The following is a 57,261-nucleotide window of genomic DNA, read 5'->3' on the forward strand; positions in this document are numbered from 1 at the left end:
GGCTCTCATTATCTAATTAGCGCTTAGTATTAGGCTTTAGTTAGCAAAAATTTAAGCATCAAAGCAATTAAGTGTAAGACTTTGATGAGACAGAATTGGTGCGGAGTGGTAGTTCAGTTGGTTAGAATACCGGCCTGTCACGCCGGGGGTCGCGGGTTCGAGTCCCGTCCACTCCGCCACTACTTATAGGGGTATAGCTCCAACTGGCAGAGCAGCGGATTCCAAATCCGCGTGTTGGGGGTTCGAATCCCTCTACCCCTGCCACCTAAAAAGCACCGACTTATGTCGGTGCTTTTTTTATACAAGTATCACTCGATACACTGGCTTATTGATGGTTTTGGTGTGGCAGTTAGATCTGCGTGTTGGGGGCTGGGGCGCCAGTCCGCTGGGTCGCCAGCCCGGTCGAATCCCTCTACCCCTGCCACCTAAAAAGCACCGACTTATGTCGGTGCTTTTTTTATACAAGTATCACTCGATACACTGGCTTATTGGTGGTTTTGGTGTTTATGAGTAAGAACACTTATTAGTCGTTTTTGGCGACGAATTGGCTTGGCCCAGTCGTATTAGGCTGATGACTAAAACAGAGTTCATAAGTGAAGGCGGTGGTATGCTTGGTGTCTTCTCCGCTTGTATGTTTATATTCCACTTCAACAATCACTCGTTGGTAGCCCGCGCCTTCAAATTGATCGATCTGCGCTAATCTCGTTGAAAGATCGTCAGCTTTAAATAACCAGCCTTTTACTCTGTCCTTTGCGTTATCACTTAACTCGATCCCTGGGTGCCCTGCTGCCGATCCCCAGCCACGGTCGGTGCGTATTGCTTGTATGCTGGCTTTGTGCCAGCTCCCTTTCATATCAGCGAGCAGGTGGTGGTTCTCTTCGTCTGGACAAAGAGTACCGTAAACAAATAGATTATTGAGCATAGGCGTCGCTCCATGAATACACCTTGTTATCATTGCTTTTCTATCCTATCTCTGACATCAAGTGTGCGGCAAGTGATAAGGTGTGTTTATCACTTGTATTTAGGCATTAACGATCGCAAAATCGGCGCCCGATGTAGGGGCAACCTATACTTTCAGTGGTGAGCTTTATGGTGGTAATTAAGTAATGAAACGACGTATTGGCAAGGTAGTGGCCTGGGGAAGCGCCATTTTAGTCCCAACGGCCATAGTGGGTGTCAATGGTTACTTTACTGTCCCCGATGGGTCACAGTTACACACTGTCTCTGGTATTTATCGCCAATGTGTTGATTATACCCATTCATTACCGCTGGATGAACAAGGCCATTTCTCTTTGCTGGTTTGGAACATTTACAAACAGCAGCGGCCACAATGGGATACAGCATTGACGCAGTATCGAGATCCGCATCGTCTTATGCTATTACAGGAAGCGAGTTTTGGCCCTCAACTCGCGCGCTGGATTACACAGTCATCACTTCATTATGATCAAGCCTATGCGTTTGCGATGCAAGATGCGGTCGCTGGGGTTATGAATCTTTCTCAGGTTAATCCTCTCCATAGCTGCGCTTATACAGCGGTAGAGCCCTATTTACGCTTGCCCAAAAGTGCACTGTACAGTGAGTATCAGCTTTCCAATGGTCAGCGACTGGCTGTGGTCAATATTCATAGCATTAACTTCACTTACGCGATGGCGGCTTATAAAAAGCAATTAGCAGCGCTTGAGCAAGCCTTGTTACGTGTTGATGGACCGATTATCTTGGCAGGGGATTTTAATACGTGGTCGCAACGGCGATTAGAAGCAGTCAGAGCGATGGTGTCGCGTTTGTCTTTACAAGAAATGCATTTTCAACCGGACCAGCGGATGACTAAGTTTGGGCTGCCTTTGGATCATATATTCTATCGCGGATTGACCGTGGAGCAGGCCAGTGCGATTGATAATGGTGCCTCCGATCATGCGGCGATGGAGGCACAACTTAAGGTGCTAGGGTGAGCGCTCGTCGCGTGTGATGCATTAACCCATAGCTGTAATGGATTAACTCACAGCAATGATGATCGCCCAGCCACCGAAAACAGCTACCCAGGGGAGAGTGGCGACAACAATGGCTTTACCTTGATTTAATGGTGTCCAGGTACCAATAGCGGTAATACTGAGGACCCAGTACCATGGTAGGAGCAAGGGTAAACTGGCTGCCCAGGCTGTCCAGGGTGATGTCAGCGGTAGCTTGAGCAGGCCATTCAGACTATTGAGATCAGCATGAGCCGGAAGGATAAAGCTCGGTGCGAGTGTCATATTGGTATAGCTTGCTAAATCACCAATGACTGCCGGCAGGAAAATAAAGCAGGATGCCGCTAACCAGTGACGATAGCCAAAGTTAGGTGCCTCTTGCTTGGTGGATAACCGGAACCAAAGGGCTAAGGCAAAAATTACCGCGGCACGACCAAACCAATCCCCCAATACTTCAGAGGCTAGGAGTGTTTCTCGTTGTAACCACTTTTCCGCTTCTGCTTGAGGCATGGACAGCTGTTGAGCCAGTGCTTGGTGAAGGGTTGATACATCCGTGTGATCAAAATAAGCACTCCAAAACGCAATCGCGCTCAAGCACATTAGTAAATAAGCAACCCAGCCCCACGCTGGTCGTTGACTTAGTGCGGCGAAACACGCACTTGGTCGGAGTACGGTGTCACGTAAGGCATAAAATGGATTGGTTGAGGCTTGCATCATGAGCCACTACTCCGTGAAATATCAATATGAAGCGTCAACTGTTGCCCCGGTTGGATATATGCGTTCTGGCGCAGTTGGTTCCATTTGATTAAATCTGACACGGATACCTTATATCGATGTGCAATCGTGCTCAGTGAATCACCTTGGCGAATACGGTAGGTGATTGTGCGAATACGTTGTGCATTGTTTTCTTTATCCCACACAACGAGCTGTTGACCAATGCTTAAGGTGTCGCGAGGACTCATGCCGTTCCACTTCGCGAGTTGGCGATAATCCACGTCATAACGACGCGCAATCGTCCAAAAACTATCTCCCTGACGTACTGTGTGAGTACGCTTATAACCATCACGCTCGGCAGCCTGCAAGGCGGCCAACCGTTGAGGAGCACTTAGCGTGTATTGAGACTCATCTTTGAGCGATACCGGGATCATTAAGCGTTGACCCACACGAATGCGTGATGAGCGTAACTGATTCGCGCGTTTGAGTACTTTTACCGTGGTATTATACTGGTCTGCTATCTCACTTAGGCTATCGCCCGACTTAACCGCATAGCGTTCGACACGAAGTCCCTGATTCTTATTTTTCGCGAGCTCGGTATTGAAGCGCGCCACCTTATCATTCGGCAGTAAAAGGTGAGTTGGGCCCGATGGAGACGTTGCCCAGTGGTTATAGGCTGGATTAAGGCTTTGCAGTTCTGACACAGTCAAACCCGCATAGTTAGCTGCTAACGCGAGATCCATTTGCATACCCGGATCGACCATGGTTAACACTGGCTGGTTAGGGATTTCAGGGAGATCTAAACCGTATTTGTTTTTATTGCGCAGCACGTCACCCAGTGCGATGAGTTTGGGCACATAACTGCTGGTCTCTTTAGGAAGGTCAAGGTGCCAGAAATCGGTCGGTTTTCCGCGCTGCTCGTTACGTCGGATCGCTCTTGATACGCGCCCTTCGCCGGAATTGTACGCCGCGATTGCGTGTAACCAGTTGCCATCAAACATGCCGTGCAAGTACTCGAGGTAATCAAGTGCGGCATCGGTTGATTGGGCCACATCACGTCGGCCGTCATACCACCAGTTTTGTTCTAAGCCAAAGCGTCGCCCCGTAGCAGGAACAAACTGCCATAAGCCCGCGGCTCTACCATGAGAATAGGCAAACTGATCAAACGAGCTTTCAACAACAGGCAGCAGTGCCAGCTCGAGTGGCATATTACGAGCTTCTACTTTTTCAACAATAAGGTGTAAAAAGGGCGTCGCGCGCTCAGTCACGGTTGCGAGGTGATTAGGGTAGTTTAAATACCAATTTCGATACCGCCTCACCGATGCATTATTTGGGACAGGCAAGGAGAGTTGCATACTGATCCGCTGCCAAACATCCTCTTGTTTTTGCGGTGAGAGTACCGTGGGTTGGTTAGGTACCGCTTTCTCTGGTGTTACTGCGGTCTCTGTGGGCGCAGATGAAGCCTTCTGGGCCGCAATAGGAGACGCTTTGTGGGCGGTATCCGTGTCTTGAGCGTCACCCGTTGACTGACAGCCGCTCAGCAACAGTGTGCTCAATAAAACTAAACGGTACTTCATGGCATAAAAACCTTCGTCCAAAATAGCCGATGATGATAGGGGCTGGTCTCACTGATGACAAGAGACTCAGCTCAAAATTCGTCCTTCCACTGACGTAAGGCGCGGAAAACTTCTAATTCAGTGTTATCTTGCGCACGCCTGCTGACCGCTTGAATCACGCTTGGCTCATGAATGCGCAAAAACGGATTGATACGTTTTTCGCGTCCAATGGTGCTCGGTAGTGTTTGTTTTTCCTGAGCGCGTAAGCGGTTGACTTCTTCGCGATACAAATGGAGATCATCGTTTTCAGGTTCGACAGTGAGTGCGAAGGCAACATTGGCAGCGGTATACTCGTGGGCGCAATAGACCTCTGTTTCAATCGGCAAGGAGGCTAGCTTCTTAAGCGAATTTAGCGCTTGTGCTGCGGTGCCCCCAAGCAAGCGGCCACAGCCAGCAGAGAATAGCGCATCACCACAAAACAGCTTCCCATCGCCAACAAAAGCGATGTGATCATCAGTATGTCCTTCAACTCCGACCACTAAAAATCGATGATCGAAAACATCAATCTGATCGCCATCTCCCACTGCCATACTTAAGCGCGGGATAGGTTTGATTTCCGGTCCGATAACTTGGGCGCTGGGTGCGAAACGGACAAGCTCCTCAATACCATTCGTATGATCCCAGTGGTGATGTGTGATAAGAATACAAGACAGTGTCAACGTATTTGCTTTGAGATAGTCAATAACCTGACTTGCTTCACCGGGATCGACCACGGCGCATCGATTATCTTCACTAATAATGAGCCATATGTAATTATCGTTAAATGCAGGTATGCTTTTGACGTGAAGCATTGGGTTCTCCAGCGATAGAATGAGCCTTAATAATGAAACCAGCGCGCATTGAACATCAGTTTGACTATCCCTATACATGGGACCAGATTGCCTACGGTGATTGGGCGCGCACCCAATTGCAAACTCGGCTGGATGAGTGCCTGCCTACTTTATTCGGCTACCATTTGCTTAAATTAGGTGGATTAAGCTGCGAGCTAGTCAGTGAACAGTGTAACATTCAACACCAAGTCTGTGTCGATAAACACAATCCGATGCGTAACCTCACGGCTGCCCACTATGCCTTACCGTTTATCCAAAAGTCCTTTGATGTCTGTTTACTCGCACACCAACTTGATTATAGCGACGACCCGCACCGATTACTAAGAGAGGTCGATCGCGTGATGATTGACGATGGTTGTTTGATTCTTTCTGGCGTTAATCCAACCAGTCTCCTGGGGATAAAAAAGCTGATTAGAGGTCGACATCAGCGCCTACCTTGGGGAGGACGAATGTTTTCACCGCTGCGCGTCAAAGATTGGTTAAGTGTCATGAACTATGAAATCATTACCGCACATCAAATGGGTCTATGGCCAACACAACGCCCCAACGCTCGCCATGCGTGGGTTGAAAGTAGCGCCAGTATGATAACGCCCGCGTTAGGATCTATTTATCTTATTATGGCGCGCAAACGCAGTTATCCACTTAAACCGATTAAGCCCCGTTGGAAACTAAAGCAAGCGGTATCGCCGCTAGGGGGAGTTGTACCTAACGGCGGTTAGCGCACCATGCTTTTATGCAGGAGGCTGATAGCCTTCGTCTGTTTCGGTTGGTTGGTTAGCGGCTTGACGCGCGAGCTCATCACAACGTTCATTTTCAGGGTGACCGGCGTGGCCTTTTACCCAGTTCCACGTTATCTGGTGGTTGGCTGCCACCTGATCTAATTGCTGCCACAGGTCGGCATTTTTAACCGGCTTCTTATCCGCCGTTTTCCACTGGCGCTTTTTCCAGTTATGGATCCACTGGGTAATTCCTTGGCGAACGTATTGGCTGTCCGTGGTCAGAACCACTTCGCAGGAATCTTTTAACGCTTGTAACCCGACAATCGCGGCCATCAACTCCATGCGGTTGTTGGTGGTGAGGGTAAACCCAGCACTCAGCGTTTTTTCATGCTGCTTATAGCGCATTACCACACCATACCCCCCAGGACCTGGGTTACCGAGGCATGAACCATCTGTGAAAATTTCTACCTGCTTGGTCATCTTTGATACTATAGGCTATTCATCTGAGCCAAGTTTGACACAGTTATTGCCATGAAAGCGAATTACGATCGTCTCATCGTGTTAGATACCGAAACCACAGGTATGAACCGCGAAGGTGGGCCTCACTACCGAGGTCACAATATTATAGAAATCGGTGCCGTTGAGATTATCAATCGCAAACTCACCGGTCGGCACTTTCATGCCTATATCAAACCCACGCGCGCGATCGACCCTGAAGCGATTTCAGTGCATGGTATTACTGATGCATTTTTAGCAGATAAGCCTGCCTATACGCACGTGCATCAGGCCTTCGTCGACTTTATTCAAGGTGCTGAGTTGATTGCTCATAATGCGCCCTTTGATGTGGGGTTTATGGACCATGAGTTTAAAAACCTCGGGGTATCGGTGCGAACCAATGAGATTTGCACAGTCACAGATACCTTGGCAATGGCGAAGAAAATCTTCCCAGGCAAACGTAATAACTTGGATGTATTGTGTGATCGCTATGGCATTGATAACTCAAGGCGCACATTACACGGGGCTTTACTGGATGCGGAGATACTAGCTGACGTCTATCTGTTAATGACGGGTGGACAAACAGATTTATCCTTTAATGCAGGGACCGACACTGATAATGCAAGCCCAATGGCGCCGAGAACGGTTAAGCGTCAGAAATCGCTAAAGGTCATCCCTGCATCGGCCGATGAAATGAGTGCGCATGAAGCGCGGTTAGACTTTATTGAACAAAACGGCAGCTGTCTTTGGCGGCAGTAGGAGCAGGCATGAGAAAGCGGTGGTGGGCAGTTTGTTTTTGTTTCCCTTTATTGGCACACGCCAACGAGCAAGATATCCGGCTGCTGGAAAACCGCTTTCGCGTTGACCCCACGATTGAGCGTGCTGCGTTTGTCATTTATCGAGAAAAACCCAGCATGCCCGTGGTCTTGGTTCGGCCTGACGGAAGCAAATATTATGCATGGCGGCATCCCGATAATGTCTCTTGGCATCAAGAGGCTGATATGGACATTGTATCGATTAGCGATCCGATGCCCGGGCCGTGGCAAGCCATTGGTCGCGTTAGCCCTGATAACAAAGTGAAAGTGCTGAGCGACTTGCGCATGAAAGTGGAAGATTTGCCCAGTCGGCTTTATCAAGGTGAAGCGATTAAATTCACCGCACGATTAATGTTAGGTGATGACCCCCTTAATCTGCGAGACTTTATTCGGCGTGTGGATCTCACCGTTAGTTTTTCTGAGTTTGTTGACGATCCTGCCTCGCTTAATCCTGACCAACGTCCTCAGCCAAAATCACTCGGCCAGTTTAGTGATGATGGAACAGGGCTGGATGAAGCGCCTAATGATGGGATCTTTACTGTTTCGCTTCCTATTGATGTGATGCCAGGTAAGTATCGAGCACGTGTGACATCGGGAAATGGGATCTTCTTTCGTACCCTTGAGCAAGAAGTCCTCGTTTACCCGACGCCACTCATGGCGACTTTTAAGCAAAGCCAAATAGATGATGAGCCGCATCAGTTAACTATCCAAATGGAACAAGCTAGCATTGAGCCCGGCAGCGTGTCTGTTCATGCCAAGTTTACTGATACCGAAGGCAAGACAACGGTTTATCAAAAACATAGTGAGGAAAAGTCAGAGACACTCTCGCTCGATATTCCCTATGCGAGTACGCCTGGGCAATATAAATGGCGCTCAACACTATATGCGACAGACCAATTGTCGGGTCGCTCCCTGGTTTTCCCCTTACCAGAGCAAACTTTTGCTGTTACAGATTACGAAGCGCTAGAACAAGCTGAAGCAGAGCGCGAAGCGCGTGAGCAGGCAATGATGGAGGCCGCCGAGGCACGGAGACGAGAAAGAGAGCAGGCTGAAGCACGTACAACGTCTCTCATTATTATTGGCTTAGGTAATTTGCTTGTCATCTTGATTGGCGCCGCAACCTGGTTTGTGCTGAAAAAGCGTAAAGCACGAAAATTAGCTGAAGCCGCGCAAGAGCTTGAAGCTCCGCCACCAGATAAAGACGCGGAGTCAAAGGAGGCAAGTGAAGAGACGGATGAGCTGGATATCGATGGATCGAATAAAAATGTTTAGCCGTGGCGAATGATAAAATTTAGCCGTGGTTAATGATAAAAAAAAGAGAGGGAAATCCCTCTCTTTTAGCGGTACGCTCAAAATACAGTGCGGTTATGCCGCATTATGCATCTTGTTTTCTTTGACTGACGCGGCAGGTAACTCTGCAGGATCAAAGTCATCGACATTGATTGTTTCGAGTCGACCTTGCTCGGCTTCTCGCAGTAAGTCGGCTTCTTGCTCGGAAATGACGCCAGCGTGTAACCCTTTATCGGCTACTTGATCCAGGAACATGAACGGCAACTTCTCGCCAAGACCGTCACAGACCTTCTTATGGATAGGCTCAGCCTTGAGGATGTCATGCAACGCTTTCTCGATATTGCCGATCGCATTGCCTGGCTCAAAGAATTGGCCACGACCAATCCGGTCACGCGTCGCACTAGGTGATTGTAAAATCACTGCCAATTTACCATCCAGACGATCACCCGGCTGGCGGCGTCCTCTACCAAGAGGGAACACCAAGGCTCTTACTAACCCGGCAATCACACGATTCGGGAAGTTTGCGAGGAAACCATCCAATGCTTGCTCTGTTTGGTACATCGCGTCTTGCATGCCCCAATGAACCAAAGGAAGATCCTCGGTCTGGTAGCCTTCGTCAGCGTAACGCTTCATGGTCGCGGATGCTAAGTAGAGCTGGCTAAGCACATCCCCCAAGCGCGCTGATAAGCGCTCTTTACGTTTCAGGTTACCGCCCAATACCGCCATAGAGACATCAGCAAGCAGTGCCAGCGCAGAGCTGTAGCGATTCATCTGCTGGTAGTAACGACGTGTCGCGTCTTTGCGTGGTGCTTTCGAGAAACGTCCATCGGTTAAACCAAGCCAAAGGGTGCGAGCAACATTGCTAAATACAAAGCCGACGTGACCGAACAGTGCTTTGTCAAATGCTGCAAGTGCCGCTTGCTGATCGCTATTCTCGCTCGCACGAATCTCATCTAAGACAAATGGGTGACAACGAATCGCCCCCTGGCCAAAGATAATCATTGAGCGGGTCAGAATATTCGCACCTTCCACGGTGATAGCAATCGGTGAGCCCTGGTAATTCCGGCCCAAATAGTTTTTCGGCCCTAAACAGATGCCTTTACCACCAATAACATCCATCGCATCAATGACGCTCTGCTGGCTACGGTGAGTACAGTGATATTTGACGATTGCCGAGATAACAGAGGGTTTTTCGCCTGCATCAATCCCTGTCACGGTCAACGCACTCGCGGCATCCATAACATAGGCATTACCCGCGATGCGAGCCAGCGGCTCTTCGATCCCTTCCATTTTGCCAATTGGCAATTTGAACTGACGACGAATACGTGCGTAAGCGCCGGTTGCAAGTGCAGCCGATTTAAGCCCACCCGTGGTATTTGAAGGCAGCGTGATACCGCGACCAATAGACAGGCACTCCATCAACATGCGCCAGCCTTGACCGGCCATTTTTTGCCCGCCAATAATAAAGTCCATCGGAACAAAGACTTCGTTACCTTGAGTCGGGCCATTTTGGAAAGGCACGTTCAATGGGAAATGGCGGCGACCAATTTGCACACCTTCCATATCGGTTGGGATCAATGCGCAAGTGATGCCGAGCTCGTCTTGATCACCGAGTAAATGATCGGGGTCGCGTAGCTTAAATGCCAAGCCTAAGACAGTCGCTACCGGTGCAAGCGTGATATAGCGTTTGTTCCAGGTGATTTTCATTCCCAGGACTTCTTCACCGTTCCAAACGCCTTTGGTCACTACGCCGTAGTCTGGAATAGAGCCCGCATCCGAACCGGCTTCTGGGCTGGTTAATGCAAAACAAGGGATCTCCTTACCCTGGGCAAGGCGAGGGAGGTAGTGGTCTTTCTGATCCTCGGTACCATAATGCTGAAGTAGTTCACCAGGGCCGAGCGAGTTAGGAACACCCACGGTTGACGACAGTACACCAGAAACCCCCGACAGTTTTTGCAGTACTAAAGACTGTGCATATGCGGAAAACTCTAGGCCACCATATTGTTTTTTGATGATCATGGCGAAGAACTTATTGTCCTTCAGATACTGCCACACCTCTTCGGGAAGATCGGCAAGCTCGTGCGTGACCTGGTAGTCATCAACCATGCGACAGACCTCATTAACAGGTCCATCCAGGAAGGCTTGTTCTTCAGCGCTAAGTGTGGGGGCCGGAATATCATGCAATTTGTTCCAATCCGGGGCGCCGCGGAATAAATCGGCTTCCCACCAGACGGTGCCTGCGTCGATCGCTTCTTTCTCCGTTGCTGACATTTCTGGCATCACGGATTTAAAGGCTTTAAATGCAGGCTTACTCAGCCAATTGCGACGAAATGTCACAATATTTAGTGGTAGAGCAATGACGGCAAAAATTAACCAAGTAATTTGCCCCACACTCCCTATGACTGTCCCTACAACTAATCCGGCTGCCAGTACGGCAGTCGATACCAGCAACTTAGCACGATGGTATGCGAGTACGCCGGCCAGTATTAGCATGGCGACGATATATAACCCTGTTGCCATCACGTCATCTCCTTCGGTTTAATTAGGCTCTTACGCGTCGTGGTAAGAGGTCGTACCACTCAATGTAACCAAAAAATTAAATAATTGTAAAATCATACGGTGTGACCTGGCCTGCAAGGTCAGAAAATCTTCACTGCAGTTATTGCACAAATGGAAAGATAGGTTGCCATTCAAGCAAACGTGACCGAGCTCGCTTGCTGGATGATAACGGTAGTCGACAGCCCTAAAACGATACGGGTACACTGACAGTTGAACTGACTGATGCCTAACGGGCGTGATATTTGTTAACAGTGGGAAGGTGCCATGTACCAAGATCTTATTCGCGGTGAGCTTTCAGAAGCAGCCGATGTGTTAACCGCATTTTTGAGTGATGACAATAACATCCAGCAGATTGAAAAAGCGGCGACACTCCTTGCTGATAGTTTTAAGGCCAGCGGCAAGGTGTTGTCTTGTGGTAATGGTGGCTCACATTGTGATGCGATGCATTTTGCTGAAGAACTCACCGGGCGTTACCGCGAAAACCGTCCAGGCTACCCGGCGATTGCCATTTCCGATCCGAGTCATATTTCCTGTGTCTCCAACGACTTTGGCTACGAGTATGTTTTCTCCCGTTATGTTGAAGCCGTGGGTATGAAGGGGGACGTTCTGTTTGGCCTATCGACCTCGGGGAATTCAGGGAACATCTTAAACGCGATGGAAGCGGCTCAGAAAAAGGGCATGAAAACAATCATGCTAACGGGAAAAGATGGCGGCAAAATGGCCGGGCTAGCGGACATCGAAATTCGGGTTCCACACTTTGGTTATGCTGATCGCATTCAAGAAGTTCATATCAAAATTATCCATATTCTGATCCAATTGGTGGAAAAGGAAATGGCAGCATAATTCGCAGAGGTAGACGAAAGAATGTGTGAGTTGCTTGGCATGAGTGCCAACGTCCCTACGGATATCTGTTTTAGTTTTACCGGCTTAATTCAACGGGGCGGAAAAACAGGTCCGCATCGTGATGGTTGGGGGATTACTTTTTATGAGGGTAAAGGATTTCGTACCTTTAAAGATCCGGCCCCCAGCAGTCAATCTAAAGTCGCGGAGCTTGTAACCAGTTATCCGATCAAAAGCTGTTCGGTCGTTAGTCATATTCGTCAAGCGAACCGAGGCGGCGTGAGCTTGGAAAACACACACCCTTTTACGCGAGAAATTTGGGGACGCCATTGGACCTTTGCCCATAATGGCCAACTCTCTGGGTTTGAAAGTCTCGAGACGGGACATTTCAAACCCGTGGGAGAGACCGATAGTGAAAAGGCCTTTTGTTGGTTGTTAAACGAGCTGTTTAAGCATTATCCAAAGCAACCGGACAACATGTGTGAGGTGTTTGATTTTATTGCTTCACGCTGTGACCGACTGCGCGCGCTTGGCGTATATAATATGCTGTTTAGCGATGGCGATTATGTGATGGCGTATTGCACCAATAATCTGCATTGGATTACGCGTCGTGCGCCATTTGGTCGAGCGAGTTTGATCGACCAAGAAATGACAGTTGATTTTCACGAGCAGACAACGCCGGATGATATTGTTTCAGTGATTGCGACGCAGCCGCTGACCAACAATGAGAGCTGGCATAAGATGCAAGAAGGGGAGTACTGCGTGTTCCACTTTGGCGAGGTCTATTGCTCGAACCAAGCGAGCGTCGCCACATCATGATCGAACAGGCGCCGAGGCGCCTGTTCATCGCAATGCCGGTCAATCGTCAGCTGCATGGCCTGAAGGACCGAGTGGCTGATTGTCCAACCAAGCTTTCCCAGCTTCCATTTTAAGCCGTCCATCAATAAACCATTTAACCACTAATGGATAGATTCGGTGTTCTTGTTGTTGAACACGGGCGGCGACGGAATCAATCTCATCATCGGCAAAGATAGGGACGCGAGCTTGTAATATCACAGGCCCACCATCAAGTTCTTCCGTGACAAAATGTACCGACGTCCCATGCTCTTTGTCGCCAGCATCAATCGCGCGCTGGTGGGTATGTAGTCCCGTGTATTTAGGGAGCAGTGATGGGTGAATATTCAGCATCCGCCCTGCGTAATGGCTGACAAAACCTGGGGTTAAAATACGCATAAAGCCAGCCAATACCACTAAGTCGGGTTGATGAACATCGATAGCCCGAACCAAAGCCGCGTCATAGTCTTCGCGGCTGGCATACGCTGTATTAGCAACGACCTGAGCGGGAATATCGGCTTGCTCGGCACGTGTTAGGCCATATACGTTTGCTTTATTGGCGATAACAGCAACGATGCGTGCCTGATGCCCCTGATGAAACTGATCAATGAGCGCTTGCAGGTTTGAGCCACTACCAGAAATTAACACAACAATGCGTTTCATTCTGTGAGCTCCACTTGCGCTTCACTAGCGTTTGCATGGGCAATATGACCCAGTTGCCAAGCGGTTTCTCCTGCTTCATTGAGTAAAGCAATTGCTTTCTCTGCTTCGGTTTGTGGTAGCGCAATGACCAAGCCAACACCACAGTTAAACGTACGTAGCATTTCGTAATCGCTGACATTGCCTTTTTCTTGCAGCCAGTCAAAAATTGCAGGCCACTGCCAGCTGTTATTGTCGATCACTGCTTTTGTCCCTGCAGGTAATACGCGGGGAATGTTCTCCCAAAAACCGCCACCTGTGATATGTGACACCGCGTGGATTGAGGTTTGCTCCTGCAGCGCCAAGACAGATTTGACGTAAATACGGGTCGGTGCCAACAAATGTTCGATAAGCGGTTGACCGGCCAATGGCGTGCTGAGATCCGCTTGGCTCACATCGAGGATTTTACGGATCAGGGAATAACCGTTTGAGTGCGGACCACTGGACGCAAGGCCAATCAGTGCATCGCCATCGCCGACATTGCTGCCATCAATCAGCGCCGACTTTTCCGCCACCCCGACACAAAAGCCAGCGACATCATAATCGTCGCCACTATACATTCCCGGCATTTCAGCGGTTTCGCCGCCGATCAAGGCACAGCCGGCTTGTTGGCAGCCGTGTGCGATTCCGGTCACGACATTGGCAGCGACGTCGACGTCGAGCTTTCCTGTGGCATAGTAATCAAGAAAAAATAACGGCTCTGCGCCTTGCACAATCAGATCGTTGACACACATCGCCACCAAATCGATGCCAATTGTGTCATGTTTATTCGCGTCCAATGCAAGGCGTAGCTTGGTTCCAACGCCATCCGTACCAGACACCAGTACGGGCTCTTTGTATTTGGTTGGCAATGAACAAAGTGCACCAAAACCGCCTAGTCCTCCCATCACTTCAGGGCGATGTGTTTGTTTCACCACACCTTTAATACGATCGACCAGTGCGTTGCCGGCATCAATGTCGACACCTGCATCTTTATAGCTAAGAGATGATTGTTTACCGCTCACTGCAATTCCTCGCCGGAGTTGGAAATCAAAAGTCGGCGCTATTCTATCAGCGCATTCAGTGAAAGGAAAACGTTTGCGCGAGCAGTTTGGTGAGATTCTAAACGATATATCAAGCGCTATCTCTACGCTAGCAAATTACTTTCATGTATACTACCGAGAATTTGTTTTTTGTAAGGAGTCTAAGATGAAGGTCGTGGAAGTAAGGCACCCGTTAGTCAAACATAAAATCGGCTTGATGCGTGAACGTGATATCAGCACCAAGCGGTTTCGTGAGCTTGCCACCGAAGTAGGTAGCCTGTTGACTTATGAAGCCACCTCAGACTTCGATACAGAAAAAGTGACGATCGATGGCTGGGATGGCCCGGTTGATGTCGACCAAATTAAAGGTAAAAAAGTGACTGTGGTGCCTATCCTTCGTGCTGGACTCGGTATGATGGATGGTGTCTTAGAGCACGTTCCTGGCGCGCGGATCAGTGTCGTGGGTGTCTATCGTGACGAAGAAACCCTTGAACCTGTGCCTTATTTTCATAAGCTGGCGAGCAACATCGATGAGCGAATGGCCTTGGTCGTGGATCCGATGTTAGCAACCGGTGGCTCTATGATTGCGACGATCGATTTGTTGAAAGAGCAGGGCTGTCAGCAAATTAAGGTTTTGGTTTTGGTCTCAGCGCCTGAAGGGATCGAAGCACTGAAAAAAGCACATCCTGATGTGGAGCTTTATACTGCTGCCATTGATGAGAAGTTAGATGATAACGGCTATATTGTTCCTGGTTTGGGCGATGCTGGCGATAAGATTTTTGGCACTAAGTAACTTTTTGGCACTAAGTTACTAAGTAGCTAGGTCATTAAGTAACCAAGCCATTAAGTCGTCAGAAGCCAAGTAGCCAGACGCCAAGTCATCAAATTAATCGTTTGGAAAAACAAAAAAACCGCTAAGTACTAGCGGTTTTTTTAGTTTCAGGGGCTTAGCTTAACCTAGCTTAGCGAGGTAGCGCCGGATTTGGGCTTCAATGCCGGTGCTGTCTAATTCGATATCGGCATGGATTTCTTGTTGTGTGCCTTGCGAAATAAAACGATCGGGTAAGCCTATTTGCAGGACGGGTTTCACCGTGCCTTGCGCCATCAATGTTTCAATGACGCCAGAGCCAGCGCCGCCCGCTACCGCATTCTCTTCCACGGTTACCAAGCAGTCATGGGCTTTTGCCATCTCCTCGATCAGTGTGTGATCAAGAGGCTTAGCAAAGCGCATATCGACAACCGTTGCATTGAGCGCTTCTGCCGCTTCTAATGCGCTTGGCAGCAAGGTACCAAAGTTAAGGATCGCGATGCACTCGCCTTGACGTTTGACCACACCCTTACCCACGGGGATAGCTTGCATTTTATCTTCAATAACAGCGCCCATCCCGCTGCCTCGTGGGTATCGCACTGCGGCGGGACCATCATGAGTATGACCGGTATACAGCATTTGACGGCATTCGTTTTCATCACTGGGCGTCATGACAACCAAATTTGGGATGCATCGTAAGTAACTTAAATCAAACGCACCTTGGTGAGTTTGACCGTCGGCGCCGACAATACCACCGCGATCAATCGCAAATAACACCGGAAGATTCATGATCGCGACATCATGAATGAGCTGATCATAAGCGCGTTGTAGAAAGGTCGAATAAATCGCGACCACCGGATGATAGGTTCCAATCGCCATACCCGCGGCAAGCGTTACCGAGTGTTGTTCCGCGATAGCGACATCAAAATATTTATCTGGGTGTGCCTTAGAAAAGCGGACCATGCCAGACCCTTCTCGCATGGCTGGCGTGATGGCTAACAATTTGTCATCTTGTTCGGCCATATCACAAAGCCAATCACCAAACACATTGGAAAAGCTGGGGCTGGAAGGCTTGGACTTAGGTAACGTATGCACGCTCGGATCAAACTTGGGGACAGCATGATAGCCAATCGGATCGTTTTCTGCCGGCGCGTAACCTTTGCCTTTTTTGGTCATCACATGTAAAAATTGCGGACCTTTTAGGTGGCGCATATTTTTAAGGGTTTTGACCAGCTCTTCGACATCGTGCCCATCAATCGGACCAATGTAATTAAAGCCTAACTCTTCAAACATGGTGCCAGGCACGACCATGCCTTTGAGGTGTTCTTCCGCACGACGTACCAATTCTTTAATCGGGGGGGCGCCGGAGAGCACTTTTTTGCCGCCTTCGCGAATGCTGGTATAGACATTGCCAGAAAGCAATTGCGCAAAATGATTATTCAAGGCGCCGACATTTTCTGAGATAGACATCTCATTGTCATTCAGTACGACCAACATATCGGGCTTCACATCCCCAGCGTGGTTCATGGCTTCAAAAGCCATCCCCGCGGTGATGGCGCCGTCGCCAATCACACTGACTACGCGCCGGTTTTGCCCTTCTTTTTCCGCGCAGATAGCCATCCCGAGAGCTGCGCTGATTGAGGTCGAAGAGTGCCCGACTGACAGCACATCGTAAGGGCTTTCTTCTCGCCAAGGGAAGGGGTGAAGGCCATCTTTTTTCCGGATCGTGGGCATCTGCTCCCGCCGTCCGGTTAAGATTTTGTGGGGGTAAGCTTGATGCCCCACATCCCAAACAAGATGGTCAAACGGCGTATTATAGACATAATGCAGCGCCACAGTGAGTTCCACCGTTCCCAGCCCTGAGGCAAAATGGCCGCTGGAATGGCTCACTGTGTTAAGTAAATAGGTACGTAACTCCTCGCACAACTGAGGCAAGTGGTCACGCGGTAAGGTGCGTAACTCTTCAGGCGTATCAGCAAGCGCGAGGGTTGGGTATTTTGATATATCCAATGTCATAATGGTTCGGCGCTTTTATTAATCATGCTAGTTGTTGCGCTCGATGATATATCGGGCAAAAACTTCCAGTTGCTCGGTATTGTAGGGGATCGCCTCCAAGGCGTGTAGTGCTTCTTGGTAAAGTTGCGCCGCTTTTTCTTGCGCGCCAGCCAGCCCCAGCAAAGCAGGGTAGGTGCTCTTTTCCGCATTCACATCGGAACCTTGAGGCTTTCCAAGCGTTTGCGTATCGCTGGTAATGTCCAAAATATCATCCTGAACTTGGAATGCGAGCCCGATAGCATCCGCAAATCGGTCTAACGATCCAAGGTATTTCACCCCAGTCTCCCCAGCCGCATAGGCCCCCAATCGTACCGCCGCTTTAATGAGTGCACCGGTTTTATTACGATGAATTTGCTTCAAGGCATATAAATCAACGGCTCGGCCTTCTGCGGCTAAATCAAGTGATTGACCCAGGCACATCCCGGATGCGCCGCTTGCATTGGCCAATACTTTCACCATATCGATACGGTATGGTTGGGCATTTGGATTGAGTTCACCTTCAGCAAGCACGGTAAAAGCCAGTGTTTGTAGCGCATCACCGGCGAGAATCGCCGTCGCTTCATCGAATGCAACATGACAAGTCGGCTGACCACGGCGCAAACTGTCGTTGTCCATCGCCGGTAAATCGTCATGGATTAATGAATAAGCATGAATACATTCTACGGCTACTGCGGGTGTGTCGAGCTGCGCAAGCGGTATACCGAAAAGTTGCCCCGTCGCATAGGTTAAAAACGGGCGAATCCGTTTTCCTCCCAATAACAAGCCATGGCGCATCGCCTGAATAAGAGGTTGTTCCTGATGGTCTAGGGTATAAAGCCAGGATTCAAGTTGTCGGTTACTTCGCGTTTGCGTCTCGCGCAGCGTATCTTTTGCAACAGTACTAGTCATCGTCTTGGGGGGAAAACTCAGTCAGTGGCCCATCGTCTTCTTGCGAAAGCAAGATCTCGACCCGTTGCTCGGCGTCCGCCAAGGTTTTTTGCCCTTGACGGGTTAAGGTGATACCACGCTCGAAGCGTTTCATTGCCGTATCAAGCGGCAGTTCGCCGGACTCTAACGCGCCAACGATACTGTCTAACTCTTTGAGCGTGTCCTCAAAGGTCATATTTTCTGGTTTCTTCACAGCCATGATGCCATAAAATTAGAAAAGAAAGGCTAGACGGTAACTCAGCGGTGAAAAGTGGTCAAACCGCAGAGGCCGATTTTGTGTTCTTACCCCAAGCGGTAAATGGCATGTTATCCTTATTAATATTGACGGATTTACGCTAAACCTAAAGGATTGGTTGCCGATATAACCAATACCCTGAAAATGAACAACAATGACTTAATGGTAGTTAAGGGAGACTGACGTGGATATAGCGACGCTCATCGGCATCCTCGGTTCGTTCGCATTCGTTGTCATGGCGATGCTGCTGGGCGGCACCATGAACATGTATTTTGACGTTCCATCTGTGTTGATCGTCATCGGGGGCAGTCTATTTGTTGTCTTAACCAAATACACGATGGGGCAATTTTTTGGCAGCTTTAAAATCGCGGGTAAGGCTTTTATGTTTAAGTCCGATGACCCGGAAGATTTGATTGCCAAGATTATCGAAATGGCAGATGCTGCTCGTAAAGGTGGGTTTCTCGCCCTCGAAGAAATGGAAGTGAATAACTCGTTTATGCAAAAAGGCGTCGACTTGCTCGTTGATGGCCATGATGCGGATGTGGTCCGTGCCACCTTGAAGAAAGATATCAGCTTGACGGAAGAGCGGCATGATCACGGTATTGGTTTTTATAACGCGTTAGCGGATGTCGCCCCAGCAATGGGGATGATCGGGACCTTGATTGGTCTGGTTGCCATGCTTTCTAACATGGATGATCCTAAGGCCATCGGCCCGGCAATGGCAGTGGCTTTGCTGACGACTATGTACGGGGCGATGCTGGCAAATATGGTGGCGACCCCGATTGCCAACAAGCTCGCACTACGCAAAGAACAAGAGAAATTAAACCGTCGTCTTATTATGGACGGCTTACTCGCGATTCAAGATGGTCAAAACCCACGTGTGATTGATGGCTTTTTGAAAAATTACCTCAATGAAGGCAAGCGTGCAGTGGATGTCGATAATTAAAGCGTCTGCGTTGAACATCAAAAATAGCGAGATTTAAGGAGTCCTCATGGCACAACAGCAAGAAGAAGAAGAGGAATGCAAATGCCCGCCTCCCGGCTTACCGCCTTGGATGGGGACGTTTGCAGACTTGATGTCACTGCTCATGTGCTTTTTCGTCCTTCTGTTGTCCTTTTCAGAAATGGACGTGCTCAAATTTAAGCAAATCGCTGGCTCGATGAAATTTGCGTTTGGGGTACAAAACGTCCTTGAGGTGAAAGATATTCCTAAAGGGACCAGTGTGATTGCACAAGAGTTTCGCCCTGGCCGCCCAGAGCCGACGCCCATTGAAGTGATCATGCAGCAAACCATTGACATGACGCAGCGCACTTTGGACTTTCAAGAGGGGCAAGATGATCGCTCTGGCGGATCTCAGCGGACAACCTCTGACAAAGAAGGTGGATCGAGTGCTCAGGTTGCTTCACAGCTTGAACAACAACGGATGCAAGAGCAACTCGAGCAGTTACAAAAAGCCTTGATGCAGGCGTTGCAGCGCGAGATAGAAGAAGGCGCTATCGAGGTTGAAAACCTAGGTCAGCAGCTGGTTATCCGCGTTCAAGAAAAGGGGGCGTTTCCTCCCAATTCTGCGTTTTTGCAGCCTAAGTTCCGCCCCATGGTGCGCCAAATTGCGCAGCTGGTAAAAGATGTTCCTGGAGAAATTAAAGTGTCAGGCCATACTGATAGCACACCGCTAGAGTCTGAGCTATATCGATCTAACTGGGACATCTCCGCACAGCGTGCGGTATCAGTGGCACAGGAAATGGAAAAAGTGCCCGGCTTTAACCATTTGCGGATGAAGGTAGAAGGCTTGGCCGACACCCAGCCACGAGCTCCGAATAGCTCTCCCGACAATCGGGCCGCCAACCGGCGTGTAGAAATCGCTGTGATGCAAGGGAAACCGAGCTTTTCAGACGAGATCTCTGCTGATGATGTGGATGATCCCATCCCTTAACATCCTCTGCGACGGTCACGACTTATCGATTCCGATGCGTGAGCGTCGCCCTATTGCCGTTTAATAGACACAAGAATAGCCGGTTTCAGCGGCGCCTTGGTTATTGTATAATCCGCGGCTTTATTTCCAGCTGTATCGAACCGGTTATGAAGTTTATTGTTAAAATTCACCCTGAGGTGATCGTCAAAAGCGAGTCAGTCAGAAAGCGTTTTACTAAAATCCTCGAATGCAATATTCGTAATATTCTAAAGCGTCGAACTGGTAATACGGCGGTATATAACCGTCGGGATCACATTGAGGTGACATTAAAACAACCGGACGAGCGTCAGCTGGTGCTGGATGTGCTAACTAACACGCCTGGCGTCCAAACTGTGCTTGAGGTAGAGCAGACACTGTTTAACGATTTGCATCATATTTATACACTCACTTTAGAGGGAGTGCGTGATCAAATTGAAGGAAAAACGTTTTGTGTCCGAGCCAAACGCCGCGGCAAGCATGACTTTAGTTCTATTGAGCTTGAACGCTATGTGGGCGGTGGGTTAAACCAAGCTGTTCCGTCGGCAAGCGTACAGCTGAAAAAGCCTGACGTAACCGTGATGATGGAAGTTGACCACGATAAGCTGAACTTGGTGAAGCACCGTCATACCGGCTTGGGCGGCTTCCCGCTGGGTACGCAAGAAGACGTACTAAGCTTGATATCGGGCGGCTTCGACTCAGGGGTGTCGAGTTACCTGCATATAAAACGTGGTAGTAAGGTTCATTATTGCTTTTTTAATCTTGGCGGCAAATCTCATGAAACGGGTGTGCAGCAGGTTTCTCACTACCTTTGGAATAAATTTGGTTCCTCTGCCAAAGTGAAATTTATTTCGATTGATTTCGAGCCGGTGGTTAATAGCATTCTCGAAAACGTTGATAACGGTCAGATGGGCGTGGTGTTGAAACGCATGTTTGTGCGTGCGGCGAGCATGGTCGCAGAGCGCTTCGGTATTCAGGCCTTGGTAACTGGCGAGGCTTTGGGCCAAGTATCTAGTCAGACACTCACTAACTTGCGCATGATTGATAACGTCACTGATAGCCTGATTTTGCGCCCGCTGATCAACTGGGACAAAGAAGATATTATTGATACTGCACGCAAAATTGGCACCGAAGATTTTGCCAAAACCATGCCTGAGTACTGTGGGGTGATTTCGAAAAAGCCCACGGTCAAAGCGGAAAAAGCCAAGTTGGAGCATGAGGAATCAAAGTTTGACTTTAGCTTATTAGAACAAGCGGTTGATCAGGCGACGATCATGGATATCCGTGCCATTGAAGCGCTAAGCAAAGAGAAAGCGCCAGAAGCGGAATGGGTCAACGAGGTTGAAAAAGATTCCGTCGTTTTAGATATTCGCAGCCGCGAAGAGCAAGAAGACAAACCACTTAAGGTTGAAGGTGCGAACGTCGCTCATATTCCTTTCTTCAAGTTAGCGACGAAATTCGGTGATTTAGACCAAAATAAGACCTATTTGCTCTATTGTGAACGTGGCGTAATGAGCCGACTGCAGGCGCTTTACCTCAAAGACATGGGCTTTGAAAATGTGAAAGTCTATCGGGTGTAACCCGATGAAACGCTAAATAAAAAAACAGGCAGCCAATCAGGCTGCCTGTTTTCTATTTAGCTCCGAGGAGCTTCGCTTTCGGTGAACTTTTTCTCATAATGCAGTTGAGGCAAAGGCATCATCGGCTCAGCGACCTGCCAGGCCAGCTTTTTGCCGCCAAGAACGTGGACGATTTCAATCGCGAATTCCATCGCTGAGCCGGGCCCCTGACTGGTGATTAAACGGTGATCATAATCGGTCATCACGCGGCGCCGACTGAGCCATTGTTCCGGGATCCGATCGCTCACGCTCGGATGGCAGCTCATATGAGAGGTCGGGAATAGCTGGTGGCGTTGTAACACCAGAGCTGGCGCCGCACAAATCGCCGCGACCCAAGCCTGATCGCTTTGCTGCTGCTTAATGATCTCTGTTACCAGCGTGCTGTCACCTAAACATTGTGCGCCGTCGATGCCACCCGGTAAAACCACGCAATCAAATGGTTGATCGGCCACCGCGGCGAGTGTGGTGTCACAGACGATCACTACCCCACGAGAGCCGGTGAGGGTGAGCGTTCCATCAGGTGCCGCACTGGCGACAGTAACGTCAAACCCCGCTCGTCGCATCACGTCAATCACGGTGACTGCTTCTATTTCTTCGCTGCCGGGGGCCATACAAATGAGGAGACGTTGTTGACTCATGAGGATTCCTTATGCCGTTGACCTTGTTTTACCGCCTGATAGAGCTGCTGATGATATGGGGCCGATATGTGGTGTTCGGCTGCGCGCTGCAACACATAACCTGTAATGTAGTCGAGCTCTGTCGGACGTTGATAGAAGACATCACGATTCATGGATGAATAGTTGTTTGCGGTTGCTTTTACCACGGTATCAATCTGTTGGCGGATCTCTGTCACAGAGGTGTGGACGCCTTCAGCGCGCATCACATTGGCTAACTCTTGGCACAGTTCGCGAATGATAGGATCGTAGTCAACTTTGAGCAACTCACCATTTTGAATGCCATGCACCGCGGTCAGTGGATTAATTACGCTGTTGATCGCCAGTTTATACCAAAGTGACTGAAAAATGTCGCGCTTCCACGTCGCGGTGGGAAGGGCATGATCAAACACCTCAGCAATAAAGGTGCAGGCATGGCCGGCTTGATTACCTGGCCCAATATCGGTTGGTCCATGCCCGGTGTGCTGACAATCACCGGTACGGGTGCGACAGACACCATGAGATGTGGTAGCAAGCAGCAGAGGTTGAGCGTCAGGTAACTGTGTTGCCAACCATTGATGCGGTCCCATTCCATTATGCATAAGTACAACCAGAGTCTCTGGGTGTAAATAGGATAGATAGGGAAGCAATGCGGCTTGGATATCATAGGCTTTGGTGCAGACTAACCAGAGATCGCTTTGTTGCATCAAAGCGGTTTGGTTGGCGGGCAAGGTGAACGATGTGCCGTCTAAAGAAAGGGTGCGTTCACTTGCGGGGTCTCGCGTGACCAAATTAACGCTATGTCCTGCTTGGGTTAGTTTCACCGCCCATAATGTGCCAATGGCGCCAGCACCAATTAGGGTAATCCTCATCACATCGCCTGCTTGGTTAAAACCTCAGTGTATCATAACCATAGAGGATGAAGGGCAAAGCAGGAAAGCAGCGCGCCGACGAGGGCCGGCGCGCTAGTCAGTTAGAATTTGTAGGTGGCGTTTAGATAGTGAGATATGCCTGAGCTGTCAAGGTCTTTCGGGCCCTTATCTTCAATCAGATAGACGTCATTGTAAGCCTTGAGGCCATATCCGAGGGCGTAGTTATCTGAATGCCAGTATAGGCCGTTAAACATCGCACCACCGTGGGTCGCTTGGCTTTCGCCTTTGAAAGTGTCATCGGCACCAAACTGGTAATCGATATAACCTTGGTAAGACAGGAAACTGCCGTTGTCAAAGAAGTGGAAAGGCTTAAACCAGTTGGTGGAGAATTGATAGCCATTCCAATCTTTGTTATTGATGTCATACAAGCCATAGAGGTTCATGCCCACTTTGCCAAACCAAGGCAGTTCAACATCGGCACCGATACCCCAAAATGAGTTGTTAGTGCTATCAAATGGCTTCCCATTACCACCGCCCCAGTTAAATAGAGTCGAGAAGTACACTTCTTGCACGGGGCCAAACGACAAGTCTTGCCCGGTGATGCCGTCAATCGAGAAGCGGGGTGCCAACTTCATAAAGGTTTTATCTGCACCTTTTTTGTTGTTGTTGTCGCTGTCGCTTTCTGCTAAGTCAAAAATATCGACGTAACCATAAAGATCGACCACGCCTTTACGGCCGCCAAACTCCATCTCGAGATAGTTATGATTGTTATCGTTTCCAGTCGGTTGTGGCTTCTCATTAATGGCATACATAGCATTAAACTGAAGCCATTTGTGATCATTTTTGTAAATGTCATCGGAGTAATCGGCGGCGTTGGCAACAGATACGCTGCTTGCGGCGATAACGGCGAGTGCGAGTAGGGATTTTTTCATAGTGACTGCCTCTGCTGGGTGTTAATTACGCGGTGTGCGTTCATTAAGAGCAGTATATGGGGAAAGTTCACTATAAAGAATGTAATAAACATAGGCACACAAATGGATTGTGACCTGTGACAAGTTGTAACGGTTTACATGGCCGTTTTATGTGATCTTTGTTAATAATTAGACAACAGTGGAGAGCAAAACTTTGCACTCCACTGTGATACGTAGGGTCAGTTGCGACGTGAATCTGGGCAGTGTTCAGGTGCTTGATCGTTTTGTGACGAGGATTGGCGGAATTGCCTGCCAATATAGATCAGCATGACCAGCCCAGGAATCACCATCAGAGCGGTTATTACGAAAAATGTTGACCAGCTATCCAACCAGTCCACCATCATGCCACTAAATGAGGCGACAGTGGTGCGGCCTAGATTCCCCAACGACGCCAAGAGGGCGTATTGAGTAGCTGAAAACGCACGGCCCGTTAAGAAGGTTAAGAATGACACGAACGCAATGGTTGCAAACGCTGACGTAAAGTTATCGACTAAGATTGCGCCCAGCAGCAGGTGCTCGTTGGGCCCAACCATCGCTAGCCAGGCAAACATCAGGTTGCTGGAGGCCATGGCCACGCCACCAATAAACAGCCCTTTAATCACCCCGAAACGCAAATTGATATAACTACCAATCAGGGTGTAGACCACGGTGAGGCCCCAACCGACAAGTTTGGAGTAGTAACCAATTTGTTCATTGGTAAAGCCGACATCTTTATAAAACACGATCGACATCCGTCCTAGGAAGGCTTCACCCAATTTAAATAAAAATACAAACAGCAGCAGTGTTAGCGCCACTTTCACCCCATTGCGACGGAAAAACTCGGCAAAGGGCTCGACCACGGTGACCGCCAGCCACGCACGCAAGCCACTGTATCCTTGCGCCAAATAGTGGCGAGTGGCGGCATCTTGGCGCTGTTCACGGTCACTGTCTGGTTCTTTCACATACAGCGTCGCCAATGCCATTAAGCCGATAAAGCCTGCCATGATCACATAAACATGATTCCAACCGATGGCATCTGCGTTAATAAAGCCAACATAACCTGGCACCGAATAGCCGGTCCACCAACCAATCACAGACATCGCCGACGCGAGCGGGAATTTATCGGTCTCATGTTCAGCAAAGTTATCAATCCGAAAGGCGTCAATGGCAATATCCTGGGTGGAAGACGCCAGTGCAATCGCAAAAATGAGTGAGGATAACACCACGGTGGTGACCCAAGGATCGACCGCTTTAAGCCCTTGTAAATCAAGTTGTGACAACGCCAAGGTGGCAATCAACATAATCGCCTGCGTCGAAAAAATCCAACTGCGGCGCTGACCCAAGCGCTGAGATAGAAAAGGGATCTTAATGCGGTCGAGTAATGGCGCCCATAAAAAGTTGACTGCATACAGGACGAAAACCGAACCAAATAGACCAATCGCGGTGCGTGATAGGCCCTCGTCAGCCAACCAACCATTTAAGTTGGAGCCAATCAACACCCAGGGAAAGCCACTACAGCAACCCATTAAGAAAACAAAAAGTAAACGACGATCGGCGTAGGGCGCCAATGTCGTTTTGAACTTGGATGACAGCATAGTGGTTAGCCTACTTGTCGCTATTGAGAGGACATCCGGTAGATATTGGTGATAACAATCGGCTGTTGCGGTACATCTTGCATGCGTTTGCTCGGGACGGTCACTGTGGGTTGCTTGGTCATCGTTTGGAGCGTATTAAAGCCCTCCACGACTCGACCAAAAACCGTATATCCCACTTTATTGGGCGTGGCGTCTAAAAAGCCATTATCACGGATGTTGATATAAAACTGCCGGGTGGCGGAGTCGGGCTCTTGCGTACGTGCCATGGCGATTGTCGCTCGCCGATTCTTCAAACCGTTAGATGATTCATTGTCTACCGGCTCGTAGCTTGGTCGGCGATTCAGGGCTTTATCAAACCCGCCGCCTTGCACGACAAATCGTGGGATCACGCGATGAAACTGCGTCCCGACATAACTGCCATCGTCAACATAACGCAAAAAGTTGGCCACGGTTTTCGGCGCTTTTTGCGGGTTTAGTTTTACCGCAAAATCACCCAAGGTGGTTTCGACTTTAACCATGACACTGGCTTGCACTGGCGTGATGACCAGCACAAGAATCCAGAGAAGCGAACGACATACCATGCTTAAAAGTGTGCTTTCATATGATCAAGGAGTTGCTCGTCGTCGGCAATGTCTTGTAACACCGCTTCAAGCAAGTTATTCAGCGCCAGTTCGATATCATCAGGTGATGCACTGCTTACACCGCTTTGCGTCGATTTCCCGGTATAACGTTTAACAAAGCGACCCTTTGGGGATTCAGCAACGAGCTGTAATTGGACCGATGCTTCCATGTCATGTTTAAACACGGTGTGTTTGACTCGGACTAAGGCATCAAGAATGTCGAGGCGCAACACTCCCGGGCCATTGGCAACCACTCGAAACCCTTGTGATGACAGTTGACGAGACAGCGTGTCTTCTAATACCACACGCAAGTTTTGGCTGGCGTGCAGCGGTTTGACATTGGAACGACCGCTATCGATAACCGCAACGAATTGTGCGGTACGTAAGTCTTTACTCTTCACCACGACCGGAAGATTGTTGACTTGCTGCTGATTGGATGACGCCGGAGAGGGGGCGATAGTCAGCTGTGGCTCACGGGGTGTCGAACAGCCAGCAAGGACTAATACAGCGATAGCAATAATCAGTTTTTTCATGGGGTTCGGCTTCCTTTTCTTAATATTAGGCATTGACTGCCTTGAGAATAACGAATTTTTTATTCGACGCAACGACAGTGACATGACCAAAAAGACGTTTAAGCTTAGTATGATAGCCGAGATGACGATTGCCAATGACTAAAAGCTCGCCATTCGTGGTCAGAACACGTTTTGCGTCACAAAACATTTGCCAAGCAATATGATCGGTAATGGTTTGCTGCTGGTGGAAGGGTGGGTTACAGAGCACAAGATCGATATCTGAATGCGCAAAACCGGTGAGGCAATCTCTGGCCTCACAGAGAAAACGGCGTGAGTCGATATCATGGCGATTCAGATTGTGTTTTGCGCTGGCGACGGCCATATGGCTTTCATCGACCGCATAAATGAACGCCGCTGGATTATTTCGTGCCGCTTGTAATGCCAATACGCCGTTACCGCAGCCTAAATCGACAATGCGTTTTAAATGTGCCTGACTCGGAATGTGCGGCAGCATTAAATACGCGGCAATATCGAGTTTCTTGGCCGAGAAAACATTGGGCCAGTTAGCCAGTCGCATCGAGAATTCTGGTACGTCGACATCGTTGACCGGATCGGGCTGCGGTCCTGGTTGCTTGGTCGGTGTGGTAAAAATCAAACGCGCTTTTTTCTTCGCCAGCGAGGTGGTTGTTGCCCCCAGCCAATGCTCAAACTGATTAAGGGTCGAGGTATGGATCTCTTTCGCTTTAGCACTCGCTAGCACAAGCGTATGCGCATCAGTGACACTGGCGAGTTGCTGAAGTTGCCAAGTGAGCATTTTACTGCTTTTCGGTACGCGTAACATCACCGCATCGATATCCGCCGGTAAGGTATCTAAGCTGGTAAGCTGAGTGATACCCGCGAGATCATTGTGTGCCAAATTCTCAATCGTCGCTTGCTGCGAAATAACCGAATCGCTGACTTGAAAAACATCAAATCCTTGCTGGCTGGCCCAGCAACTGAGTGCGCCAAATTGATCATTAATGATCAATATTCGCGCATTTTTACGTACTGACCATGTGCTAGCGTGCGCAATCATATACTCATCGGCGGCATCGAAGGCTTGCAGCGTCTCATTTTTTCGCTGCGGGTAACGGTGTAGCGTCAAGGCTGATTCGCTACCTGGAATCGGAAGTAGTGTTTTCATTGGCGCGTTTGCATCGGGGGTTACGGACTGCGTATATTGTCGCACTCAAGCGATAACTGCAATGTAAACGAGGGCAAACTGCCTGTCGTTGCTTGATCCATCACTCGATTCGCAATTTTATCAATAACGGCTAAAATCTGGGCAGGTCGCCCGGAGATTTTGGGGACGTCATGAAAATTGAAACAGAAATAACAGAAAAACTGACGCGGGCTTTCACGCCGGCCCACCTTGAGGTACACAACGAAAGTTATATGCACAATGTGCCTGAAGGCGCGGAAAGTCATTTTAAGGTGGTGGTTGTATCGGAGCTATTCAGCGACCAGCGGCTTATTCAGCGCCATAGAGCGGTGAATAGCACACTCGCGGATGAATTGGCGGGTGAGGTTCACGCGCTTGCGATTCACACCTATTCACCGCAAGAATGGCAAGCGCAGACCCAAGCGCCTGACTCTCCGGCATGTCGGGGTGGTGACGTGAATGCGTCTTAGACGAGTGAGAGTGGGCATGATTTTATCTTTTACCTCATGGCAACAATTTCTTACATAAAGGCCTGGTGTCTGCTTGGTATTGATTACGGCCAGACAAGTGTTAATCCGTGACTGTCTCGGTCAACAGTTGTCTGCAACGCGTAAAAAAACAACAGTAAAACTGTGAAGTTACAACGCGCATTGTTTGTACAGGTATGGATAATTGCCACGCCCTAGTGACAATATCCATAGAATCAGTGCTGGGGTTAGTGATAGAATATCGTGCTTAAAGACTAACCTAGGTTGCCTTTGTGTGATGAAATGGTTAGCAGGATGTTGCGACGGTGTGCCTTTAGGCCGCCATTCAGTCGAAAGTCGTGTCTTTAACTGCGCAATAACAGAATTCTTTTTCCCGTTAATGTAGTGCAAGTGCGTATGATTACAATAAAAAAGGGTTTGGATATCCCCATCGCAGGGACTCCTACTCAGGTGATAAGTGATGGTCCAGCCATCAAGAAAGTCGCCTTGCTTGGCGAAGAGTACGTTGGAATGCGCCCCACTATGCATGCGCGAGTGGGTGATGTAGTGAAGAAAGGCCAAGTGGTTTTCGAAGATAAGAAAAACCCTGGCGTCAAATTTACTGCGCCCGCAGCTGGTAAAGTGGTTGAAGTCAATCGCGGTGCCAAGCGTGTTCTTCAGTCTGTCGTCATTGAAGTCGATGGAAATGAGCAAGTTACCTTCAATAAGTACGAAGCGTCGCAATTAGCCTCGCTAGACCGTCAAGCCGTTGTTGATCAACTGGTTGAGTCTGGGATGTGGACCGCGCTCCGCACCCGACCGTTCAGCCGTTCTCCAGCGATTGATGCTGAACCCGAAGCTATTTTTGTTAACGCAATGGACACCAATCCGCTCGCCGCGGATCCTAAAGTGATCATTGATGAACAAAAAGAGGCCTTCGTTGCTGGTTTAGACGTCGTATCGCGCCTCACGGACAAATCTGTCTTTGTGTGCAAAGCGGACGTTGAGCTTCCAACCAGCAAGCAATCTAATGTCGAACAACACGTTTTTGCTGGTCCTCACCCAGCAGGACTGGTTGGTACCCATATCCATTACTTGCGTTCTGTTGATATGGACAAGCAGGTGTGGCATCTCAACTATCAAGATGTGATTGCGTTTGGGCATCTATTCCTAGCCGGTGAAATCCATACGGACCGTGTTGTGTCTATTGCGGGTCCTATGGTCAGTCAGCCACGCCTCATTCGTACCCAGCTTGGCGCTAATCTCGATGAGCTGGTAGATGGCGAGCTAATGGCTGGCGAAAGCCGTGTAATCTCCGGCTCTGTGCTATCTGGTACCAAAGCCACTGGTCCACATGCCTATCTAGGTCGTTTCCATATGCAGGTCTCGGTACTTCGCGAAGGTAACGAGAAAGAACTGTTTGGTTGGCTAGCACCCGGTAAAAATCGCTTCTCAGTGACGCGCGCTTATCTTGGCCATTTGTTTAAAGGTCAGCTTTTCAATTTAACCACCTCCACCAATGGCAGTGATCGTTCCATGGTGCCGATCGGTAATTATGAGCGAGTGATGCCGCTAGATATCGAGCCAACCATGTTGCTGCGTGATATCTGTGCCGGCGATACAGATAGCATGCAACAGCTAGGCGCGCTGGAGTTAGATCCTGAAGATTTGGCCCTTTGTACCTTTGTCTGCCCAGGCAAGTACGAATTTGGTCCAATGCTCCGCGAGAGCCTGGAAAAAATTGAGAAGGAAGGGTAACAGATGAGCCTGAAAAACTTTTTAGAGCAAATCGAGCCACACTTTGAGCCAGGCGGTAAACACGAAAAGTGGTTTGCCTTGTATGAAGCGGTTGCGACCATTTTATACACGCCAGGTATGGTGACCAAAGCCGGCGCGCATGTGCGTGACAGTATCGATTTGAAACGCATCATGATCATGGTTTGGCTTGCGGTGTTCCCAGCGATGTTCTGGGGGATGTACAACACAGGTAACCAAGCGGTTATGGGCTTGATGGACTTGTATTCAGGCGAACAGCTTGCGCAAGTCATCAGCGGAAACTGGCATTATTGGTTAACCGAGTCCATCGCTGGGCCGCTAGCGGCTGCAAGCTGGGGGACCAAAACCATTCTCGGTGCCACCTACTTCCTGCCTATTTATGCCACTGTCTTTATTGTGGGTGGTTTCTGGGAAGTACTTTTCTGCATCGTGCGTAAACACGAAGTGAACGAAGGTTTCTTTGTTACATCCATTTTGTTTGCCCTCATCGTGCCGCCGACATTGCCATTATGGCAAGCCGCGCTCGGTATCACCTTTGGTGTGGTCGTTGCAAAAGAGATCTTTGGCGGCACGGGACGTAACTTCTTGAACCCAGCATTGGCCGGTCGTGCGTTCTTGTTCTTTGCCTATCCAGCACAGATCTCGGGTGATTTGGTATGGACCGCAGCTGATGGTTACTCAGGTGCAACCGCGCTAAGCCAATGGTACACCGGTGGCCAATCAGCACTGATGCACAATGTTAGTGGTCAAACCATGACTTGGATGGACGCCTTTATTGGTAATATCCCAGGTTCAATTGGTGAAGTCTCCACCATTGCCATCTTAATTGGCGGTGCAGCCTTGGTATACATGCGGATCGCGTCATGGCGCATCATCTTGGGTACCTTTTTGGGCATGGCCGTTGCGGCGACCTTGTTTAATCTGATTGGTTCAGATACCAACCCGATGTTCAGCATGCCGTTCTACTGGCACTTGGTGCTGGGTGGTTTTGCATTCGGTATGATGTTCATGGCAACAGACCCGGTATCTGCTGCGTTTACCAATAAAGCGAAATGGTGGTATGGCGCATTGATCGGTGCCATGGCAGTGATCATTCGTGTGGTAAACCCAGCATATCCAGAAGGTATGATGCTGGCGATCTTGTTCGCTAACCTGTTTGCACCTCTCTTTGATAACTTGGTGATTCAGGGCAACATCAAACGGAGACTGGCTCGTAATGGCAAGTAGTAACGATAGTATTAAAAAGACGCTGATCGTTGTTATCGCGTTGAGCTTGGTGTGCTCAATCGTGGTGTCTGGTGCAGCGGTGGCGTTACGTCCTTTGCAACAAATGAACGCAAAATTAGACGTACAAAAGAACATCCTTTCGGTCGCAGGTGTCGATGTGGCGGGTGGTAAGAGCGCGATTAACGATGCTTACAACAAGTATATTGAAACGCGCTTAGTCAGCCTTGAAAAGGGCGACTATGTCAGCCCGGATGCTGTCAATGTTGCTGATGCAGCTGATTATGATCAGCGCGCAGCTGCGAAAGATCCTAGCCTCTCGAAAAAGCTAAGTAGCGAAGAGAATGTAGCAGACATTGGCCGTCGTGCTGATGTCGCTAAAGTCTACGTCGTGAAAAATGATTCGGGTGATATACAGCGCCTCATTCTCCCCGTAAAAGGCTCAGGCCTATGGAGTATGATGTACGCGTTTGTCGCGGTTGAGCCGGATGGTAACACGGTTGCTGATATCGTTTACTATGAGCAAGGTGAAACCCCTGGCTTAGGTGGCGAGGTCGAAAACCCGAAATGGCGCGCGAAGTGGGATGGTAAAAAACTGTTCAACGAGCAAGGCGAGCCAGCCATTCGAATCGTCAAAGGCGGCGCACCTGAAGGAAGCGAGCACGGCATTGATGCGCTTTCTGGTGCAACGCTGACCAGTAACGGTGTTCAGAATCAATTTAATTTCTGGCTAGGTGAGCAGGGTTTTGGCCCGTTCTTAGCAAAAGTTCGTGAGGGAGGCCTGACCAATGGCTGAAGCGAAAGAACTGAAGAAAAATCTGCTATCGCCGGTGCTAGACAACAACCCGATTGCCTTACAGGTTCTCGGGGTGTGTTCGGCACTAGCGGTGACTACGCAAATGCAGACAGCCTTTGTCATGACACTGGCGGTGATGTTCGTCACCGCAATGTCTAACTTTTTCGTGTCGCTGATTCGTAACCACATTCCTAATAGTGTACGTATCATCGTTCAAATGGCGATCATCGCTTCATTAGTTATTGTGGTTGACGAAACGCTGAAAGCGTTTGTTTATGACATCTCTAAGCAGCTTTCGGTCTTCGTGGGGCTGATCATCACTAACTGTATCGTGATGGGACGCGCAGAAGCTTATGCAATGAAGTCATCGCCATTACCGTCATTCATGGATGGTATTGGTAACGCGTTGGGTTATGGTTTTGTTCTGATGACAGTGGCTTTTTTCCGCGAGCTTCTTGGCTCTGGCTCTGTCTTTGGCGTATCAATCCTGCCGGTTGTCAGCGAAGGTGGTTGGTATCAGCCTAACGGCATGATGCTGTTAGCCCCCTCTGCATTCTTCCTCATCGGCTTTTTGATTTGGATTGTGCGTACCTTCAAACCAGAACAAGTTGAAGCGAAGGAGTAACAGCACATGGAACACTATCTAAGCCTGCTGGTGCGCTCAATCTTTATTGAGAACATGGCGTTGGCATTCTTCCTCGGCATGTGTACTTTCTTGGCGGTGTCTAAGAAAGTGAAAACGGCGTTCGGCCTCGGTGTCGCTGTTGTGGTGGTACTGACTATTTCGGTACCGGTTAACAACCTGGTTTACAACCTTATCCTACGTGAAGATGCGTTGGTTAAAGGGGTGGATCTGAGCTTTCTGAACTTTGTGACCTTTATCGGTGTTATTGCTGCTTTGGTACAAATCTTGGAAATGGTCTTGGATCGGTTCTTCCCGCCGCTCTACAACGCACTCGGTATTTTCCTACCGTTGATTACAGTGAACTGTGCCATCTTTGGTGGCGTATCATTTATGGTACAACGTGATTACAACTTCGCCGAGTCGGTCGTTTATGGCTTTGGTTCGGGCGTAGGCTGGATGTTAGCCATCGTCGCGCTGGCGGGGATCCGCGAGAAAATGAAGTATTCAGATGTGCCACCTGCACTACGAGGATTAGGGATTACCTTCATCTCTGTAGGTTTGATGGCATTGGGCTTTATGTCTTTCTCTGGTGTGCAACTGTAAGCCGGGTAAACTGCGAGGAAAGGAATAGTCAATGGACATTATTCTTGGTGTAGTGATGTTTACTCTGATTGTACTGGCGTTGGTGATGGTGATTTTATTCGCCAAATCGAAGCTGGTACCAACCGGAGACATCACAATCGATATCAATGACGATCCAGAAAAAGCGATCGTCACTCAGCCAGGCGGAAAACTGCTTGGCGCACTGGCTGGTGCTGGTGTATTTGTGTCTTCTGCCTGTGGTGGCGGTGGTTCATGCGGTCAATGTCGTGTGAAGATCAAAGAAGGCGGTGGTGACATTCTACCGACCGAGCTTGACCACATTACCAAAGGTGAAGCGCGTGAAGGTGAGCGTCTATCGTGTCAAGTTGCTATTAAGCAAGATATGAAGATTGAGCTGCCAGAAGAGATCTTTGGCGTCAAGAAGTGGGACTGTGAAGTTATTTCTAACGATAACCAAGCCACGTTTATCAAAGAGCTTAAATTACGTATTCCAGATGGTGAATCGGTACCTTTCCGTGCTGGTGGTTATATTCAAATTGAGGCGCCACCACACCATATTAAGTACTCGGATTTTGATATTCCTGAGGAATACCGTGAAGACTGGGAGAAGTTCAACCTTTTCCGTTACGAGTCTAAGGTAGATGAAGACATTATTCGTGCGTACTCCATGGCTAACTACCCTGAAGAAGAGGGTATTATCATGCTTAACGTACGTGTGGCGACGCCACCACCGCGTAACCCAGACGTACCACCGGGCCAAATGTCTTCTTACATTTGGTCATTAAAGCCTGGTGACAAGTGTACTATCTCGGGTCCATTTGGGGAGTTTTTCGCCAAAGACACTGACGCGGAGATGGTCTTTATCGGCGGTGGTGCAGGTATGGCGCCAATGCGCTCACATATCTTTGACCAGCTCAAACGCCTTAACACGGATCGTAAGATTACGTTCTGGTATGGCGCGCGGTCTAAACGTGAAATGTTCTACGTTGAAGATTTCGATATGCTCCAAGAGCAAAATGAGAACTTCAACTGGTATTGCGCACTGTCCGACCCGCTACCAGAAGATAACTGGGAGGGTGATACTGGCTTTATCCATAATGTGCTTTATGAAAACTATCTGAAAGACCATGAAGCACCGGAAGACTGCGAGTATTACATGTGTGGGCCACCAATGATGAACGCTGCCGTGATTGGCTTGCTTAAAGATCTTGGTGTTGAAGACGAAAACATCATGTTGGATGATTTCGGCGGATAGGCACTGATTGTTTGTCTGACCTTGTAATGGCTGGCCCAAGGGCCAGCCATTTTACGTATAAACCTGATGTCGAAGGACACCACTATGAAGAAGTTTTGGTTACGCTGTGCAACAGTCGTTGCCGTGGTTGCAGGTCTTATCGGTTGTGAGCGCGCCCCTGAGCTTGTGCATCTTACGGGCGAGACGATGGGGACCTATTATTCGATCAAATATATCGCGACGGACGCTACTCCCTCGCAGGATGTCGTTCAAGCGGCTATCGATCAGCGTTTAGAAACAGTCAACGATCAGATGTCGACTTACCGAACAGACTCCGAATTGAGTCAATTCAATCAGCACCAAGCGAACTCACCTGTTTCTGTTTCTCCAGCGACAATCACCGTGATTAACGAGGCGATTCGGCTGAATCAATTTACCCAAGGCGCGCTGGATGTCACAGTGGGACCACTGGTTAACCTTTGGAGTTTTGGGCCAGAAAAGCGGCCGGAGACTATTCCCAGTGATGAAGAGATAGCGTCACGGATGGCGATGACGGGCTTAGAACACCTTAGTGTAGATGGGCGTCGACTCATAAAAACCAACCCTGACTTGTATGTTGACTTATCAACCATTGCGAAAGGGTACGGGGTGGATGTTGTGGCAAACTACCTTGGCGATTTAGGACTCGATAACTATTTGGTTGAGATTGGTGGTGAGTTACAATTAAAAGGTGTGAACCAAGATCAAGTGCCTTGGCGTATCGCGATTGAGAAACCGAGTGCGGGAGCGCAGTCAGTACAAGAGATCGTCGAGCCAGGCGATATGGCGGTTGCCACATCTGGCGACTATCGCAACTACTTTGAAAGTGATGGTATGCGTTATTCGCACATTATCGATCCTACGACAGGGCGTCCGATCAATCATCATTTGGTCTCAGTAACCGTACTTGATCCGTCTTGTATGACGGCTGATGGCTTAGCCACCGGCTTTATGGTACTCGGGCCAGATAAAGCGATGGAATTAGCCAACAAAGCGAATATTCCTGTATTTATGGTAGTAAAAACAGACGATGGGTTTGAAGAAATCGCGTCAGAGGCGTTTAAACCTTATTTGCAGCGTTAGTGTCTTTATGTACAGCGTCAGTGCCGTTGAGGCAGTACGATGTAAAGCACGCGTAATGCGTGTTACTCGCTCAGCGCATCTCATGGCGCTGAGCATCACGACCAATAATAGGTGAGCAATTATGTCAGTCTTTCTTATCACCTTCGCAGTCTTTCTCCTTGTCATTGCGGGTATGGCGATCGGCTATATCGTTCAGCAAAAAACCATCAGCGGCAGCTGTGGTGGCTTGGGGGCGATCGGTATTGAAAAAGAGTGTGACTGCCCAGAGCCGTGCGATGCACGAAAAAAACGCGAAGCGCGGGCGGAGAAAACGCGTGAGTGGAAAAAAAATCAAATCATCTAACGTGTTTTGCCAACGCGTCATTTTATAAAGCGCGTGGCTAACCCGTCTGAACTCTGATGAAAAGGCCGGAGCATGAGCAGAAAAATCATTCATATTGATATGGATTGTTTTTATGCCGCAGTAGAAATGCGCGATAATCCGGCCTTACAGTCTATTCCTTTAGCCATTGGTGGCTCTGCCGATGGACGCGGTGTCATTGCCACCTGTAATTATCCCGCGCGGCGGTTTGGCATACGTTCTGCGATGGCCACCGCTCAAGCATTAAAGCTGTGTCCCGGCTTGACAGTGATGCGTGGCAACATGGCGAAATATCGTCGCATCTCTCAACAGTTGCATGCTATTTTTCATCGCTATACCGATACCATAGAACCGCTTTCCCTTGACGAAGCCTACCTTGATGTCTCTGAGACTCAATGTTATCAAAATTCTGCGACCTTAATAGCCGAAGCAATTCGGCGCGACATTCGCCATGAGTTAGGATTAACGGCCTCGGCGGGCGTGGCGCCGATTAAATTCATCGCCAAAGTAGCGTCGGATAAAAACAAACCCGATGGTATTTGCGTGGTGTCACCCGACCAAGTTGAACACTTTGTTCGCGATCTCCCTTTACAGTCTATTCCTGGTGTGGGACGGGTCACCTTGACCAAGTTGCATGAATGGAATCTGTTTACCTGCCATGATATTCAAACCGCGGATCCATCAATGCTTGTCCAGCGCTTTGGTAAATTTGGTTCCGTGCTTTGGCAGCGTGCTCATGGTATTGACCGACGTGAGGTGCAAGTTGAGCGTATACGGAAATCCGTCGGAGTCGAAAAAACCTTGTCTGAGGATCTAAACTTGCTTGATGCCTGTTTGCCGTGGATTGATCGTTTATACGATGAATTGCTGACGCGATTAGAAAAAGCCGATGCAGGGGGACGCATTTGCCGGCAAGGGATCAAAATAAAGTTTAATGATTTTCAAACGACGACGGTCGCACACCGATGTGAGTCCTTGGACCGCGCCATGTTTGATACCTTGTTACACGAAGCCTTTTATCGAGGGGAAGGGCGAGGTATTCGCCTGATTGGTTTGTCGGTTGGGTTGGGAGACGATACCGCCCCCCAACTGAGTCTACTCGGCTAGGCCGTTTTAATTGGAATCGCTTTTAAAATCGCCTGCATTTGTTGCCAATAGTGCCCAACACTATCGATATTTACTTTCTCATCGGGAGAATGCGGAAACTTGATAGTCGGACCAAATGAAATCATATCCATGTTGGGATAGGGCTGTTTAAATAGGCCACACTCTAGCCCCGCATGAATGACCATGATGTCAGGTTTACGCTGATAGATTCCTTCATAGGTATCGCGGAAAATATGCATAATCTCTGAATCGGGATCCGGTTTCCAACCTGGGTAGGCGCCTGAAAACTCGACATTAACATTCGCTAAGCTTGCCAGTGATTGCAGTATGCTTTGCACGTTTTCACGGCCTGAGTCGATCAATGAACGGATCAGAAATAAGGCGGTAATTTTATCTTCCTCAGTATTAATCACGCCGAGGTTAAGTGATGTTTCGACCACGCCAGGGACATCATCACTCATTCTCACTACCCCGTTAGGCGCAGCATTTAAGGCCGCTAATAAACGTGATTGGACGGCGCGTGTGAGGGGATCAGTTGCATTGTCAGTGGATTCCATTACCAAGGTCACTTGCTCTTCCAAGCGGCCTAACTCGTCTTGTAGCAGCGTCGCGAACCGGTCAACAGCGCCAGCCAGTGCGTCTTTTTGCGATGCAGGCACGGCAATATCGGCAAACGCTTCACGAGGAATGGCATTGCGTAATGTACCACCACGTATCGCGAGTAGGCTCATGTCGACATCATCAAGATGATGGCTCAGGAAACGGGCTAATAATTTATTGGCATTCGCTCGACCCGTGTGAATATCCACGCCCGAGTGACCCCCTTTTAATCCTTTAATGCCAATCGTAAAGCGCGCCAGATCTCCCTCTATCGCTTGTCGCTCGAGTGGAAAATGCATACTGGCATCCACGCCACCCGCGCAGCCCATGTACACTTCCCCTTCTTGCTCTGAGTCGGTATTGAGCAGTATGTCACCTGTTAGCCAGCCTGCTTCAAGCCCAAACGCGCCATCCATACCTGCTTCTTCGTTGGTGGTGAGTAATACTTCAAGTGGACCGTGCTCGATATCATCGGCATCGAGAACAGCAAGGCAGGATGCCATCCCCATCCCGTTATCTGCCCCTAATGTGGTGCCATCGGCAGTGACCCACTCCCCATCCACATAGGGACGAATAGGATCGCGGGTAAAATCGTGATCGGTATTTTCATTCTTCTGAGGCACCATATCGAGGTGGGCTTGTAAGACTACGCCCTTGCGATTCTCCATGCCGGGAGTGGCTGGTTTACGAATGAATAGGTTACCAGCGTTATCTTGACGAACCGCTAAACCACGTCCCTTTGCCCAATCGATAATAAACTGGGCTAACTGTGACTCATGATAAGAAGGATGAGGGATAGCACAGATTTGGTCGAAAAACGCCCAAACAGGGCGCGGTGATAATTGGCTAATGTCAGACACGATAAACTCCATTATATTTTATGGTTGACCTTTTATGCAGCAGGTCTCACTGAAATGGAAAAACAAACCCAAGCATATCACTGTCGCTATCACGGCAACAGACATGGATAAAAACCCGCTATGCCAATCAAACTAGGCGTTATTATTGTAATTAAATTACAGATATGAACTTTTTGTGACTCCTGTCACCTTAAAGCTTGTAAATAAATTACCTTTGGTATATTATCTAGACATTGGCAACATCGCTTGCCAGTTGTTCATGGAGTGAACCCGAGCATTCGCCTCCAAGGAACCGAGATAAATGTGAACAACATTGGTTTAAACTTGAGAGAGGTAAAAAATGGAAGGCATGGTATCGAGCTACTACTGGAATCAGCAGTCAGTCTACACCAAAGGTTTTACGTATCCGGCTTCGTTCGGCTACCGCAAGTAAGTTTTATGATTCCCCCGCTCTTACAGAGAGATTTCTGATCCAGAAAGCAAACGCTTTTATTCTGGCGCCACACAATGTGTGGCGTTTTTTTTATAAGTTTTTTGTCTATAAATCGTACTTGTCTAGTTATATCGACGCGCTGCCACAGAATGTTCTCTTCCTCTTCCTCTTCCTCTTCCTCCTCGTCACTACTAAATGATTTTAGCGCTGGAAATTTTAGCGATCGATCGGTAAGATTTGCGCCAATTTTAAATACGCAAACGTTTTCCTTTTGGTATCTAGCGATACATCACTTTTTAGTTTGGGACAAAACCGATGTTAGAGCGTTTATTTCAACTTAAAGCCCACGGCACCGATCTTCGTACTGAAGTCATCGCCGGGTTCACCACTTTTTTAACCATGGCGTATATCATTTTCGTCAATCCCTCTATTTTGGCTGAGGCAGGCATGGATAAAGGCGCTGTCTTTGTCGCGACCTGTCTAGCGGCAGCGGTTGGCTGTCTAGTGATGGGGATTGTGGCAAACTATCCAGTCGCACAGGCGCCGGGGATGGGACTGAATGCCTTTTTCACCTACACCGTGGTTTTACAAATGGGGCACTCTTGGCAGGTTGCGCTAGCCGCCGTATTTATCTCCGGGTTATGTTTCATTTTGTTAAGTGTCTTGCGCGTGCGTGAATGGATCATTAATTCGATTCCAATGGCACTACGAACCGGTATATCAGCCGGTATCGGACTTTTTTTGGCGCTCATTGCGTTGCAAAACGCTGGGATTGTCGTTGACCACCCAGCAACATTGGTTGCGCTCGGTGATGTGACAGCCTTTGCTCCCGCCATGGCGGCACTTGGTTTCTTTCTGACCATCGGTTTGGTGCACCGAGGAATGAAAGGGGCGGTAATGATTGCCATTTTGGCGGTCACGATCATCGGTGTCATCGCCGGTGATGTGGCATACGGTGGTGTGATGTCCGCGCCGCCGAGTTTAGCGCCGACCTTTATGCAACTCGATTTTTCTGGCGCGTTTGAAGTGGGATTAGTGTCGATTGTGTTCGCATTTTTATTTGTCGATCTTTTTGATACTGCAGGAACCTTAGTGGGTGTGGCACAGCGCGCGGAACTTTTGGATAAAGATGGTAAACTACCGCGCTTAAATCGTGCATTACTGGCAGATAGTACCGCGACATCAGTCGGGGCGCTTTTAGGCACGTCAAACACAACGTCTTACATTGAGAGCGTATCAGGGGTTGCCGCTGGCGGTCGCACGGGATTGACCGCTGTGGTTGTTGGTATTCTGTTTTTACTGGCGCTCTTTTTTGCACCGTTAGCAGGTATGGTGCCTGCCTATGCGACTGCGGGCGCCTTATTTTATGTGGCCATCTTGATGATGTCAGGTTTGGTGAGCATTAATTGGCGTGATCTGACTGAGGCTGCGCCTGTTGTGGTGGTGTGTTTGCTGATGCCGCTGACTTATTCAATAGCAAGCGGTATTGGGCTTGGTTTCATCGCGTTTTGTGCCGTAAAAACCTTTGCGGGCAAAGGGCGAGAAGTTCCTGTCAGTATCTGGATTTTGGCGGGGTTGTTCTTACTTAAGTTTGTTTTCTTAGTGTAAAGCAACTTGCCCACATTGACGTTAAAATAAGGCGAGAGACGCCACGAGGTTTTCACCATGAGCACTAAGTTTATTATCACCTGGGACAATATGCAGATGTACACCCGGCAATTGGCAGAAAAGCTGCTCCCAGCAGAGCAATGGCAAGGTATTATCGCCGTTACCCGCGGTGGTTTGGTCCCTGCTGCTATTCTTGCCCGAGAGCTGGGCATTCGCCATGTCGACACAGTCTGTATTTCCAGTTATGACCACGACCATCAACGCGATATGCGTGTCGTCAAACAAGCGCCCGGTGATGGTGAAGGATTTATTGTGGTTGACGATCTCGTTGATACAGGAGGGACGGCTGAAATGGTGCGTCAACTCTACCCCAAAGCACGTTTCGTGACTGTGAGTGCGAAGCCTGCGGGCAAGTCTCTTGTTGATGATTATGTTGTTGATATTCCTCAGGATACTTGGATTGAGCAGCCTTGGGATATGGCGGTCAGCTATGTTGATCCGATTGCCAAGTAAATGCCGTTGGTAACGTAAATAGCGTACCAGATTAAGCCCAAACGCTGCGTTTACACGTGGCGTTTTTTATTCCTGTGATTAAGTGCGGAAAATCATGGTCTTGCTATGTGTATGGTTTAAACTAACATCACGTTACAAAAAAGCCTAGGAGTGGGTGTGTCCAAGAAAGAATCACAAAACCTATCGGTGACGCTTTTTGCTAAACACAAACATGCTACCGAAACATCGACACTATTTGGTGCGGTTCAACAAAGCCAGCAAGCCAATTACTCGGCATTTGATGGCGACAGTGAATCGAGTTGGTACCGTATGCGTCGTCGTGGTCAGTGGACTTGGCAAGGGGTCGATCCGGTCGAAATGGAAGCGATCTTTTCTCGTATAGCCTCTTCTGACAATACCCGTTCTGTCGATGCGTTATTGGATACGGTTGAAGGTTACCGAGCGGGTAACTGGCACTATGAGTGGACCGCGGTAGGGATGCAACACCAAAAACAAGCACAGGTGTTGGCAGATGAAGGAAAGGCTAAGCAGGCGAGTGAACAATGGCTTCAGGCGTGTACTTACTTTGGTATCGCGGCTTACCCTCACCTTAAAGGGGATAACCTTGCCTTACAGGCCGAAACTTTGGCATTTAAAGCGTTTGAAAAAGCAATGTCACAACTGCCGTTTACGGTGAAGACTGTCGAAACGCAATTAGACGGTAAGACGTTAAAAGGGTATCTCTATTTACCCCGTACAGACGCCACCTTACCGGTTGTGATCTTGAGTGGCAGCCTTGATAGCTTACAAACCGATCTCTGGCGCTTATTTGTCGATTACTTTGCGCCCGCCGATATCGCGGTACTGACGCTTGATATGCCATCGGTCGGCCACAGCAGCCACTGGCATTTAAACGAAGACACCAGCCGCTTGCATGCGGCGATGCTTGATAAGCTTGCGGATGTGCCATGGGCGGATCACCATCGCGTCGGCACCATGGGTATCCGTTTTGGGGCTAACCCAGCAGTGCGGATGGCATTTTTAGAACCTCATCGTATCAAGGCCAGTGCGTCACTGGGGGGGATTGTGCATGCATTGCTCACCGATGCGACAAGAATGAAAAAAATGCCCCCCATGTACCTGGATACCTTGGGCTCACGCATAGGACGCCGGCTGCCCATCGATACCTTGAAAACGCGCTTACAAGCGTGGTCATTAAAAAATCAAGGTCTGCTCACCGGTCGCCGCACAGACGTACCGATTCTCGCACTAAGCTTGAAAGATGATCCGGTTTGTCCTGAGTCAGATAACCAGTTAATTGCGCGATATAGTCGCGGAGGGAAAGCCGTTACCCTCCCAAACACGCCATTACATGATGGCTATCATCGTGCACTCACAGAAACCGTCAAATGGTTTACGGACATGCTTTAAACCTATCATGAGAGGCGCTGGCCCGAACTGAAGGTGTGATCTACCGCCGAAAGCGAAGGATTGATATTCACCTGAACGTTAACCGCATGATATACCATGTACAAGGACGTTAAAGTGCCACTGGAGGACACGATGAGCGATAAAACAACGCTTTCACATGGACGATTAAAAACGCGGTTTACAGCTTTAGGCCCCTATTTTCGAGAGGGGATATCGGCACCAGAACGTTACTTTTTTGATAGCCTGTCCGTCTGTGTGGATGCGGAAAAAGATCCGGATGCGCGAGAATTTTGGGGATGGTGGTTTGAGTTAGCCCCCATCGAAGACGGTTTCAATTATCGCTATGGGTTTGGTCTTTATGACCACAAAGGGGATTGGGTGAGTGAGTCCATTCCTCAAGAGGCGAGAAAAGCGGTAGATAAAACGTTAACCAACTTTTATACCAAGTTGTATAGCCTGCTAGACGAAGAGCTCGATCTATCCTTGTCACCCAGCGACGCGCTTACCGAACCTAAATTGACGGGCACCAAGTAACCGTGAATTGCCTGATCCTAGCTCTTGTTAAATGAGCAAGGGATTGATAAAAGAGACACCTAAGCTTTTGTGGATCAGGCAAGCATGACTATTCAAGACGCATTTCAAGATGGTGGCCTAGCAGCCAACATTCCCTCGCAAACTCTCGTGGTTAAATTGGGCACCAGTGTGCTTACGGGCGGCTCGACGCGCTTGGATCAAGCGCATATGGTTGAGTTAGTTCGCCAATGTGCAAGGTTAAGACAACAAGGCCATCAGGTCATTATCGTCTCATCTGCAGCCATTGCAGCAGGGCGAGAGCATCTTGGTTATCCGGTATTAGCCGATACGGTTGCAAATAAGCAAATGCTTGCCGCAGTTGGCCAGTGTCGTTTAATTCAAACGTGGGAACACCTGTTTAGTTTATACGGCTTTCAGGTAGGCCAAATGTTATTAACTCGCGCCGATTTAGAACACCGAGAGCGTTTTCTCAATGCGCGTGACATGCTTCATGCGCTACTAGATAACGGTATTATTCCTATTGTGAACGAAAACGACGCGGTGGCCACCGCTGAAATAAAAGTTGGAGACAATGATAACTTATCGGCACTGGTTGCGATTTTAGCCGATGCGGACAAGCTTTTACTCCTCACTGATCAGCCAGGCCTCTTTACCGCCGATCCTCGCGCGAATCCTGACGCTGAATTAATTCGCGAAGTGCACACGATTGATGAAACCTTACGCAAATTGGCGGGCGGCAGTGTTGGTGGTTTAGGTACGGGAGGAATGGCAACCAAACTGCAAGCGGCGGATATTGGTCGCCGAGCCGGTGTTGAAGTGACGATTGCAGCAGGCAGTAAGCCGGAGGTGATCCAAAAAGCCGTCGCCGGTGACAATGCAGGGACACGCTTTTTACCCTTAGATAGCCCGTTAGAAAGCCGTAAACGTTGGATCCTGGCCGGCCCGCCACCAGCCGGTGAGATTATTATTGATGCAGGTGCCGCCACGGCAGTGACGCAAAACGGAAGTAGCCTGTTGAGCAAAGGGATTGTCGCGGTGAAAGGCGAGTTTGCTCGCGGAGAAGTAGCACGTATTGAATCGGTTGATGGTAAGTGTCTGGCCCGAGGGATCTGTCGTTATGCCGCGCGTGATTTGCGCCGTATTGCGGGTGCACATAGCCAACAGATTGCAGATATTTTAGGCTATGAGTATGGACCGGTTGCGATGCATCGAGACGATCTTGTGGTTATCGACGAATAACATCCAAGCAGAGACGAATAGAAGAGACCAATAAAAGATGAGCTTACAAACGATGGGTAAGTCGGCAAAAGATGCCGCTTACCAACTGGCGATCACATCGACTGCGACGAAAAACCAGGCATTAGCGATCATTGCCGATGAACTTGATGCACAGCAGGCGACAATTTTAGCCGCAAATCAAATCGATCTTGCCGCCGCTCGTGAGACAGAGATGGATGCGGCGATGCTCGATAGACTTACACTGACCCCAGAACGTCTCACCAATATGGCAAAAGATGTTAGACAAGTCATCGCGTTAGCCGATCCCGTCGGTCAACAGTTCGATCATAAACTGCTCGAAAATGGCTTGTCATTATCCAAGCGACGTGAGCCTCTGGGCGTGATTGGTGTGATTTATGAAGCGCGCCCAAATGTCACCATTGATATTGCTGCATTATGCTTGAAAACCGGCAATGCCAGTATTTTACGCGGTGGCAAAGAAACGTTTGCAACCAACCAGGTGCTAGTGAATGTCATCCAAACTGGGTTAGAAAAAGCAGGCCTACCGCTCGCGTCCGTTCAGTATATTGATAAGCCCGATCGCGCCCTCGTCTCTGAGCTGCTGACCCTGGATGATTACGTTGATATGATTATTCCCCGTGGTGGGGCTGGGCTGCATAAAATGTGCAAGCAAAACAGTACCATTCCTGTGATTATCGGGGGCTTTGGTATTAGTCATCTGTATGTTGATCACAGCGCGGATCTTGATAGAGCGCCAGAGGTGATCCTCAATGCAAAAACAGATCGCCCATCAGCGTGCAATGCATTGGACACCTTGTTAGTGCATAAGGACGTGGCTGCGCAGTTGTTTTCTCGTTTAGTCACGCTGTTTAATCAACATAAGTTGAATGTTGTCGCCGCATCAAGTGCATTGCCTTATCTGGATGGTGTTGAGCATCTACGTGAAGCACAAGCGGGTGACTTTGATACTGAGTGGCTAGGGCCGACACTGGGTGTGGCCGTTGTTGATGACGTGGATCAGGCGCTTGCGCACATGAGGACCCATAACGCGAGTCACTCTGATGCCATACTGACTAATGATTTACAATCGGCTGAAGCCTTTATCAACGGTGCCGGATCGGCGGCTGTGTATGTCAATGCATCAACACGGTTTACTGATGGGGCACAGTTTGGTTTAGGCGCGGAAGTGGCCGTCTCTACCCAAAAACTTCATGCCCGCGGGCCAATGGGACTCGAAGAGCTAACGACCTATAAATGGGTCGGCAAAGCGGATTACTTATCACGTGTATAACGGCGAGCCTTAGTCAGTCATAACCGACTAAAAAAGCCGCAAGTGCATTCAGCACTTGCGGCTTTTTCTTATTTATCCGTGTACCTACTATTTACCATGTACCCACTATTTATCATGTACCCACACGATAAGGCTATTTCACTTCAACGCCTTTTGCTTGCAAGTCTGCATGATAAGAGGATCGAACAAACGGGCCACAGGCTGCATGTGTAAAGCCAAGATCTAGCGCGATTTCTTTTAATTCATCGAATTCTTCTGGTGGCACATAGCGCTCAACCGGCAAGTGGTGACGGCTTGGGGCGAGGTACTGTCCTAGCGTTAGCATTGTGACACCATGCGCACGTAAGTCTTTGAGCACCTCGATAATTTCTTCTTTGGTTTCACCGAGACCCATCATCAATCCTGACTTGGTTGGTACGTCTGGATGCATTTCGCCAAACTTTTTCAACAGATCCAATGACCACTGATAATTAGCGCCGGGGCGCGCTTTTCGGTACAAACGCGGTGCCGTTTCAAGGTTGTGGTTGAACACATCGGGTGGATTGTCACGCAAGATATCGAGGGCTTTATCCATACGACCACGGAAGTCAGGGACCAGTGTCTCTATTTGAATATCAGGATTAAGCGTACGGATCTCACGGGTGCAATCGACAAAATGCTGAGCGCCGCCGTCGCGGAGATCGTCACGATCCACCGAGGTGATCACCACATAACGTAGCTTCATGTCCTTGATAGTTTGTGCCAAATGCTTTGGCTCTTCACTGTCAGGGGCTACAGGGCGGCCATGGGCCACATCACAGAATGGGCAACGACGTGTACAGATGGCACCCAGAATCATAAAGGTTGCCGTACCGTGGCTAAAACACTCAGCCAAGTTAGGACACGAGGCTTCCTCACACACCGAGTGGAGGTTATTTTTGCGCATCGCGTCTTTAATTTCTTTTATACGCGCAGTTTCAGCCGGGAGCTTGATTTTCATCCAATCAGGCTTGCGCAGCACTTCTTTTTGCTCGGTCTGCATATTTTTGACCGGGATAAGCGCCATTTTATCGGCGTCGCGGTATTTAACGCCGCGTTCCATCTGAATCGGTTTGCTCATAAATCGCTGCTTTCCGTTGTAAACTCAACCTGAGAGTAACCTAACTGTTGAGTTAAAGTGTCTACCAGCACAGGTTGGACGTCAGCGAGTGTGACGTGATCAACCTGATCGCTCAGTTGCGTCATGGCCATACCGGCATACCCACATGGGTTGATGCGCTGGAATGGTGATAAATCCATATTGATGTTTAGTGCCAATCCATGGAATGAGCATCCGCGACGGATACGGAGCCCAAGAGAACATATTTTTGCATCGTTAACGTAAACGCCAGGTGCATCGGGTCGCGCGTAAGCGTCAACGTGGAAATGTGCCAGCGTGTCAACGACAAGATTTTCAATATGACTAACCAGTGCCCGCACACCGACTTTTTTTCTTTTAAGATTAATCAGGAAATAGGCAATCAGCTGACCAGGACCATGATAGGTAACTTGCCCCCCACGGTCTGATTGTACGACTGGAATGTCTCCCGGGACCAAAATATGTTCCGTTTTTCCCGCTTGCCCTTGGGTAAAAACGGGGTCATGTTCAACCAACCAGACCTCATCTTGGGTCTGTTCATCACGTGTGTCGGTGAAGTCACGCATCTGTTCCCAAACACGTGAATACGGTTGACGGCCGAGGTGTCTCACAACGAGTTGGTGCTGCAAACCCATTTCCCATATTGTTGTCAGTGGCGATATTATAGAGCCTGGCGGCGTGATTAAAAGCCGCCAGTCGTGTGGGTATTTGAATTAAAGGACCATACGGACGATATCAATATCGCTGAGTTCTTTATAAAGCGTCTCAACTTGCTCAATGGAGGTCGCTTTAATGGTAATAGACACAGAGTGATAATTGCCTTTTGCACTCGGTTTGACGGCGGGGCTATAGTCTCCCGGTGCATGGCGTTGAATAACGCTTAACACTTGATCCGGTAGCTCGGGTTTCGCTTGGCCCACGACCTTGTAGGTAAATTGGCAAGGAAACTCCAGCAGGTCTTTTAATTTTGGTTGCTCTTGCATGTAAACTCCTAACAGTATGTCTGTTAAGACACACGTTTGTGCGATTGATCACGATTAACGCGAAATACTAATCGGCTAAGAGTCAGAAAACAAGCCGCCCACGAGGTTGGAGGGCGGCGTAAAGTGGGAGTTATCCGAGTAAGTTTTTGAACATCATCACGATGTAGTCAATGAAACGGCTAAAGATACCGCCTTTTTCGACATCGTTGAGGGCAACCAGAGGATATTCAGCGATGTCTTCATCATCAACTTGATAGAACAACTTACCGACTACATCGCCTTTACTGATAGGCGCTTCGAGGGTTTGTTCTAAAACAAAGCTCGCTTTCAAATCGCGTGCTTTACCGCGAGGAAGAGTGACAAAGGTATCTTCGGTGACGCCTAGCGCGACTTCGTCTGTATCACCCATCCATACTTTCTCAGTGACAAAGGTTTCATTGGCCTTATGCGGTGCAACTGTTTCAAAGAAACGGAAACCATAGTTCAGCAGCTTTTTACTCTCAGCCTTACGGGCATTTGCACTCTTCGTCCCCATGACAACTGAAATAAGACGCATGTCGCCCTCAGTCGCTGACGTGACGAGGTTGTAACCGGCCCCATCAGTGTGGCCCGTTTTAATGCCATCGACATTCAGGCTTTTATCCCAGAGCAAGCCATTACGGTTGTATTGAGTAATGCCGTTGTAGGTAAAGGCTTTTTCTTTGTATATCCGATACTCTTCTGGCACATCACGAATCAGCGCTTGGCCGAGTAACGCCATATCATAGGGGGTGGTATACAAATTTTGAGAGTCTAAACCATGCACATTAGAAAAATGCGAGCTGTTCATGCCCAAGCTTTCGCCCCAGCGGTTCATCAAATCGACAAAGGCGTCTTCCGAGCCCGCAACATGTTCTGCCATCGCCACACAGGCATCATTACCGGATTGGATGATGATACCGCGGTTTAGATCGGCCGCTTTGACCGTGGTGCCGACCTCGATAAACATTTTTGACGATTCAGGGTAATTTTTTGCCCAAGCGTTTTCGCTAATGACAACATCATCGTCCATTGAAATGTTACCACGCTCGACTTCTTGGCCGATGACGTAGCTGGTCATCATTTTGGTTAAGCTGGCTGGGTTGAGGCGCTCATGAGCATTATATTCTGCCAACACTTTGCCAGAATGGTAATCCATAAGCACATATCCTTTCGCCGCAATTTGCGGTGCATCAGGGACGACAGCGGGCGCGGCTTGGACAGTCGCTGTGGTGAGCACAGCCGCGGAAAGCAGCGCGCGTATGCGAAAAACGGTTTTATTCATCATTGTTAGTACTTTTGTCGGTTATCGATGTCGATACTGTATTTGTCACTATACCAAATTGCGTAGAGAGCGACAGGCTCGATTTCTTTAACTTATTGATTATCTGTTTTGGCACTTGTTACCGATGAGTCAGTACTCACAAGTGCCTCGGTGACGATAAAGGCGCCCGGCAATTGGTGCTGTTTTGCTGTGCGCATCGCTTGTTGTGCTTGGCCACGGTCGTAAAACGGACCAAAACGTACGCGATAAACTTGGTCACGGCGCGCGATATGGGTAGGTAGACCATGGCTTTTTGCTAATTGTTCCGCGGTTTGATTGGCTTTTAAACCATCTGAAAGCGCCGCCAGTTGAACATAATAGGCATGGTGCCGGGCGGAGTGCCACTCATCTTCCTTGGGTTTTTCAGGGGAGATAAGCCGCAGTGAGACAGGCGCAGTCCCTGTTTTTAACACGTCCAACTTCTTCGCGGCGGCATAGCTAAGATCAATCACGCGTTGGTTGTGAAAAGGACCGCGGTCATTGACACGCACAACTGCTTTTTTGCCATTGTTTTGGTTAGTGACTTCGACATAGCTCGGCAAGGGCAAGGTTTTGTGCGCCGCAGACATGGAGTACATATCGTAGACCTCACCATTGGAGGTGCGATGGCCGTGAAACTTCTCTCCATACCAGGAGGCAATTCCTGCTTGTTGATACCCCTTAGGCTTACGTAAAATCTGGTATGACTGCCCGTTTAACGTGTAATCCTTATTACCCGCGAGGCTGTAAGGCTCATATTTAGGGTGTGCGTCCTCAACATGAATGGTTTGTGGAACCCGATCTGGGGCTTTGTCATTATGCATATCGTAGCGCCCTTGCTGATTGCTACAGGCGCTGAATAAAAGGGAAGTAATAACAACAAGAATAGCTCGCATGTTTATGCCCTGGATAACATTTTACGGTGAGTATGAATGGACATGAGAATACCAAAACCGGCCATGAGCGTGACCATTGAGGTGCCACCATAGCTGATTAAAGGTAAGGGTACCCCAACCACAGGTAAAATACCGCTGACCATGCCAATATTGACAAAAACATAAACAAAAAAGCTCAACACAATACTGCCCGCCATCATACGGCCAAAGGCGGTTTGTGCTCGACTTGCCAACATTAACCCTCGCCCAATCAAAAACACATATAAAGCCAGTAGCACGCAAACACCCACTAACCCCCATTCTTCGGCGATGACGGCAAAAATAAAATCAGTATGGCGTTCAGGGAGAAACTCGAGCTGCGATTGTGTTCCATGGAGCCAGCCTTTACCGGTTAAACCGCCCGAGCCTATCGCGATCTTAGATTGGATAATGTGATAGCCGGCACCGAGCGGATCCGATTCAGGATTAAACAAGGTAAGCACCCGTGTTCGTTGGTAATCGTGCATCAGGAAAAACCAAAGTACTGGTATAAAGCTGGCAAGCGCGACGACAGCAGCGGTGATGATTTTCCAACTGATACCGGCTAGGAACAACACGAATATGCCGGATGCGGCGATCAATATAGAGGTCCCTAAATCGGGTTGTTTGGCAATCATGAGTGTAGGGACCAACAACAAGAATAGCGCGATCAGCAAAGTAGATATTTTCGGGGGGAGGGGGTCTTTACCAATAAAGCGAGCCAGCATTAAAGGCACCGCCAATTTAATGATTTCTGAAGGCTGAAAGGTAACAAAACCCAGATCAAGCCAGCGTTGTGCCCCTTTGGCGGTTTCTCCGACGAATAATACCGCCGCTAATAACACCACGCCTACGGCGTATAAATAGGGTGACCAAAACTCATAGTGGCGAGGAGGAACTTGGGCGAGTGCAAACATGACGGCAAGTGCCAGCGTCATGCGAATGGCTTGGCGTTCCATCATCGCCAGGCTTTGCCCGCTTGCGCTATACATGACCACCAGCCCGAAGCCCATGAGTAACAAAACACCAATCAGCATGGGCAAATCGAGATGTAAGCGGTCAAACAAAGAGCGTTTGGTGCTGGCTTGAGCTAACGAACTCATTATTTTTCCTCCTCCGTCTCTTTGTCTTCCACTAGAATATGATCGAAGATACGGCGCGCGATCGGCGCACCATTGCTTGACCCGCCACCGGCATTTTCTAACACCATAGATACCGCGACTTCGGGATTTTCAAAAGGCGCGAACCCCATAAATAGCGCATGATCGCGCAGATGTTCGGCGATTTCATCGGCGTTATACTCTTCGTTTTCGCCTAGGCCAAAGACCTGAGCGGTGCCCGATTTTCCTCCCGATAGATACTCCGCGGAGCGGAAAGCACGACGCGCTGTCCCTTTACGCCCATGATTAACTAATTGCATGCCTTTTAGTCCCACATCCCAATACTTGTCCTCTACCCCTTTTATCGGTGGAAATGGCTCAGCCTTCGGTTTGTGTTCACCCGTTTCATCGCGGGTTTTCATTAATAGTTTTGGGGCTTTCACTTCGCCACGGTTAAGCAACACCGTAAGTGCTTTAACAATCTGCATGGGTGTCGCCGTCCAGTAGCCTTGTCCAATACCAACCGGAATGGTGTCACCCTTGTACCAAGGTTGCCGATAGCGGCTCATTTTCCATTCTCGGTTAGGCATATTGGCACTGCTCTCTTCATGAATATCAATGCCAGTGTAATGACCAAACCCGAATCGACCCATCCATGATGATAATTTATCAATCCCCATGTCGTAGGCGATTTGATAGAAAAACGTATCAACCGATTCTTCAATCGATTGAACAATATTAACGCGGCCATGGCCCCAGGGACGCCAGTCACGGAATGGACGGGTGTCTGAATTAGGGATGCGCCAATAACCAGGGTCATTGCGGGTGGTCTGGGTCGTGATCACGCCTTCTTCCAACGCAGAGACAGCGATAAAAGGCTTCACCGTTGAGGCGGGGGGATAAATGCCTAGGGTCGCCCGATTCACCAGTGGGCGATCTTTATTATTGAGTAATTGCTGATACTGTTTACTCGAAATGCCGTGGACGAATAAGTTCGGATCATAGCTTGGGGTCGATACCATGGCCAATACCCCGGAGGTATCAGGATCAACCACCACCACTGCACCACGGCGATTGCCAAGAATACCGCGCACGTACAGCTGCAAATCAATATCGAGGTTGAGGATTAAGTCTTTACCGGGCTCAGGGGGAACGTATTTAAGTGTCCGGATCACACGACCTCGGCTATTCACTTCGACTTCCTGATAGCCGGCTTTTCCGTGTAACTCGGGCTCATAATATTTTTCTATCCCGAGTTTGCCAATGTCACGCGTCGCTCGGTAGTTATTGAGCACGTCTTTTTGTCGCAACTTGGCAATATCGCGATCATTAATTCTTGCGACATAACCCAGCACGTGTGTCAACGCATCGCCATATGGGTAATGACGTTTTAGATAGGCTTTGATTTCAACCCCAGTAAATTGATGCTGGTGGGCGGAAAAAATCGCGACCTCTTTGTCAGTCAGTTGTGTTTTGAGTGCCACGGCATTAAAACGGCGAGAGCGGCGACGTTCTTGTTGAAAACGTGCAATATCTTTGTCATCCAGCGACAACAAGCGTTTAAGCTTGGCCAAGGTTGCCGACATATCATCGACTTGCTCGGGGGTCACTTCTAAATGATAAACTGGGCGGTTTTCAGCCAGCAGTTTTCCATGGCGGTCATAAATGAGGCCACGGTTAGGCGCGACAGGGACCACTTTAATACGATTATCATTCGAGCGAGTTTGGTAGTCTTGATGCTCGGTTACTTGAATATGATAAAGGTTGGTGAGCAACGCTCCAACAAGCGCCATAATGCCGACAAAAGAGACAATAGCGCGGCGCACAAATAACGCAGCCTCGGTACTGTGGTCTCGGATTTCAACTCGTTGGCGCTTCATCTGTCGTTATTCTCGATGATAAGGATGGTTGGTGGTGAGACTCCAAGCGCGATACAGGCTCTCCGCCATGATGACGCGAACCAGTGGGTGGGGCAGGGTCAGAGGCGAAAGTGACCAGCTTTGCTCAGCGGCTGCTTTACAATCGGGGGCCAACCCTTCTGGGCCACCAATTAAAATGGCGACATCGCGCCCATCCAGTTTCCACTTTTCGAGTTGACTGGCTAATTGCGGCGTATTCCAAGGCTTGCCGGGAATATCTAAGGTAACGATACGACTACCACGATTCACCGCAGCGAGCATGGCTTCGCCTTCTTTTTGTAAAATGCGGGCAATGTCTGCATTTTTACCGCGTTTACCGGCAGGCACTTCAACCAGCTCAAGTGGCATGTCTTTTGGAAAGCGGCGCTGATACTCATCAAAGCCTTGTTGTACCCACTTGGGCATTTTATTGCCGACTGCAATCAACTGGATTTTCATGGATTAATTCCAGAGTTTTTCCAGTTGATAAAGTTGGCGTTGTTCTTCTTGCATGACGTGAACCATGACGTCGCCTAAATCGACAACGACCCACTCACTGTCATCTTTGCCTTCTGTTCCCATGGCGCCAATATCAGCCGCTTGGGCTTGCTCACAAACGTGATCGGCAATTGAAGCCACATGGCGGCGCGAGTTGCCTGTACAAAGCACCAAAAAGTCAGTAATGCAGGATTTATCTCGTACGTCTAGCGTCACGATATCGCTGGCTTTTAACTCATCGACTTTGTCGGCGACAAACTGTTTTAATTCGGTAGCTTGCAAAGAGAACCTCGATGTATGTGCTGATTGTATTCAGTGGCAGTATATCACTTGGCAGCCCTTTGGACACGCTAGGGCGCCAGAGGTTCGGCGGGTTGGCACATAAGTGCACAAAAATAGTGCAGATTAGGCCAAGGGTCACTGCCAAAATCGGTTTTTAACTGTATCTCTAACTCAGCGAGCTGGCGCAATAATGAGGCGAGACGCACTTTGTTTAGCCGATTGAGTGCTGCGGTGATCATGGGTCTACGCGCTTGCCAAACACGCAACTGATCGAATAGCACGTTGAGTGGTCGCCCTTGTTGCCCTTGCTCTTGGATTGTATAGAGTTGTTTGAGTTCTTTTTGGATCAAACGCAGTAACAAGGTGGGCTCTTCGCCTTCGGCATGCAGTTGTTCGATAATACGCTGCGCGCGATTGGCCTTACCGGCAAGTAGCGCATCGGTCAGTTGGAAAGGGGTGAAGTGATGATGCCGCGACAACGCACTCTCAATCCGAGGTAAGGTAAGGGCACCATCGGGATAAAGTAAGTGGAGGATTTGTAAACTTTGCACCAGCGCGAGTAAGTTGCCTTCATGCCATTGGGCAAGCAACTGCAGCGCGGGTTGATCGGGTTGTAGCCCGAGATGGCGGCAGCGCTGTTCAATAAAACGGGGCAAGTGACGTGCATCTGGGGTTTGGCAAACTACATACAAGGCTTGCTTTGCCAACGTAGTAAACCACTTGGCACTTTCTTGCTTTTTATTGAGCCGCTCGCCTTGAACGAGCAAGAGAATATCAGGATGGAGGTAGCTGGCAAGCTCGGTCAGTTGCTTGGCTTGGGCGCTGTTCAGGCCATTTTCAGGACAGGTCAATTCAATAATCTGCCGAGAGGAAAACAAACTGAGGGCTTGGCAGCAGTCAAACACTTCTTGCCAATCTAATTGCCCATCAATCATAAACTTATGATGCTCTTCAAAGCCTTGTGAGCGTGCCGCGTGGCAAATGGCATCACGAGACTCGAGCTTTAACAAAGGATCGGTGCCAAAGACTAAGTAAGTTTGACGCAGTGGCTGATTAAGCTGCTGCGCCAATTGTTCTGGATAGGCTCTCATCATTGCGCGGGCTGTGTTTCAGTTTGACGCGTTTCGATGATCACATTGGGCTCAGTGGGCGCCTCTCCCTGTTCGAGTTGCTCTAATGCCGCTTGTTCTGCTTGCTGACGCTCAAATGCGGCGATATCCCCTTTGAGTTGAGACAGTTGACGCATAATTTGACGGGTCGCCTCGGTACGCATTTCTGCGACTAACTTATTTTGCTCGACTGACTTGGCCAACGCGGTCAGTGGGTTATCGAGAAAGTTACGGCTCAAGGTCGTATTGTAGGTGTAGCTACCTTTCCCCGGCACAGTGACACGATAACGTGCGACATAGCGAAACTCTTTCTCTGCTACTCGGCTGTTTTGATAGAGCGACAAAGTTTGTGCACTATCACTTTCGCTAAGCAACTCGATATTCGCCACGTCGTCAGAGGGTGACACCATCTGAACGTTATGTTGACGCAAAGCGTTGCGCATTTGGCGAGTCAGCTCCCCATAGGGGTCAAAACTCGTCAATGACACTTTGTCTACCTCATCGGGCAAATTATAGCTGCCACGCAAGGCAAACCCGCAAGACGCGATGGTCAGTGAGACCATCGCGACGAGCAGGGAGCGAAGCACAGTGTTAAACAGATTCACTCCATCGCTCCTTGTTAGTTAGCAACAATATTAACCAGTTTCCCTGGTACATAAATGACTTTGCGAACCGTTTTACCGTCGGTAAATTTGACCACGTTTTCGTCTGACATGGCTTGTGCTTCAACGGCTTCTTTCTCGGCGTCGGCGGCCACGGTGATCTTGGCACGTAGCTTACCGTTCACTTGCACAATGATTAGCTTTTCCTCCTCGACCAAGGCCGCTTTATCGGCTTGCGGCCAATCGGCACTGTCGATATCGGTTTCGCCCAGGGCCTGCCAAAGCGTAAAGCAGATGTGCGGGGTGATGGGATATAGCATCAATACCACGGCTTTGAGTGCTTCGTCTAACACAGCACGGTCTTGTTCATTGTCCTGTGGCGCTTTAACTAAGCGATTCATCAGCTCCATGATCGCGGCAATGGCGGTGTTGAACGTCTGACGACGGCCCATGTCATCACTGACTTTGGCGATGGCTTTGTGCACATCACGGCGCAAGGCTTTTTGATCATTATTAAGCGTATCGACTGCCAGCGCAGTAACGTCGCCTTTGTGGGTGTGCTCATAGACCAGTTTCCAAACACGGCGTAAGAAACGGTGTGAACCTTCCACGCCAGACTCTTGCCATTCCAACGTCATGTCCGCCGGTGCGGCAAACATCATAAAGAGACGCATGGTATCGGCACCGTATTTTTCCACCATTAATTGGGGATCAATGCCGTTGTTCTTCGACTTTGACATCTTGGTCATGCCTGCGTGGGTGACGGCGTTCCCTTGGCTGTCGACCGCATGAATAATTTGCCCTTTGGTGTCCCGTTCAACGGTCACATCAGTCGGCGAGACCCAAACACGTACCCCTTTGTCATCGGTGTAATAAAACGCATCGGCGAGGACCATGCCTTGGCATAGCAACTGCTTAAACGGCTCGTCGCTGTCGACCATATTTTCATCGCGCAATAGCTTATGGAAAAAGCGCGAGTACAACAGGTGCATACAAGCGTGCTCAATGCCACCGATATACTGGTCGACCGGTAGCCAATAATTGGCGGCACTTGGATCCAGCATTTGATCTGCTTGCGGAGAGCAATAACGTGCGTAGTACCACGACGATTCCATAAAGGTATCGAAAGTGTCGGTTTCACGCAGCGCTGGCTTACCTTGATATTGCGTTTGTGCCCATTGCTTGTCAGCTTTGATAGGGCTTTGTACACCATCCATCACCACATCTTCTGGCAGGATCAC

The 57,261-nt window shown here is 49.1% G+C and carries 57 protein-coding genes and 2 tRNA genes (1 of these 59 only partly in view); 28 read left to right on the plus strand and 31 right to left on the minus strand.

Features of this window, described 5'->3' with window-relative positions:
- Positions 1–102: 102 nt before the first annotated feature.
- Together HLG76_RS08300 and HLG76_RS08305 are read left to right on the plus strand one after the other, a co-directional pair.
- Positions 103–179 (plus strand) — tRNA-Asp (locus HLG76_RS08300).
- A gap of 8 nt (positions 180–187) precedes the next feature.
- Positions 188–264 (plus strand) — tRNA-Trp (locus HLG76_RS08305).
- Positions 265–523: 259 nt separating this feature from the next.
- Here HLG76_RS08305 and HLG76_RS08310 read toward each other — a convergent pair.
- Complete coding sequence (locus HLG76_RS08310; RefSeq protein WP_021024170.1) at positions 524–922, minus strand: gamma-glutamylcyclotransferase family protein; 399 nt, start codon at positions 920–922, stop codon at positions 524–526.
- A 184-nt stretch (positions 923–1,106) separates the two neighbouring features.
- Between HLG76_RS08310 and HLG76_RS08315 the strand changes: the two genes are divergently transcribed.
- The gene (locus HLG76_RS08315; RefSeq protein WP_077461649.1) at positions 1,107–1,949 is read left to right on the plus strand and encodes an endonuclease/exonuclease/phosphatase family protein; all 843 of its coding nucleotides are present in this window, start codon (positions 1,107–1,109) and stop codon (positions 1,947–1,949) included.
- Between the two features lie 42 nt (positions 1,950–1,991).
- Here HLG76_RS08315 and HLG76_RS08320 read toward each other — a convergent pair whose 3' ends face one another.
- From HLG76_RS08320 to gloB, 3 genes are all read right to left on the minus strand, one after another.
- Entirely contained in the window at positions 1,992–2,681 is a 690-nt protein-coding gene (locus HLG76_RS08320; RefSeq protein ID WP_254877659.1) for a YIP1 family protein, read from the minus strand.
- On the minus strand, positions 2,678–4,255 hold the full coding sequence (locus HLG76_RS08325; protein ID WP_175993457.1) for a LysM peptidoglycan-binding domain-containing protein: 1,578 nt from the start codon (positions 4,253–4,255) through the stop codon (positions 2,678–2,680). The genes HLG76_RS08320 and HLG76_RS08325 overlap by 4 nt, the downstream gene beginning before the upstream one ends.
- 71 nt (positions 4,256–4,326) lie before the next feature.
- Entirely contained in the window at positions 4,327–5,085 is a 759-nt protein-coding gene (gene gloB / locus HLG76_RS08330) for a hydroxyacylglutathione hydrolase (RefSeq protein ID WP_077577248.1), read from the minus strand.
- Positions 5,086–5,117: 32 nt separating this feature from the next.
- Between gloB and HLG76_RS08335 the strand changes: the two genes are divergently transcribed.
- Positions 5,118–5,843, plus strand: a complete 726-nt coding sequence (locus HLG76_RS08335; protein WP_077577247.1) for a class I SAM-dependent methyltransferase — start codon at positions 5,118–5,120, stop codon at positions 5,841–5,843.
- Positions 5,844–5,855: 12 nt separating this feature from the next.
- Here HLG76_RS08335 and rnhA read toward each other — a convergent pair whose 3' ends face one another.
- On the minus strand, positions 5,856–6,323 hold the full coding sequence (gene rnhA / locus HLG76_RS08340; protein WP_021024164.1) for a ribonuclease HI: 468 nt from the start codon (positions 6,321–6,323) through the stop codon (positions 5,856–5,858).
- Positions 6,324–6,374: 51 nt separating this feature from the next.
- Here rnhA and dnaQ point away from each other — a divergent pair, with 51 nt between their 5' ends.
- Both dnaQ and HLG76_RS08350 read left to right on the plus strand, forming a co-directional pair.
- On the plus strand, positions 6,375–7,097 hold the full coding sequence (gene dnaQ / locus HLG76_RS08345; RefSeq protein WP_021024163.1) for a DNA polymerase III subunit epsilon: 723 nt from the start codon (positions 6,375–6,377) through the stop codon (positions 7,095–7,097).
- Between the two features lie 8 nt (positions 7,098–7,105).
- Positions 7,106–8,425: a TIGR03503 family protein gene (locus HLG76_RS08350; RefSeq protein WP_175993458.1), complete on the plus strand. Its 1,320-nt coding sequence runs from the start codon at positions 7,106–7,108 to the stop codon at positions 8,423–8,425.
- A gap of 93 nt (positions 8,426–8,518) precedes the next feature.
- Here HLG76_RS08350 and fadE read toward each other — a convergent pair whose 3' ends face one another.
- Entirely contained in the window at positions 8,519–10,963 is a 2,445-nt protein-coding gene (gene fadE, locus HLG76_RS08355; RefSeq protein WP_077661485.1) for an acyl-CoA dehydrogenase FadE, read from the minus strand.
- Between the two features lie 303 nt (positions 10,964–11,266).
- On the opposite strand from fadE, the gene lpcA reads away from it, so the two are divergent.
- Positions 11,267–11,845, plus strand: coding sequence for a D-sedoheptulose 7-phosphate isomerase (gene lpcA / locus HLG76_RS08360; protein ID WP_021024160.1), 579 nt, complete (start codon positions 11,267–11,269; stop codon positions 11,843–11,845).
- A 21-nt stretch (positions 11,846–11,866) separates the two neighbouring features.
- A complete protein-coding gene (locus HLG76_RS08365; protein ID WP_077461644.1) occupies positions 11,867–12,661 on the plus strand; it encodes a class II glutamine amidotransferase in 795 nt (264 codons plus the stop codon).
- A gap of 39 nt (positions 12,662–12,700) precedes the next feature.
- On the opposite strand, the gene purN is transcribed toward HLG76_RS08365, so the two are convergent.
- Both purN and purM read right to left on the minus strand, forming a co-directional pair.
- On the minus strand, positions 12,701–13,339 hold the full coding sequence (gene purN, locus HLG76_RS08370) for a phosphoribosylglycinamide formyltransferase (protein ID WP_021024158.1): 639 nt from the start codon (positions 13,337–13,339) through the stop codon (positions 12,701–12,703).
- Positions 13,336–14,379: a phosphoribosylformylglycinamidine cyclo-ligase gene (gene purM, locus HLG76_RS08375; RefSeq protein ID WP_175993459.1), complete on the minus strand. Its 1,044-nt coding sequence runs from the start codon at positions 14,377–14,379 to the stop codon at positions 13,336–13,338. Before purM ends, purN begins: the two co-directional genes overlap by 4 nt.
- Before the next feature lie 184 nt (positions 14,380–14,563).
- Here purM and upp point away from each other — a divergent pair, with 184 nt between their 5' ends.
- Complete coding sequence (upp, locus tag HLG76_RS08380; protein ID WP_021024156.1) at positions 14,564–15,190, plus strand: uracil phosphoribosyltransferase; 627 nt, start codon at positions 14,564–14,566, stop codon at positions 15,188–15,190.
- Positions 15,191–15,349: 159 nt separating this feature from the next.
- Here the strand turns inward: upp and dxs are convergent, their stop codons facing one another.
- From dxs to xseB, 3 genes are read right to left on the minus strand one after another with little or no spacing between them, the layout of a single operon-like run.
- Positions 15,350–17,221, minus strand: coding sequence for a 1-deoxy-D-xylulose-5-phosphate synthase (gene dxs, locus HLG76_RS08385; RefSeq protein WP_021024155.1), 1,872 nt, complete (start codon positions 17,219–17,221; stop codon positions 15,350–15,352).
- A 27-nt stretch (positions 17,222–17,248) separates the two neighbouring features.
- The gene (gene ispA / locus HLG76_RS08390; RefSeq protein ID WP_175993460.1) at positions 17,249–18,148 is read right to left on the minus strand and encodes a (2E,6E)-farnesyl diphosphate synthase; all 900 of its coding nucleotides are present in this window, start codon (positions 18,146–18,148) and stop codon (positions 17,249–17,251) included.
- Positions 18,141–18,386 (minus strand): exodeoxyribonuclease VII small subunit, encoded by a 246-nt coding sequence (gene xseB, locus HLG76_RS08395; protein WP_077461639.1) that lies wholly within the window; start codon positions 18,384–18,386, stop codon positions 18,141–18,143. Before xseB ends, ispA begins: the two co-directional genes overlap by 8 nt.
- Before the next feature lie 220 nt (positions 18,387–18,606).
- Here xseB and pomA point away from each other — a divergent pair, with 220 nt between their 5' ends.
- The 3 genes from pomA (at position 18,607) to thiI (ending at position 21,951) form a co-directional block, all read left to right on the plus strand.
- The gene (gene pomA, locus HLG76_RS08400; protein WP_021024152.1) at positions 18,607–19,368 is read left to right on the plus strand and encodes a flagellar motor protein PomA; all 762 of its coding nucleotides are present in this window, start codon (positions 18,607–18,609) and stop codon (positions 19,366–19,368) included.
- A gap of 46 nt (positions 19,369–19,414) precedes the next feature.
- Positions 19,415–20,356 (plus strand): flagellar motor protein MotB, encoded by a 942-nt coding sequence (locus tag HLG76_RS08405; RefSeq protein WP_021024151.1) that lies wholly within the window; start codon positions 19,415–19,417, stop codon positions 20,354–20,356.
- Between the two features lie 146 nt (positions 20,357–20,502).
- A complete protein-coding gene (gene thiI / locus HLG76_RS08410) occupies positions 20,503–21,951 on the plus strand; it encodes a tRNA uracil 4-sulfurtransferase ThiI (protein WP_175993461.1) in 1,449 nt (482 codons plus the stop codon).
- Between the two features lie 56 nt (positions 21,952–22,007).
- Here the strand turns inward: thiI and HLG76_RS08415 are convergent, their stop codons facing one another.
- The 7 genes from HLG76_RS08415 to HLG76_RS08445 all read right to left on the minus strand — a co-directional run bounded on the left by HLG76_RS08415 (position 22,008) and on the right by HLG76_RS08445 (position 28,375).
- Positions 22,008–22,628 (minus strand): DJ-1 family glyoxalase III, encoded by a 621-nt coding sequence (locus HLG76_RS08415; protein ID WP_175993462.1) that lies wholly within the window; start codon positions 22,626–22,628, stop codon positions 22,008–22,010.
- A complete protein-coding gene (locus tag HLG76_RS08420; protein WP_175993463.1) occupies positions 22,625–23,515 on the minus strand; it encodes a 2-dehydropantoate 2-reductase in 891 nt (296 codons plus the stop codon). Before HLG76_RS08420 ends, HLG76_RS08415 begins: the two co-directional genes overlap by 4 nt.
- A gap of 101 nt (positions 23,516–23,616) precedes the next feature.
- Positions 23,617–24,447 carry an outer membrane protein OmpK gene (locus HLG76_RS08425; protein ID WP_175993464.1) on the minus strand — a complete coding sequence of 277 codons (831 nt, stop codon included), beginning with the start codon at positions 24,445–24,447 and terminating at the stop codon, positions 23,617–23,619.
- Positions 24,448–24,665: 218 nt separating this feature from the next.
- Positions 24,666–26,060, minus strand: coding sequence for an MFS transporter (locus HLG76_RS08430; protein WP_175993465.1), 1,395 nt, complete (start codon positions 26,058–26,060; stop codon positions 24,666–24,668).
- Positions 26,061–26,080: 20 nt separating this feature from the next.
- Entirely contained in the window at positions 26,081–26,578 is a 498-nt protein-coding gene (locus HLG76_RS08435) for a peptidylprolyl isomerase (RefSeq protein WP_241824094.1), read from the minus strand.
- 65 nt (positions 26,579–26,643) lie between these two features.
- The gene (locus HLG76_RS08440; RefSeq protein ID WP_175993466.1) at positions 26,644–27,213 is read right to left on the minus strand and encodes a YajG family lipoprotein; all 570 of its coding nucleotides are present in this window, start codon (positions 27,211–27,213) and stop codon (positions 26,644–26,646) included.
- Positions 27,214–27,238: 25 nt separating this feature from the next.
- Positions 27,239–28,375, minus strand: coding sequence for a methyltransferase (locus tag HLG76_RS08445; protein ID WP_175993467.1), 1,137 nt, complete (start codon positions 28,373–28,375; stop codon positions 27,239–27,241).
- Between the two features lie 170 nt (positions 28,376–28,545).
- Here HLG76_RS08445 and bolA point away from each other — a divergent pair, with 170 nt between their 5' ends.
- From bolA to dinB, 10 genes are all read left to right on the plus strand, one after another.
- Complete coding sequence (bolA, locus tag HLG76_RS08450; protein ID WP_077461629.1) at positions 28,546–28,863, plus strand: transcriptional regulator BolA; 318 nt, start codon at positions 28,546–28,548, stop codon at positions 28,861–28,863.
- A 414-nt stretch (positions 28,864–29,277) separates the two neighbouring features.
- Positions 29,278–30,618 carry a Na(+)-translocating NADH-quinone reductase subunit A gene (locus tag HLG76_RS08455; RefSeq protein WP_175993468.1) on the plus strand — a complete coding sequence of 447 codons (1,341 nt, stop codon included), beginning with the start codon at positions 29,278–29,280 and terminating at the stop codon, positions 30,616–30,618.
- Positions 30,619–30,621: 3 nt separating this feature from the next.
- On the plus strand, positions 30,622–31,863 hold the full coding sequence (locus tag HLG76_RS08460) for an NADH:ubiquinone reductase (Na(+)-transporting) subunit B (RefSeq protein WP_175993469.1): 1,242 nt from the start codon (positions 30,622–30,624) through the stop codon (positions 31,861–31,863).
- Positions 31,853–32,656, plus strand: coding sequence for a Na(+)-translocating NADH-quinone reductase subunit C (locus HLG76_RS08465; RefSeq protein ID WP_021024139.1), 804 nt, complete (start codon positions 31,853–31,855; stop codon positions 32,654–32,656). The genes HLG76_RS08460 and HLG76_RS08465 overlap by 11 nt, the downstream gene beginning before the upstream one ends.
- Positions 32,649–33,281: an NADH:ubiquinone reductase (Na(+)-transporting) subunit D gene (locus tag HLG76_RS08470; protein WP_021024138.1), complete on the plus strand. Its 633-nt coding sequence runs from the start codon at positions 32,649–32,651 to the stop codon at positions 33,279–33,281. The genes HLG76_RS08465 and HLG76_RS08470 overlap by 8 nt, the downstream gene beginning before the upstream one ends.
- A gap of 6 nt (positions 33,282–33,287) precedes the next feature.
- The gene (gene nqrE / locus HLG76_RS08475; RefSeq protein ID WP_021024137.1) at positions 33,288–33,884 is read left to right on the plus strand and encodes an NADH:ubiquinone reductase (Na(+)-transporting) subunit E; all 597 of its coding nucleotides are present in this window, start codon (positions 33,288–33,290) and stop codon (positions 33,882–33,884) included.
- A gap of 31 nt (positions 33,885–33,915) precedes the next feature.
- Positions 33,916–35,139 (plus strand): NADH:ubiquinone reductase (Na(+)-transporting) subunit F, encoded by a 1,224-nt coding sequence (gene nqrF / locus HLG76_RS08480; protein ID WP_021024136.1) that lies wholly within the window; start codon positions 33,916–33,918, stop codon positions 35,137–35,139.
- An 84-nt stretch (positions 35,140–35,223) separates the two neighbouring features.
- The gene (locus tag HLG76_RS08485) at positions 35,224–36,240 is read left to right on the plus strand and encodes an FAD:protein FMN transferase (protein WP_175993470.1); all 1,017 of its coding nucleotides are present in this window, start codon (positions 35,224–35,226) and stop codon (positions 36,238–36,240) included.
- A gap of 121 nt (positions 36,241–36,361) precedes the next feature.
- Positions 36,362–36,583 (plus strand): (Na+)-NQR maturation NqrM, encoded by a 222-nt coding sequence (gene nqrM, locus HLG76_RS08490; RefSeq protein WP_021024134.1) that lies wholly within the window; start codon positions 36,362–36,364, stop codon positions 36,581–36,583.
- Positions 36,584–36,655: 72 nt separating this feature from the next.
- On the plus strand, positions 36,656–37,708 hold the full coding sequence (gene dinB, locus HLG76_RS08495; protein ID WP_175993471.1) for a DNA polymerase IV: 1,053 nt from the start codon (positions 36,656–36,658) through the stop codon (positions 37,706–37,708).
- Here dinB and HLG76_RS08500 read toward each other — a convergent pair.
- Entirely contained in the window at positions 37,705–39,168 is a 1,464-nt protein-coding gene (locus HLG76_RS08500; protein WP_368656351.1) for an aminoacyl-histidine dipeptidase, read from the minus strand. The two genes, dinB and HLG76_RS08500, sit on opposite strands and share 4 nt — an antisense overlap.
- A 748-nt stretch (positions 39,169–39,916) precedes the next feature.
- Between HLG76_RS08500 and HLG76_RS08505 the strand changes: the two genes are divergently transcribed.
- The 6 genes from HLG76_RS08505 (at position 39,917) to HLG76_RS08530 (ending at position 46,196) form a co-directional block, all read left to right on the plus strand.
- Positions 39,917–41,209 carry an NCS2 family permease gene (locus tag HLG76_RS08505; RefSeq protein ID WP_021024131.1) on the plus strand — a complete coding sequence of 431 codons (1,293 nt, stop codon included), beginning with the start codon at positions 39,917–39,919 and terminating at the stop codon, positions 41,207–41,209.
- A 57-nt stretch (positions 41,210–41,266) separates the two neighbouring features.
- On the plus strand, positions 41,267–41,722 hold the full coding sequence (gpt, locus tag HLG76_RS08510; protein WP_175993473.1) for a xanthine phosphoribosyltransferase: 456 nt from the start codon (positions 41,267–41,269) through the stop codon (positions 41,720–41,722).
- A gap of 156 nt (positions 41,723–41,878) precedes the next feature.
- Positions 41,879–43,132: an esterase FrsA gene (frsA, locus tag HLG76_RS08515; RefSeq protein ID WP_175993474.1), complete on the plus strand. Its 1,254-nt coding sequence runs from the start codon at positions 41,879–41,881 to the stop codon at positions 43,130–43,132.
- A gap of 132 nt (positions 43,133–43,264) precedes the next feature.
- Complete coding sequence (gene crl, locus HLG76_RS08520; RefSeq protein ID WP_175993475.1) at positions 43,265–43,666, plus strand: sigma factor-binding protein Crl; 402 nt, start codon at positions 43,265–43,267, stop codon at positions 43,664–43,666.
- Between the two features lie 84 nt (positions 43,667–43,750).
- Entirely contained in the window at positions 43,751–44,905 is a 1,155-nt protein-coding gene (gene proB, locus HLG76_RS08525) for a glutamate 5-kinase (RefSeq protein WP_175993476.1), read from the plus strand.
- A 37-nt stretch (positions 44,906–44,942) separates the two neighbouring features.
- On the plus strand, positions 44,943–46,196 hold the full coding sequence (locus HLG76_RS08530; RefSeq protein ID WP_175993477.1) for a glutamate-5-semialdehyde dehydrogenase: 1,254 nt from the start codon (positions 44,943–44,945) through the stop codon (positions 46,194–46,196).
- 133 nt (positions 46,197–46,329) lie between these two features.
- Here the strand turns inward: HLG76_RS08530 and lipA are convergent, their stop codons facing one another.
- From lipA to leuS, 12 genes are all read right to left on the minus strand, one after another.
- Positions 46,330–47,295 (minus strand): lipoyl synthase, encoded by a 966-nt coding sequence (lipA, locus tag HLG76_RS08535; protein WP_175993478.1) that lies wholly within the window; start codon positions 47,293–47,295, stop codon positions 46,330–46,332.
- The gene (lipB, locus tag HLG76_RS08540) at positions 47,292–47,948 is read right to left on the minus strand and encodes a lipoyl(octanoyl) transferase LipB (protein WP_037367580.1); all 657 of its coding nucleotides are present in this window, start codon (positions 47,946–47,948) and stop codon (positions 47,292–47,294) included. The genes lipA and lipB overlap by 4 nt, the downstream gene beginning before the upstream one ends.
- A gap of 78 nt (positions 47,949–48,026) precedes the next feature.
- Positions 48,027–48,296 (minus strand): DUF493 family protein YbeD, encoded by a 270-nt coding sequence (ybeD, locus tag HLG76_RS08545; RefSeq protein WP_025744456.1) that lies wholly within the window; start codon positions 48,294–48,296, stop codon positions 48,027–48,029.
- A gap of 130 nt (positions 48,297–48,426) precedes the next feature.
- Positions 48,427–49,599 (minus strand): serine hydrolase, encoded by a 1,173-nt coding sequence (locus HLG76_RS08550; protein WP_175993491.1) that lies wholly within the window; start codon positions 49,597–49,599, stop codon positions 48,427–48,429.
- A gap of 92 nt (positions 49,600–49,691) precedes the next feature.
- Complete coding sequence (locus HLG76_RS08555; protein WP_175993479.1) at positions 49,692–50,513, minus strand: septal ring lytic transglycosylase RlpA family protein; 822 nt, start codon at positions 50,511–50,513, stop codon at positions 49,692–49,694.
- 2 nt (positions 50,514–50,515) lie between these two features.
- Complete coding sequence (gene rodA / locus HLG76_RS08560) at positions 50,516–51,634, minus strand: rod shape-determining protein RodA (protein ID WP_077461618.1); 1,119 nt, start codon at positions 51,632–51,634, stop codon at positions 50,516–50,518.
- On the minus strand, positions 51,634–53,511 hold the full coding sequence (mrdA, locus tag HLG76_RS08565) for a penicillin-binding protein 2 (protein WP_175993480.1): 1,878 nt from the start codon (positions 53,509–53,511) through the stop codon (positions 51,634–51,636). The genes rodA and mrdA overlap by 1 nt, the downstream gene beginning before the upstream one ends.
- 6 nt (positions 53,512–53,517) lie before the next feature.
- Positions 53,518–53,988: a 23S rRNA (pseudouridine(1915)-N(3))-methyltransferase RlmH gene (gene rlmH, locus HLG76_RS08570; RefSeq protein WP_025744459.1), complete on the minus strand. Its 471-nt coding sequence runs from the start codon at positions 53,986–53,988 to the stop codon at positions 53,518–53,520.
- Between the two features lie 3 nt (positions 53,989–53,991).
- Positions 53,992–54,309: a ribosome silencing factor gene (gene rsfS / locus HLG76_RS08575; RefSeq protein WP_077660741.1), complete on the minus strand. Its 318-nt coding sequence runs from the start codon at positions 54,307–54,309 to the stop codon at positions 53,992–53,994.
- 68 nt (positions 54,310–54,377) lie between these two features.
- Complete coding sequence (gene holA, locus HLG76_RS08580; protein WP_175993492.1) at positions 54,378–55,400, minus strand: DNA polymerase III subunit delta; 1,023 nt, start codon at positions 55,398–55,400, stop codon at positions 54,378–54,380.
- On the minus strand, positions 55,400–56,023 hold the full coding sequence (gene lptE / locus HLG76_RS08585; RefSeq protein WP_175993481.1) for an LPS assembly lipoprotein LptE: 624 nt from the start codon (positions 56,021–56,023) through the stop codon (positions 55,400–55,402). Before lptE ends, holA begins: the two co-directional genes overlap by 1 nt.
- A gap of 14 nt (positions 56,024–56,037) precedes the next feature.
- Positions 56,038–57,261: the 3' end of a leucine--tRNA ligase gene (gene leuS, locus HLG76_RS08590; protein ID WP_175993482.1), read on the minus strand. The gene runs 1,353 nt beyond the window's last position; the window shows 1,224 of its 2,577 coding nt (coding positions 1,354–2,577); its start codon lies off the right edge, out of view — the gene reads right to left on this strand; its stop codon occupies positions 56,038–56,040.

Source organism: Salinivibrio sp. EAGSL (assembly GCF_013366455.1).
Classification (GTDB): Bacteria; Pseudomonadota; Gammaproteobacteria; order Enterobacterales; family Vibrionaceae; genus Salinivibrio; species Salinivibrio costicola.

Coding starts and splice junctions, on each gene's coding strand:
- HLG76_RS08310 (WP_021024170.1), bottom strand. CDS start 922: ATGCTCAATAATCTATTTGTTTACGGTACTCTTTGTCCAGACGAAGAG.
- HLG76_RS08315 (WP_077461649.1), top strand. CDS start 1,107: ATGAAACGACGTATTGGCAAGGTAGTGGCCTGGGGAAGCGCCATTTTA.
- HLG76_RS08320 (WP_254877659.1), bottom strand. CDS start 2,681: ATGATGCAAGCCTCAACCAATCCATTTTATGCCTTACGTGACACCGTA.
- HLG76_RS08325 (WP_175993457.1), bottom strand. CDS start 4,255: ATGAAGTACCGTTTAGTTTTATTGAGCACACTGTTGCTGAGCGGCTGT.
- gloB (WP_077577248.1), bottom strand. CDS start 5,085: ATGCTTCACGTCAAAAGCATACCTGCATTTAACGATAATTACATATGG.
- HLG76_RS08335 (WP_077577247.1), top strand. CDS start 5,118: ATGAAACCAGCGCGCATTGAACATCAGTTTGACTATCCCTATACATGG.
- rnhA (WP_021024164.1), bottom strand. CDS start 6,323: ATGACCAAGCAGGTAGAAATTTTCACAGATGGTTCATGCCTCGGTAAC.
- dnaQ (WP_021024163.1), top strand. CDS start 6,375: ATGAAAGCGAATTACGATCGTCTCATCGTGTTAGATACCGAAACCACA.
- HLG76_RS08350 (WP_175993458.1), top strand. CDS start 7,106: ATGAGAAAGCGGTGGTGGGCAGTTTGTTTTTGTTTCCCTTTATTGGCA.
- fadE (WP_077661485.1), bottom strand. CDS start 10,963: ATGGCAACAGGGTTATATATCGTCGCCATGCTAATACTGGCCGGCGTA.
- lpcA (WP_021024160.1), top strand. CDS start 11,267: ATGTACCAAGATCTTATTCGCGGTGAGCTTTCAGAAGCAGCCGATGTG.
- HLG76_RS08365 (WP_077461644.1), top strand. CDS start 11,867: ATGTGTGAGTTGCTTGGCATGAGTGCCAACGTCCCTACGGATATCTGT.
- purN (WP_021024158.1), bottom strand. CDS start 13,339: ATGAAACGCATTGTTGTGTTAATTTCTGGTAGTGGCTCAAACCTGCAA.
- upp (WP_021024156.1), top strand. CDS start 14,564: ATGAAGGTCGTGGAAGTAAGGCACCCGTTAGTCAAACATAAAATCGGC.
- dxs (WP_021024155.1), bottom strand. CDS start 17,221: ATGACATTGGATATATCAAAATACCCAACCCTCGCGCTTGCTGATACG.
- ispA (WP_175993460.1), bottom strand. CDS start 18,148: ATGACTAGTACTGTTGCAAAAGATACGCTGCGCGAGACGCAAACGCGA.
- xseB (WP_077461639.1), bottom strand. CDS start 18,386: ATGGCTGTGAAGAAACCAGAAAATATGACCTTTGAGGACACGCTCAAA.
- HLG76_RS08405 (WP_021024151.1), top strand. CDS start 19,415: ATGGCACAACAGCAAGAAGAAGAAGAGGAATGCAAATGCCCGCCTCCC.
- thiI (WP_175993461.1), top strand. CDS start 20,503: ATGAAGTTTATTGTTAAAATTCACCCTGAGGTGATCGTCAAAAGCGAG.
- HLG76_RS08415 (WP_175993462.1), bottom strand. CDS start 22,628: ATGAGTCAACAACGTCTCCTCATTTGTATGGCCCCCGGCAGCGAAGAA.
- HLG76_RS08420 (WP_175993463.1), bottom strand. CDS start 23,515: ATGAGGATTACCCTAATTGGTGCTGGCGCCATTGGCACATTATGGGCG.
- HLG76_RS08425 (WP_175993464.1), bottom strand. CDS start 24,447: ATGAAAAAATCCCTACTCGCACTCGCCGTTATCGCCGCAAGCAGCGTA.
- HLG76_RS08430 (WP_175993465.1), bottom strand. CDS start 26,060: ATGCTGTCATCCAAGTTCAAAACGACATTGGCGCCCTACGCCGATCGT.
- HLG76_RS08435 (WP_241824094.1), bottom strand. CDS start 26,578: ATGGTTAAAGTCGAAACCACCTTGGGTGATTTTGCGGTAAAACTAAAC.
- HLG76_RS08440 (WP_175993466.1), bottom strand. CDS start 27,213: ATGAAAAAACTGATTATTGCTATCGCTGTATTAGTCCTTGCTGGCTGT.
- HLG76_RS08445 (WP_175993467.1), bottom strand. CDS start 28,375: ATGAAAACACTACTTCCGATTCCAGGTAGCGAATCAGCCTTGACGCTA.
- bolA (WP_077461629.1), top strand. CDS start 28,546: ATGAAAATTGAAACAGAAATAACAGAAAAACTGACGCGGGCTTTCACG.
- HLG76_RS08455 (WP_175993468.1), top strand. CDS start 29,278: ATGATTACAATAAAAAAGGGTTTGGATATCCCCATCGCAGGGACTCCT.
- HLG76_RS08460 (WP_175993469.1), top strand. CDS start 30,622: ATGAGCCTGAAAAACTTTTTAGAGCAAATCGAGCCACACTTTGAGCCA.
- HLG76_RS08465 (WP_021024139.1), top strand. CDS start 31,853: ATGGCAAGTAGTAACGATAGTATTAAAAAGACGCTGATCGTTGTTATC.
- HLG76_RS08470 (WP_021024138.1), top strand. CDS start 32,649: ATGGCTGAAGCGAAAGAACTGAAGAAAAATCTGCTATCGCCGGTGCTA.
- nqrE (WP_021024137.1), top strand. CDS start 33,288: ATGGAACACTATCTAAGCCTGCTGGTGCGCTCAATCTTTATTGAGAAC.
- nqrF (WP_021024136.1), top strand. CDS start 33,916: ATGGACATTATTCTTGGTGTAGTGATGTTTACTCTGATTGTACTGGCG.
- HLG76_RS08485 (WP_175993470.1), top strand. CDS start 35,224: ATGAAGAAGTTTTGGTTACGCTGTGCAACAGTCGTTGCCGTGGTTGCA.
- nqrM (WP_021024134.1), top strand. CDS start 36,362: ATGTCAGTCTTTCTTATCACCTTCGCAGTCTTTCTCCTTGTCATTGCG.
- dinB (WP_175993471.1), top strand. CDS start 36,656: ATGAGCAGAAAAATCATTCATATTGATATGGATTGTTTTTATGCCGCA.
- HLG76_RS08505 (WP_021024131.1), top strand. CDS start 39,917: ATGTTAGAGCGTTTATTTCAACTTAAAGCCCACGGCACCGATCTTCGT.
- gpt (WP_175993473.1), top strand. CDS start 41,267: ATGAGCACTAAGTTTATTATCACCTGGGACAATATGCAGATGTACACC.
- crl (WP_175993475.1), top strand. CDS start 43,265: ATGAGCGATAAAACAACGCTTTCACATGGACGATTAAAAACGCGGTTT.
- proB (WP_175993476.1), top strand. CDS start 43,751: ATGACTATTCAAGACGCATTTCAAGATGGTGGCCTAGCAGCCAACATT.
- HLG76_RS08530 (WP_175993477.1), top strand. CDS start 44,943: ATGAGCTTACAAACGATGGGTAAGTCGGCAAAAGATGCCGCTTACCAA.
- lipA (WP_175993478.1), bottom strand. CDS start 47,295: ATGAGCAAACCGATTCAGATGGAACGCGGCGTTAAATACCGCGACGCC.
- lipB (WP_037367580.1), bottom strand. CDS start 47,948: ATGGGTTTGCAGCACCAACTCGTTGTGAGACACCTCGGCCGTCAACCG.
- ybeD (WP_025744456.1), bottom strand. CDS start 48,296: ATGCAAGAGCAACCAAAATTAAAAGACCTGCTGGAGTTTCCTTGCCAA.
- HLG76_RS08550 (WP_175993491.1), bottom strand. CDS start 49,599: ATGAATAAAACCGTTTTTCGCATACGCGCGCTGCTTTCCGCGGCTGTG.
- HLG76_RS08555 (WP_175993479.1), bottom strand. CDS start 50,513: ATGCGAGCTATTCTTGTTGTTATTACTTCCCTTTTATTCAGCGCCTGT.
- rodA (WP_077461618.1), bottom strand. CDS start 51,634: ATGAGTTCGTTAGCTCAAGCCAGCACCAAACGCTCTTTGTTTGACCGC.
- mrdA (WP_175993480.1), bottom strand. CDS start 53,511: ATGAAGCGCCAACGAGTTGAAATCCGAGACCACAGTACCGAGGCTGCG.
- rlmH (WP_025744459.1), bottom strand. CDS start 53,988: ATGAAAATCCAGTTGATTGCAGTCGGCAATAAAATGCCCAAGTGGGTA.
- holA (WP_175993492.1), bottom strand. CDS start 55,400: ATGAGAGCCTATCCAGAACAATTGGCGCAGCAGCTTAATCAGCCACTG.